The 55,651-nt window shown below is 49.7% G+C and carries 55 protein-coding genes, 7 tRNA genes and 1 pseudogene (2 of these 63 cut by a window edge); 29 read left to right on the top strand and 34 right to left on the bottom strand.

What is annotated here, in order from left to right:
- Both HMPREF2871_RS01210 and tsaE read right to left on the bottom strand, forming a co-directional pair.
- Positions 1-720 carry the 5' portion of an N-acetylmuramoyl-L-alanine amidase gene (locus tag HMPREF2871_RS01210; RefSeq protein WP_049344128.1) on the bottom strand. 528 nt of this gene lie to the left of the window's left edge, so 720 of the gene's 1,248 nt are visible here — the first part of the coding sequence; it begins with the start codon at positions 718-720; its stop codon lies off the left edge, out of view.
- Positions 708-1,178, bottom strand: coding sequence for a tRNA (adenosine(37)-N6)-threonylcarbamoyltransferase complex ATPase subunit type 1 TsaE (tsaE, locus tag HMPREF2871_RS01205; RefSeq protein ID WP_049344129.1), 471 nt, complete (start codon positions 1,176-1,178; stop codon positions 708-710). The genes HMPREF2871_RS01210 and tsaE overlap by 13 nt, the downstream gene beginning before the upstream one ends.
- Before the next feature lie 171 nt (positions 1,179-1,349).
- Here tsaE and pheA point away from each other — a divergent pair, with 171 nt between their 5' ends.
- The 3 genes from pheA to prfH all read left to right on the top strand — a co-directional run bounded on the left by pheA (position 1,350) and on the right by prfH (position 4,610).
- Positions 1,350-2,438, top strand: a complete 1,089-nt coding sequence (gene pheA / locus HMPREF2871_RS01200; RefSeq protein WP_049323519.1) for a prephenate dehydratase — start codon at positions 1,350-1,352, stop codon at positions 2,436-2,438.
- Between the two features lie 397 nt (positions 2,439-2,835).
- Positions 2,836-3,969 (top strand): RNA ligase RtcB family protein, encoded by a 1,134-nt coding sequence (locus HMPREF2871_RS01195; protein WP_049335554.1) that lies wholly within the window; start codon positions 2,836-2,838, stop codon positions 3,967-3,969.
- A 2-nt stretch (positions 3,970-3,971) separates the two neighbouring features.
- Positions 3,972-4,610: a peptide chain release factor H gene (prfH, locus tag HMPREF2871_RS01190; RefSeq protein ID WP_053088467.1), complete on the top strand. Its 639-nt coding sequence runs from the start codon at positions 3,972-3,974 to the stop codon at positions 4,608-4,610.
- A gap of 81 nt (positions 4,611-4,691) precedes the next feature.
- On the opposite strand, the gene HMPREF2871_RS01185 is transcribed toward prfH, so the two are convergent.
- The 6 genes from HMPREF2871_RS01185 to HMPREF2871_RS01160 all read right to left on the bottom strand — a co-directional run bounded on the left by HMPREF2871_RS01185 (position 4,692) and on the right by HMPREF2871_RS01160 (position 12,825).
- Complete coding sequence (locus HMPREF2871_RS01185; protein WP_049335556.1) at positions 4,692-5,921, bottom strand: HlyD family type I secretion periplasmic adaptor subunit; 1,230 nt, start codon at positions 5,919-5,921, stop codon at positions 4,692-4,694.
- Positions 5,922-6,010: 89 nt separating this feature from the next.
- On the bottom strand, positions 6,011-8,227 hold the full coding sequence (locus HMPREF2871_RS01180) for a type I secretion system permease/ATPase (protein ID WP_049335557.1): 2,217 nt from the start codon (positions 8,225-8,227) through the stop codon (positions 6,011-6,013).
- 43 nt (positions 8,228-8,270) lie between these two features.
- A complete protein-coding gene (locus HMPREF2871_RS01175; protein ID WP_004519517.1) occupies positions 8,271-9,467 on the bottom strand; it encodes a TolC family protein in 1,197 nt (398 codons plus the stop codon).
- Between the two features lie 336 nt (positions 9,468-9,803).
- Positions 9,804-11,063 carry an RsmB/NOP family class I SAM-dependent RNA methyltransferase gene (locus HMPREF2871_RS01170; RefSeq protein ID WP_049335559.1) on the bottom strand — a complete coding sequence of 420 codons (1,260 nt, stop codon included), beginning with the start codon at positions 11,061-11,063 and terminating at the stop codon, positions 9,804-9,806.
- 35 nt (positions 11,064-11,098) lie between these two features.
- The gene (locus HMPREF2871_RS01165) at positions 11,099-11,968 is read right to left on the bottom strand and encodes a DUF1853 family protein (protein WP_049335560.1); all 870 of its coding nucleotides are present in this window, start codon (positions 11,966-11,968) and stop codon (positions 11,099-11,101) included.
- Positions 11,969-12,009: 41 nt separating this feature from the next.
- A complete protein-coding gene (locus HMPREF2871_RS01160; RefSeq protein ID WP_049335615.1) occupies positions 12,010-12,825 on the bottom strand; it encodes an RNA methyltransferase in 816 nt (271 codons plus the stop codon).
- Positions 12,826-12,999: 174 nt separating this feature from the next.
- Between HMPREF2871_RS01160 and HMPREF2871_RS01155 the strand changes: the two genes are divergently transcribed.
- From HMPREF2871_RS01155 to HMPREF2871_RS01130, 6 genes are all read left to right on the top strand, one after another.
- Positions 13,000-13,785, top strand: a complete 786-nt coding sequence (locus HMPREF2871_RS01155) for an inositol monophosphatase family protein (RefSeq protein WP_049344131.1) — start codon at positions 13,000-13,002, stop codon at positions 13,783-13,785.
- A gap of 264 nt (positions 13,786-14,049) precedes the next feature.
- Entirely contained in the window at positions 14,050-14,853 is an 804-nt protein-coding gene (gene proB / locus HMPREF2871_RS01150; RefSeq protein ID WP_049344133.1) for a glutamate 5-kinase, read from the top strand.
- A 9-nt stretch (positions 14,854-14,862) separates the two neighbouring features.
- Positions 14,863-16,113 carry a glutamate-5-semialdehyde dehydrogenase gene (locus tag HMPREF2871_RS01145; RefSeq protein ID WP_049344134.1) on the top strand — a complete coding sequence of 417 codons (1,251 nt, stop codon included), beginning with the start codon at positions 14,863-14,865 and terminating at the stop codon, positions 16,111-16,113.
- 88 nt (positions 16,114-16,201) lie between these two features.
- Positions 16,202-16,513: a Grx4 family monothiol glutaredoxin gene (gene grxD / locus HMPREF2871_RS01140; protein WP_003681608.1), complete on the top strand. Its 312-nt coding sequence runs from the start codon at positions 16,202-16,204 to the stop codon at positions 16,511-16,513.
- A 147-nt stretch (positions 16,514-16,660) separates the two neighbouring features.
- Complete coding sequence (gene upp, locus HMPREF2871_RS01135; protein WP_004519527.1) at positions 16,661-17,287, top strand: uracil phosphoribosyltransferase; 627 nt, start codon at positions 16,661-16,663, stop codon at positions 17,285-17,287.
- A gap of 97 nt (positions 17,288-17,384) precedes the next feature.
- A complete protein-coding gene (locus HMPREF2871_RS01130) occupies positions 17,385-17,702 on the top strand; it encodes a DUF2322 family protein (RefSeq protein ID WP_049335566.1) in 318 nt (105 codons plus the stop codon).
- 61 nt (positions 17,703-17,763) lie between these two features.
- On the opposite strand, the gene trxA is transcribed toward HMPREF2871_RS01130, so the two are convergent.
- From trxA to HMPREF2871_RS01085, 9 genes are all read right to left on the bottom strand, one after another.
- The gene (gene trxA, locus HMPREF2871_RS01125) at positions 17,764-18,096 is read right to left on the bottom strand and encodes a thioredoxin TrxA (RefSeq protein ID WP_003681479.1); all 333 of its coding nucleotides are present in this window, start codon (positions 18,094-18,096) and stop codon (positions 17,764-17,766) included.
- Positions 18,097-18,222: 126 nt separating this feature from the next.
- Entirely contained in the window at positions 18,223-19,788 is a 1,566-nt protein-coding gene (locus tag HMPREF2871_RS01120) for an ABC transporter ATP-binding protein (protein WP_049335567.1), read from the bottom strand.
- A gap of 85 nt (positions 19,789-19,873) precedes the next feature.
- A complete protein-coding gene (locus HMPREF2871_RS01115; RefSeq protein WP_049344135.1) occupies positions 19,874-21,427 on the bottom strand; it encodes a fatty acid--CoA ligase in 1,554 nt (517 codons plus the stop codon).
- Positions 21,428-21,731: 304 nt separating this feature from the next.
- Positions 21,732-22,517 (bottom strand): TatD family hydrolase, encoded by a 786-nt coding sequence (locus tag HMPREF2871_RS01110; protein ID WP_049344139.1) that lies wholly within the window; start codon positions 22,515-22,517, stop codon positions 21,732-21,734.
- Positions 22,518-22,521: 4 nt separating this feature from the next.
- Positions 22,522-22,875, bottom strand: a complete 354-nt coding sequence (locus HMPREF2871_RS01105; protein WP_003682949.1) for a PilZ domain-containing protein — start codon at positions 22,873-22,875, stop codon at positions 22,522-22,524.
- A gap of 10 nt (positions 22,876-22,885) precedes the next feature.
- Complete coding sequence (locus HMPREF2871_RS01100) at positions 22,886-23,866, bottom strand: DNA polymerase III subunit delta' (RefSeq protein ID WP_049344142.1); 981 nt, start codon at positions 23,864-23,866, stop codon at positions 22,886-22,888.
- Positions 23,867-24,188: 322 nt separating this feature from the next.
- Entirely contained in the window at positions 24,189-25,505 is a 1,317-nt protein-coding gene (locus HMPREF2871_RS01095) for an MFS transporter (RefSeq protein ID WP_049333237.1), read from the bottom strand.
- Positions 25,502-25,690: a cbb3-type cytochrome oxidase assembly protein CcoS gene (gene ccoS, locus HMPREF2871_RS01090; protein ID WP_003681462.1), complete on the bottom strand. Its 189-nt coding sequence runs from the start codon at positions 25,688-25,690 to the stop codon at positions 25,502-25,504. Before ccoS ends, HMPREF2871_RS01095 begins: the two co-directional genes overlap by 4 nt.
- Complete coding sequence (locus tag HMPREF2871_RS01085; protein ID WP_049344144.1) at positions 25,690-25,995, bottom strand: HLGFF motif protein; 306 nt, start codon at positions 25,993-25,995, stop codon at positions 25,690-25,692. The genes ccoS and HMPREF2871_RS01085 overlap by 1 nt, the downstream gene beginning before the upstream one ends.
- A gap of 235 nt (positions 25,996-26,230) precedes the next feature.
- Between HMPREF2871_RS01085 and HMPREF2871_RS01080 the strand changes: the two genes are divergently transcribed.
- Positions 26,231-27,427, top strand: coding sequence for an acetate kinase (locus HMPREF2871_RS01080; protein WP_049344146.1), 1,197 nt, complete (start codon positions 26,231-26,233; stop codon positions 27,425-27,427).
- A 152-nt stretch (positions 27,428-27,579) separates the two neighbouring features.
- Here the strand turns inward: HMPREF2871_RS01080 and HMPREF2871_RS01075 are convergent, their stop codons facing one another.
- Positions 27,580-30,342 (bottom strand): TonB-dependent receptor domain-containing protein, encoded by a 2,763-nt coding sequence (locus HMPREF2871_RS01075; RefSeq protein WP_004520833.1) that lies wholly within the window; start codon positions 30,340-30,342, stop codon positions 27,580-27,582.
- A 385-nt stretch (positions 30,343-30,727) separates the two neighbouring features.
- On the bottom strand, positions 30,728-31,189 hold the full coding sequence (locus tag HMPREF2871_RS01070; protein WP_004520832.1) for a c-type cytochrome: 462 nt from the start codon (positions 31,187-31,189) through the stop codon (positions 30,728-30,730).
- Positions 31,190-31,321: 132 nt separating this feature from the next.
- On the opposite strand from HMPREF2871_RS01070, the gene HMPREF2871_RS01065 reads away from it, so the two are divergent.
- From HMPREF2871_RS01065 to HMPREF2871_RS01040, 6 genes are all read left to right on the top strand, one after another.
- Positions 31,322-32,146, top strand: a complete 825-nt coding sequence (locus HMPREF2871_RS01065) for an SDR family oxidoreductase (RefSeq protein ID WP_049335582.1) — start codon at positions 31,322-31,324, stop codon at positions 32,144-32,146.
- A 113-nt stretch (positions 32,147-32,259) separates the two neighbouring features.
- A complete protein-coding gene (locus HMPREF2871_RS01060) occupies positions 32,260-32,733 on the top strand; it encodes a Fur family transcriptional regulator (protein ID WP_004520830.1) in 474 nt (157 codons plus the stop codon).
- Positions 32,721-33,650: a CobW family GTP-binding protein gene (locus tag HMPREF2871_RS01055; RefSeq protein ID WP_003682934.1), complete on the top strand. Its 930-nt coding sequence runs from the start codon at positions 32,721-32,723 to the stop codon at positions 33,648-33,650. Before HMPREF2871_RS01060 ends, HMPREF2871_RS01055 begins: the two co-directional genes overlap by 13 nt.
- A 97-nt stretch (positions 33,651-33,747) precedes the next feature.
- A complete protein-coding gene (locus tag HMPREF2871_RS01050) occupies positions 33,748-34,803 on the top strand; it encodes an ABC transporter permease subunit (protein WP_039862485.1) in 1,056 nt (351 codons plus the stop codon).
- Positions 34,804-34,839: 36 nt separating this feature from the next.
- Positions 34,840-35,880, top strand: a complete 1,041-nt coding sequence (locus HMPREF2871_RS01045) for an ABC transporter permease (RefSeq protein WP_004520828.1) — start codon at positions 34,840-34,842, stop codon at positions 35,878-35,880.
- A gap of 110 nt (positions 35,881-35,990) precedes the next feature.
- Positions 35,991-36,671 carry a sulfite exporter TauE/SafE family protein gene (locus tag HMPREF2871_RS01040; protein ID WP_003680951.1) on the top strand — a complete coding sequence of 227 codons (681 nt, stop codon included), beginning with the start codon at positions 35,991-35,993 and terminating at the stop codon, positions 36,669-36,671.
- Between the two features lie 86 nt (positions 36,672-36,757).
- On the opposite strand, the gene HMPREF2871_RS01035 is transcribed toward HMPREF2871_RS01040, so the two are convergent.
- From HMPREF2871_RS01035 to xseA, 3 genes are all read right to left on the bottom strand, one after another.
- Positions 36,758-37,567 carry a sulfite exporter TauE/SafE family protein gene (locus tag HMPREF2871_RS01035; RefSeq protein ID WP_004520827.1) on the bottom strand — a complete coding sequence of 270 codons (810 nt, stop codon included), beginning with the start codon at positions 37,565-37,567 and terminating at the stop codon, positions 36,758-36,760.
- A 1-nt stretch (position 37,568) separates the two neighbouring features.
- Positions 37,569-38,348 (bottom strand): CDP-diacylglycerol--serine O-phosphatidyltransferase, encoded by a 780-nt coding sequence (gene pssA, locus HMPREF2871_RS01030; protein ID WP_004520826.1) that lies wholly within the window; start codon positions 38,346-38,348, stop codon positions 37,569-37,571.
- A gap of 123 nt (positions 38,349-38,471) precedes the next feature.
- Positions 38,472-39,821: an exodeoxyribonuclease VII large subunit gene (gene xseA / locus HMPREF2871_RS01025; protein ID WP_049344148.1), complete on the bottom strand. Its 1,350-nt coding sequence runs from the start codon at positions 39,819-39,821 to the stop codon at positions 38,472-38,474.
- A gap of 181 nt (positions 39,822-40,002) precedes the next feature.
- On the opposite strand from xseA, the gene lpxK reads away from it, so the two are divergent.
- The 12 genes from lpxK (at position 40,003) to rfaD (ending at position 48,322) form a co-directional block, all read left to right on the top strand.
- Positions 40,003-41,013, top strand: a complete 1,011-nt coding sequence (lpxK, locus tag HMPREF2871_RS01020) for a tetraacyldisaccharide 4'-kinase (RefSeq protein WP_049335618.1) — start codon at positions 40,003-40,005, stop codon at positions 41,011-41,013.
- A 64-nt stretch (positions 41,014-41,077) separates the two neighbouring features.
- Positions 41,078-41,743 carry a DUF2059 domain-containing protein gene (locus HMPREF2871_RS01015; protein WP_049344150.1) on the top strand — a complete coding sequence of 222 codons (666 nt, stop codon included), beginning with the start codon at positions 41,078-41,080 and terminating at the stop codon, positions 41,741-41,743.
- A gap of 49 nt (positions 41,744-41,792) precedes the next feature.
- Positions 41,793-42,368, top strand: a complete 576-nt coding sequence (locus tag HMPREF2871_RS01010) for a DUF2059 domain-containing protein (RefSeq protein WP_049335588.1) — start codon at positions 41,793-41,795, stop codon at positions 42,366-42,368.
- A gap of 94 nt (positions 42,369-42,462) precedes the next feature.
- Positions 42,463-42,645: a Trm112 family protein gene (locus HMPREF2871_RS01005; protein ID WP_003679524.1), complete on the top strand. Its 183-nt coding sequence runs from the start codon at positions 42,463-42,465 to the stop codon at positions 42,643-42,645.
- Positions 42,642-43,403 (top strand): 3-deoxy-manno-octulosonate cytidylyltransferase, encoded by a 762-nt coding sequence (gene kdsB, locus HMPREF2871_RS01000; RefSeq protein ID WP_004520817.1) that lies wholly within the window; start codon positions 42,642-42,644, stop codon positions 43,401-43,403. The genes HMPREF2871_RS01005 and kdsB overlap by 4 nt, the downstream gene beginning before the upstream one ends.
- A gap of 11 nt (positions 43,404-43,414) precedes the next feature.
- Positions 43,415-43,933, top strand: a complete 519-nt coding sequence (locus tag HMPREF2871_RS00995; RefSeq protein ID WP_004520816.1) for a hypothetical protein — start codon at positions 43,415-43,417, stop codon at positions 43,931-43,933.
- A 72-nt stretch (positions 43,934-44,005) separates the two neighbouring features.
- Positions 44,006-44,653 (top strand): adenylate kinase, encoded by a 648-nt coding sequence (gene adk, locus HMPREF2871_RS00990; RefSeq protein WP_003746105.1) that lies wholly within the window; start codon positions 44,006-44,008, stop codon positions 44,651-44,653.
- A 108-nt stretch (positions 44,654-44,761) separates the two neighbouring features.
- Entirely contained in the window at positions 44,762-45,493 is a 732-nt protein-coding gene (gene pyrF / locus HMPREF2871_RS00985; RefSeq protein ID WP_049335590.1) for an orotidine-5'-phosphate decarboxylase, read from the top strand.
- A 13-nt stretch (positions 45,494-45,506) separates the two neighbouring features.
- Positions 45,507-45,725 carry a Rossmann-fold NAD(P)-binding domain-containing protein gene (locus tag HMPREF2871_RS12035; protein WP_004520812.1) on the top strand — a complete coding sequence of 73 codons (219 nt, stop codon included), beginning with the start codon at positions 45,507-45,509 and terminating at the stop codon, positions 45,723-45,725.
- Positions 45,710-46,174, top strand: coding sequence for a Rossmann-fold NAD(P)-binding domain-containing protein (locus tag HMPREF2871_RS00980; RefSeq protein ID WP_004520811.1), 465 nt, complete (start codon positions 45,710-45,712; stop codon positions 46,172-46,174). The genes HMPREF2871_RS12035 and HMPREF2871_RS00980 overlap by 16 nt, the downstream gene beginning before the upstream one ends.
- 41 nt (positions 46,175-46,215) lie before the next feature.
- Positions 46,216-47,178, top strand: a complete 963-nt coding sequence (rfaE1, locus tag HMPREF2871_RS00975) for a D-glycero-beta-D-manno-heptose-7-phosphate kinase (protein ID WP_004520810.1) — start codon at positions 46,216-46,218, stop codon at positions 47,176-47,178.
- 139 nt (positions 47,179-47,317) lie between these two features.
- Entirely contained in the window at positions 47,318-48,322 is a 1,005-nt protein-coding gene (rfaD, locus tag HMPREF2871_RS00970; RefSeq protein WP_039862484.1) for an ADP-glyceromanno-heptose 6-epimerase, read from the top strand.
- Positions 48,323-48,548: 226 nt separating this feature from the next.
- Here the strand turns inward: rfaD and HMPREF2871_RS11280 are convergent.
- The 11 genes and pseudogenes from HMPREF2871_RS11280 to ccoG all read right to left on the bottom strand — a co-directional run.
- A pseudogene (locus HMPREF2871_RS11280) lies at positions 48,549-48,844 on the bottom strand (transposase); the annotation flags it as partial.
- 146 nt (positions 48,845-48,990) lie between these two features.
- Positions 48,991-49,080: transfer RNA gene (locus HMPREF2871_RS00965), tRNA-Leu, on the bottom strand.
- Between the two features lie 21 nt (positions 49,081-49,101).
- A tRNA-Cys gene (locus HMPREF2871_RS11835) sits at positions 49,102-49,179 on the bottom strand.
- 10 nt (positions 49,180-49,189) lie between these two features.
- Positions 49,190-49,263: transfer RNA gene (locus tag HMPREF2871_RS00960), tRNA-Cys, on the bottom strand.
- Positions 49,264-49,294: 31 nt separating this feature from the next.
- Positions 49,295-49,370, bottom strand: a tRNA-Gly gene (locus HMPREF2871_RS00955).
- Positions 49,371-49,391: 21 nt separating this feature from the next.
- Positions 49,392-49,467, bottom strand: a tRNA-Gly gene (locus HMPREF2871_RS00950).
- 34 nt (positions 49,468-49,501) lie between these two features.
- Positions 49,502-49,577 (bottom strand) — tRNA-Gly (locus tag HMPREF2871_RS00945).
- Positions 49,578-49,601: 24 nt separating this feature from the next.
- Positions 49,602-49,677 (bottom strand) — tRNA-Gly (locus tag HMPREF2871_RS00940).
- A gap of 95 nt (positions 49,678-49,772) precedes the next feature.
- Complete coding sequence (gene pgsA, locus HMPREF2871_RS00935) at positions 49,773-50,333, bottom strand: CDP-diacylglycerol--glycerol-3-phosphate 3-phosphatidyltransferase (RefSeq protein WP_003679552.1); 561 nt, start codon at positions 50,331-50,333, stop codon at positions 49,773-49,775.
- A 676-nt stretch (positions 50,334-51,009) separates the two neighbouring features.
- Complete coding sequence (locus HMPREF2871_RS00925) at positions 51,010-51,576, bottom strand: FixH family protein (protein ID WP_039862483.1); 567 nt, start codon at positions 51,574-51,576, stop codon at positions 51,010-51,012.
- A gap of 3 nt (positions 51,577-51,579) precedes the next feature.
- The gene (gene ccoG, locus HMPREF2871_RS00920) at positions 51,580-53,064 is read right to left on the bottom strand and encodes a cytochrome c oxidase accessory protein CcoG (RefSeq protein WP_004520803.1); all 1,485 of its coding nucleotides are present in this window, start codon (positions 53,062-53,064) and stop codon (positions 51,580-51,582) included.
- 444 nt (positions 53,065-53,508) lie between these two features.
- Between ccoG and tkt the strand changes: the two genes are divergently transcribed.
- Positions 53,509-55,488: a transketolase gene (gene tkt, locus HMPREF2871_RS00915; protein ID WP_039862482.1), complete on the top strand. Its 1,980-nt coding sequence runs from the start codon at positions 53,509-53,511 to the stop codon at positions 55,486-55,488.
- A 66-nt stretch (positions 55,489-55,554) separates the two neighbouring features.
- Here tkt and clpA read toward each other — a convergent pair whose 3' ends face one another.
- Positions 55,555-55,651: the end of an ATP-dependent Clp protease ATP-binding subunit ClpA gene (clpA, locus tag HMPREF2871_RS00910; protein ID WP_004520800.1), read on the bottom strand. Its footprint extends 2,183 nt past the window's final position; only the last 97 of its 2,280 coding nucleotides appear in the window; its start codon lies beyond the right edge, outside the window; its stop codon occupies positions 55,555-55,557.

The following is a 55,651-nucleotide window of genomic DNA, read 5'->3' as shown; positions in this document are numbered from 1 at the left end:
TTCGTTGCGCGTCATGAATACGTTGTAACCCAAGGCTTCAAGGCGTTTTTTGGTTTCGCGGGCGATGGAGAGTACGACGTTTTTTTCTTTAAGTCCGCTTGGGCCTATTGCACCGGGGTCTTCGCCACCGTGACCGGGATCGATCATAATCACGGGACGGCGGTTGCCACCGCTGCCGCGATTGTTTTTAGGGGTAGGGGTGTCGTATGCGATATTGGTATTTTGACGTTGTTTGGGAACATTGCCGTTGAGCAAGGCCATCATCGGGTCGTTGGCATCTGCGCCGTGCGGATAGAGGTCGATAACCAAGCGGTTTCTGAAGTTGCCGACGGGGGCGAGCGCAAAGACTTGCGGATGGGTGCTTTGTTTGAGGTCGATGACGATACGCACGGTATTAGGCGTATTTTGACCGGCGCGAATGCTGCGGATAAAAGGGTCATTAGACAGTACTTTGCTGGAAATGCCTTGTAGGACGCTGTTGATTTCCGCTCCTTGAATATCTACAACCAACCGGCTGGGGTTGTCCAACATAAAATGTTGGTATTTCATCGAGTGGTTGCTCTCAAGGGTAACGCGTGTGTAGGCGTTCGCCGGCCAAATGCGGACGGCAAGGAATTGCGCAGGAGAGGCCGGTTTGGCTAATGCGGCACCAACGGGCGTGAGGGTGAGAAATAGTCCTGTGCCTTGACGGAGAATGTGTCTTCTAGTTAATTTGACCATGATTCTAAACTTTTTCGGCCTTGGTTTGTGTGGGCGGAAAAGGTGCAGGTTCTGCCCTTATCGGTGTACGTCAATGTAATGGTAATGTCTGCCTGAGGCGTGAATTCCCCGCCTTGCTGCGGCCATTCGATGAGGCAGACGCTGTCGGGCGCAAACAATTCGTCCAAACCGGCATCTTCCCATTCCTCGGGCATGGTAAAGCGGTAGAGGTCGAAATGGTGGAGGGTGAATGTATCCAGCGGATAAGATTCGACAATGGTGTAAGTCGGGCTTTTGACTGCGCCCGTATGCCCCAGTCCGCGCAAAATCCCGCGTGTCAGCGTGGTTTTGCCTGCACCCAGTCCGCCTTCAAGATAGATGGTCAGCGGAGCGGAGAGTTGCTTGCTCCATTCTTCACCCAGTTTCAGGGTTGCTTCTTCATCGGGCAGAAAACGGGTGTAAAGTCCGTTTGAGTGCATGGAATAGGCCTTGTCGTTCAAAAGGCTTAATTATGATGGAATTGGCGGCGTTTGCAAACCTGATAGACGATAAAGTTAGATAAAGATAGTGTTGAGACCGTCTGAAAACGGAATTCAGACGGCCTTTAATGTTAAAATGAAAATATCCCTCACAAAATTGCGAGACAGCTTATGCCTTTATCCATAGACGAACAATTATTGCCGCACCGCAATGCCATCGACAGCATTGATGCGGAAATTCTCCGTTTGCTCAACGAGCGCGCCGGTCATGCGCATGCTATCGGCGAATTGAAAGGGACAGGCGCGGTGTACCGTCCTGAACGGGAAGTAGCCGTTTTGCGCCGGATTCAGGATTTGAACCGCGGCCCTTTGCCGGATGAATCGGTCACCCGGCTGTTTCGCGAGATTATGAGTGAATGTTTGGCGGTAGAGCGTCCGCTGACGATTGCCTATTTGGGCCCGAAGGGGACATTTACCCAGCAAGCCGCCATCAAACATTTCGGCCACGCCGCACACACCATGGCGTGTACCACCATCGACAACTGCTTCAAACAAGTCGAAACGCGCCAAGCCGATTATTTGGTGGCGCCGGTGGAAAACTCGACCGAAGGCTCGGTGGGCCGCACTTTGGATTTGTTGGCTGTAACCGCTTTAAAAGCCTGCGGCGAAGTGGTTGTCCGCATCCATCACAACCTGTTGCGTAAAGACAGCCACGAAATCGGCGGCATTACCAAAGTTTTCGCTCATGCCCAAGCCTTGGCGCAATGCAATGACTGGCTCGGCCGCAACCTGCCCAATGCCGAACGTATCGCCGTGGCCAGCAATGCCGAAGCAGCGCGTTTGGTTGCCGAATCTGACAGCCCGAATGTGGCCGCCATTGCCGGACGTATCGCGGCGGAAATTTATCAGTTGAGCTTTGCCGCCGAGTGTATCGAAGACGAACCGAACAACACCACGCGCTTCTTGGTGATGGGCCATCAAGAAACCGGCCGCAGCGGCAACGACAAAACTTCTTTGGTCGTCTCCGCACCCAACCGTGCCGGTGCCGTTACTTCTTTGCTGCAACCTTTCACCGAGTTGGGCATTTCCATGACCAAATTTGAAAGCCGCCCAAGCAAATCGGTTTTGTGGGAATACCTGTTCTTCATCGACATCGAAGGCCACCAAAGCGATGAAAATGTCCAAAAAGCCTTGCAGCTTTTGGGCGAACGCGCTTCCTTCGTGAAAGTTGTCGGCTCTTATCCGACCGTTGTTTTGTAAGGATTATTGGGTATAAAAGGCCGTCTGAAAAGTTTTCAGACGGCCTAAATTATGTTCTCAATAGTTGCCATTTATGCAACATCATTGGCAGATTGATGCCAGTAAGTTTGCATGATTGGAAATGAACACTCTATAATCCGAAAGTTTTTAATATTTTTATGCAAAGAAAGGAGCAAGCCATGACACGTAATACTTCAATCCGCTCAATCACATTCTTTGCAGCCCAAGCGTCGGTCTGATTTTCGGATAACGCTTTTCGCATTCCATGTCGCCCGCTTCGGGCTGCTTTCCCTACGATTATCGGCTAGAAACCAGGCCGTCTGAACATTTCGCAGACGGTGGATGCTTATTGTCATCTGTTGACGGTTTCTATCCGTTTTAAAGAAAGCATAAACACATGGGCAATTATCCCCATCATATTCAAATTATTGCCGATTCAAATACATGGATTGAAGGCAACGCTGTCGCACAGCTCGAAACCACCGCCCGATTACCGCATATGTTACGCGTTGCCGGAATGCCGGATTTACACGTAGGGCGCGGTTATCCGGTTGGCGCGGCATTTTTCAGCGACCGTCATTTTTATCCTGCCCTGATTGGGAATGATATCGGTTGCGGTATGGCGTTTTGGCAGACCGATTTACGTGCAGCCAAACTCAAACCGGCCAAACTCGCCAAACAGCTGGGTAATATCGATACGCCGCTAGACAAAGACGAACAGGTCGAATTATTAGGCGACGCTGTCGATATGTTCCCATTTTCAGACGGTCTTGCCGTAGGTACGATTGGCGGCGGTAACCATTTTGCCGAGTTGCAAACCGTTGATACTGTTTATCGCGCCGATCTGCTCCCAATAGATTTTGATGAAAACCATCTGCAACTGTTAGTACATAGCGGTTCGCGCGGATTAGGCCAGCAGATTTTGCAACGCCATATTGCCGCCTTTGGGCATCAAGGTTTGGCAGAAGGGGGCGAAGCGGCAGCAGCCTACCTTGCCGAACACCAAACAGCCCTTGAATTTGCCAGCCTTAACCGCCGTTTGATTGCCGCCAGAATGCTCGACCGTTGGCGCGCAGAAGGAACATGCCTGCTCGATGTCCATCATAATTTTTTGGAACAAACCGAGATTGACGGCACAACCGGTTGGCTGCACCGAAAAGGCGCAACGCCCACCGATAAAGGCTTGGTCATGATACCCGGCTCGCGCGGCGATTACAGCTATCTGGTCCGACCTGCCGAAGATTGCCAAATTTCGTTGAATACCTTGGCTCACGGCGCAGGTCGGAAATGGCAGCGCGGCGAATGCAAAGGCAGGCTGTCGCACAAATATACTGCCGAGAGTCTGCGCCAGACCGAATTCGGCAGCGTAGTCGTTTGTCAGGATAAGGCCCTGATTTTTGAAGAAGCGCCGCAGGCTTATAAAAGTATCGACAGCGTTATTGCCGCCATGAAAAACGCAGGTTTGATTGAATTGGTTGCGCGGTTCAAGCCTGTTTTGACTTATAAAACCGGCGGCGAGTGTGGAGTGTAAAGATGAAACAGAATACACCAGCGGTTTATCTGCAAATTTCTACCGCGCAAGGGCCGGCAGAGTGCCGTATATTTGCCCGTTTTGTCTTGGGCAAGCTGCTTGCTCAAGCCCAAGCAAAAGGCATTGATGCCGAACTTGTTACCGAAACCGCCGATAAGCACGGCATTTTGTCGGCGACGCTCAAGTTGGAAGGGCAGAAAGCCGAAAGCCTAGCGCAAACTTGGCAGGGGACGCTCCAATGGATATGCCCCAGCCCTGTCCGTCCAAAACATCCGCGTAAAAATTGGTATATAGGAGTTTTCCGCTTGCCCGATATGCCGCAGATGTATGAAATGCCGTCTGAAAACGGAATCGAGTTTCAAACCTGTCGTTCGGGTGGCAAGGGTGGGCAACACGTCAATAAAACCGAAAGCGCCGTCCGCGCTACCCATAAAGAAAGCGGCATTTCTGTACGGGTCGAGAGCGAACGCAGCCAGCATGCCAATAAAAAATTGGCGGTAATGCTCTTGGCGCAAAAGCTGGCGGAGCATCATGCCGGACAAGCTGGAAATTTTGCGCAGGAGCAGCACGCGCAACTCTATCAAGTTGAGCGCGGCAATCCGAAAAGGACGTTTGTCGGAGCTACGTTTAAGGAGAAATAATTTATCTGCCGGATAAGTAAATATAGTGATCAATAAAAGGCCGTCTGAAAACTTTCAGACGGCCTTTTATCGTTTTATCGATTAGCGTTCGCTTAACGCTTGTTTCATACGCGTTATCGGTTTGATCAGGTATTGGAAGATGGTTTTTTCGCCGGTTTTAATGTCCACCGTTGCGACCATACCCGGAATAATCGGCATAGGTTTGCCATTTTTGTCTTTCAGGGAGTTGTTTTCGGTTTGGACGAGAACGCGGTAATAGACTTGGTTCGGGTCAAGTTTCAGGTCGTTGGCACGGTTTTGCATGGAATTGCTGACGGTGTCGGCACCAACGAGAGTAACTTTGCCTTCCAAACCGCCGTAGATGGAGTAGTCGTATGCGCTGACTTTAACCAATGCAGGTTGGCCTGCACGGATAAAGGCGATGTCTTGCGGACGGATATAGGCTTCGACCAGCAGTTTGTCGTCAACCGGGACGATTTGCATGATGTCTTCGCCTGCGTTAACAACGCCGCCGATGGTGGTGACTTTTATGCCTTTGACGATGCCGCGCATAGGTGCGCGGATTTGCGAGCGTTCAACCGGGTCGGCACGCATGGCAACGTTTTCTTTGGATTGCGCCAGCTCGGATTCGGCTTGCAAAAGTTCGTTGTTGGCATCGGCTTTGTAGCGGTTGCGGCGTTCGGCGATTTGGGTGGCCAAGTCTGCGGAATCGCGGCGCATTCTTAAGAGTTCGACTTCGGAAACCACGCCTTCGGCAACCATGGGGGCGGTAATGGCGATTTCGCGGTCAAGCGCGGCCTTGCTTTGGGAGAGACCGCTGACGGCGTCGGTCATGGCTTGACGGCGTGCTTTGTAGGCGGCGATTTCGCGACGGCGAAGCTCGGGACCCACGCTGTCAGGGAAGGAGAGCTTGGTACCGTAGGCTTCGGCTTTAAGGCGGGCAACGGTGGCTTCGAGGTTTTCGACTTTGGCTTCGCTTTCACGCAATACGGCGGAGCTGCGCGTGTCGTCAAGTTTCATTAGAATCTGATCTTTCTCGACCATATCGCCTTCTTTAACCATGATTTCGGTTACGATGCCGGGGTCCAGGCTTTGAATTACTTGCTCACGGCTGCTGGGAATGATATTGCCGTTGCCGCGGGTCACTTCTTCGACAGGGCTGTTGTATGCCCAGACGACGAAGACAACCAGGAAAAGGAAGAATAGGATGATGACCCAAAATTGACCGCTGTGTTTTTCTTTTTGAAGGGCGGCATTGAGGTCGTTGATGAGGTGTAGGTCTTTGGATTTGACGTTGTTTTCGCGGCTCATAATCGTGTATCTTTATTGTGTTTGGTGGATTTTAACCATTAGGGCAGGCCGTCTGAAAGGGTAAGTAGATTTTCAGACGGCCTTTTGCTTTATTGTGCTGCCGATTGAGGGGCTGCGGCAGCTTGTTGTTGCTGCTGTTTGACTGCAGCAGCTTGTTGCTGTTGTTGTTTGACGTTGGCTGCTTTGGCCTGTTCGTTTTGCATGAGTTTTTGCAATACCAGGTCGCGCGGGCCGTCCATCACGACTTTACCATTGTCCATCACAATGATGCGGTTGACGATTTGCAACACTTGCGGACGGTGGGTCACCAAAAGCATGGTGCGGTTGCGACCCCATTGGGCGATGGCATTGAGCGCCATACGTTCGGTAGCCTGGTCCAGGCTGGTGGTCGGCTCGTCCAGCAAGACAACTTTCGGGTTGCGCAAGGTCATGCGTGCCAGGGCGATGATTTGTTTTTGACCGCCGGACAAGCCTAAGCCGTCTTCACCCAGAGGCATATCCAAACCACGTGGATGGTTGCGGATGATTTTGTCGAGGCCGAAGCGGTTGAGCGCAGTCAGTAAGTCTTGGTCGGTAGAGTAGCTGCCGGTACGCGCCAAGTCCATATTTTCACGCAATGTGCCGAGGAACAGGCGTGGCGATTGGCTCAACAGCAGGACTTGATCGCGCAGGAAGTTGGGGTCAAGCTGGCGCATATCGACGCCGTCAAGGGTAACGTTGCCTTTTTCAGTGTCGTACAGACCGCTGGCCAGTTTGAGCATGGTGCTTTTACCGCTGCCGATACGGCCCAAAATACCGACTTTTTCGCCCGGTTTGATGGTCAGGCGCAAATCTTCGACCGCGCTGTTGTTGTCGGCTTGATATTTGAACGATACGTTTTCAAAGGTAATATTGCCTTGAACATTGTCCAAAGTAATATATTTGCGTTCCGGATTGCGCTCGATAGGGCGGGTAACGATGTCGTTTACGCCTTTGAGGGCAAGTTTGGCCTGTTGGAAGCGGGTGGCCAAACCGGCAATTTGTGCCAATGGCGCCAAAGCACGGCCGGACAGAATCACGGAGGCAATCAATGCACCCATGGTGATGCGTTCCGCATGGTTGTCGGCATGAATCAGATAGGTACCGACGACGACCAAAAAGACGGTATTGAGCTGCTGCATGGCAACGGCAAAGTTGACCATGAAGTTGCTGGTGTCTTTGACTTTGATGGAAGAGGCGGAAGTTTTGGCGGTGTATTCGTCCCAACGTTGTTGCGCCCAAGATGTGGCGTTGTTGGTTTTCAGGGTTTCGATGCCTTCGATGGCTTCAACGGCAAGGCCGGAGCGTTGCGAACCTTCTTTCATCGATTCGTTAATGTGGCGCGAGAGCGGTCGTTGTACGACAAAACCGACAATCACGACAATCGGAATGATGGTCAGGGGAACGAGTGCCAGTTTGCCACCGACCATGGAAATCACGAAGATAAACAGCAACAGGAAAGGCAAGTCGACGATGGTCAACAAGCTGGCACTGGTCATGAACTCGCGCACGGCTTCAAATTCGCGCAGGTTGCTGGCGTATGAACCGGAAGAAGCAGGACGGTCTGCCAGACGCAATGCCATCACGCGGCGGAACAGGGCGGAGCTGATGATCAGGTCGGCTTTTTTGCCGGCAATATCGGTCAAGTGGCCGCGAATCATCTTGGCGGCAAACTCAAACAAAATCGCCAAGACCACGCCGATGCTCAATACCCACAAGGTCTCATAGGCTTGGTTGGGAATCACGCGGTCGTACACGTTCATCACATACAGGGAGCTGACGAGCGCAAGGAAGTTGATGATGATGGTGGCCAAGATGACTTGGTAGTAGTAGCTGCGGAAACGCCAAATGACTTTCCAAAACCATGCTTTGGGCAAATGGTATTCAGGCAGCTCCGAGCGCATATCGGTAGCCATTTTGGGTTTGATAAACCAGCAGTAGCCCAAATACAGGCCGGAGAGCTGCTCGTGGCTGAGTTCCTGTTCCAAACCGTCAACCTGGCGGATATGGTATTTGCGTTCTTGGCCGGAGCCTTCGATTTGGGTGATGACCGCTGCTTCTTCGTTGTGCAGGATAATCATAACCGGCACAGCGAGCGAGGGGATGTCTTCCAGATTGCGTTTGGATAAGGTGTTTTCAAAGCCGTGACTGCGCAGGACTTCGACCAGTGAGTGATAGTTGACCTTGAGCTTTTTGTCGCGCACGACTTCGGCGGACAAAGCGGCTTCGGATACGGGCGCACCCAAAAGGCGGGTCACTAAAACGATGTGTTCAATGATGGCTTTCATATTTTTTCGCGTAATGTTTTTGGTTTAACCGGCGGATATGGCTTTATTTTTGTGCCAAACCGACCCAAGCGGAGATTTTGGCTTGGGTATTTAAATAGTCAAGCGCCGCATCGCGGAAATCGTTGCGGGCGGCAACATAATCCTGCTCGATGGAGGATAACTCGCTGTATGCGCTCAAAACGTCGGTCAGCGTACGTCGGGCGATTTTAAATTGCAATTCATACACTTTGATGACTTCTTTTTGGGCGGCGATGTGTTGCGCCGTCAGCGCGGTACGCTGTTCGCTTTCCTGCATATCGATGGCCGACGTTTGAACGCGTTCGTTCATGTCGCGCAGGATTTGTTCGGACTTGGCTTCTGCGGCAATCAATGATTTGGCATTGCGTTCCACATTGTGTCGTGCGGCAATATCCAACACATTCCATGCAACGTTTAAATAAAGCTGTCTGGTGTTGCGCGTTGCACTGCCTTCCAAATTGAGGGCAGGCAGGCGTTCGGCTTTGGAGGCGTCCAAATCGGCACGGACGCTGTCGCGCTCGGCCAATTGCGCCTGATAGGACGGATTGTTGTTGCGGTTGGGATTGTTGAAGCGTTCAGTGATGGATTTCGCCGTGTCGTTTTTAAACGGATCTTCCAAGTCGTTGGCAGTCAGCTGGCGCGAGGTATAGCGGGACAGGCGGCTCAGGGCCAAATCCATGGTGCGGCGTTGTTGGGCAATGATGTTTGCCACTTGTAGTTGGCGCGCGCGCGCTTCAATCAGCTCGGAACGACGGCCGGCATCATATTTGACGATGGTGTCCAAGTCTTTTAAGAGGTTGTTGTGGCGCGCTAAAGTCTGCTCGTTGAGGATCAGGGTTTCTTTTGCACGCAATGCGCTCAGGTAGAGGCGGCCGATATCGCTGCCGAGCTGCTCTTGGCTTTCGGTGTATTTGTGTTGATAGTATTCTTCGCGGCTGCGGTCGCGGCGGACGGCGGCTTCAATCGCACCCCATGAGTAGATGTTCACGCTGCCGCGCACGCCGATACCGTCATCCATGTCGTTGCTGTTATATTTATTGTGTTGCGCCAGCACTTTCGTGCCGGTCAGGGTAACGACAGGATAATGGCGCGCACGCGTAGCTTTGGTCGTGCTTTGCGCTGCTTCTTGAGTGGCTTTTGCTTCACGCACAATCGGGTCGCTGATTAAAGCATCCCTGAGGATGTCTTGCAGGCTGTATGCAGAGGCCGTCTGAAACGGCATCAGACAGCAGGCGACGGCAACGGCCGATGACAATAAACGGAGCTTTGTGGGGGAAGAATAAATATGCGGCATGATTTCTAACCAAATGATTTATATATTATCGTTGTCCGTATCGGGTATCGCCTGAGGCATGACCGGGCGAATTTTGAACGAGAACACATACATTTACAAAGCATAAAGCATTTTTTCCAGCTTTTCACAATATTCTGATGAAAGGTCAAGATACATGCCTTAAAGTATATTATTGCAGAGCGCGACTATCGTTTCTAATGATTTTAATGTAAAAAATCTATTAAAAAGGCCGTCTGAAAGGATTTCAGACGGCCTTTTTCAACCTTAATCCTTACGTTGCAATACAGCGGCAAAGAAACCGTCGGTTTGGTGTTCTCCAGAGTTGAGGCGCAGGTATTTTCCGGTATCCAAATCAACCTTCAGGCTTTGCAGCAGTTCGGCGCAGTTGACGAGTTCAAACTCGGGATGTTCGGACAGGAAACGTTCGACTTGCAACTCGTTTTCTTCCGGCAACACGCTGCAGGTGGCGTAAACCAAACGGCCTTGCGGTTTCACCAGTTTGGAGGCGGCATCGAGGATACTGTGTTGCTGTTCCAAAAGGTTGGCCACGGTCTCGGCGGATTGGCGGTATTTGAGGTCGGGATTGCGGCGTAAAGTACCCAAACCGGAGCAGGGCGCGTCCACCAACACGCGGTCGGCTTTGCCTGCCAGTCGGGCGATACGGGTATCGTGTTCGCTGCTGATGCGTTCGGGGTGGATATTGGTCAGTCCGGCACGGGTCATGCGCGGTTTGAGGTTGGCAAGGCGTTTTTCGGCGATGTCGAATGCGTAGATTCTGCCTTTGTTGGCCATTTGCGCGCCGACAGCCAAAGTTTTACCGCCGGCACCGGCACAGAAATCGACAATGATTTCGCCGCGTTTTGCGCCCACCAATAAGGCAAGCAGCTGGCTGCCTTCGTCTTGGACTTCCAGTGTACCGTCTAAAAATAGCTCGTGTTTGTTAAGCGCGATTTTGTTTTTCAGGCGGATGCCCCAAGGCGAATAAGGCGTGGCTTCTGCATCGGCACTTTCGGCTTGCAACAATGGCAGCACTTTATCGCGTTTGCCTTTCAAGGTATTGACGCGGATGTCGAGCGGGGCAGGTTGGTTGATGCTGCGGCCGAAGGCGAGGATTTCTTCTTCGCTCCAATGCCGTTGCAGTTGTTCTACCAGCCATTGCGGCAATTCTGCGGCGGTATTCAGGCCGTCTGAAAACTCGGTTTTGCGGGCTTTCAAATTGCCGAGGAACTCTGTTTCTTCTTCATCAAGCAGGTCTTTGATTTGGCTGATGTTGGTGCTTCTGCCGAGAACCAGTGCGGCGAGTGCTGCTTTGCGCGGCTGCGCGTGCGGACGGCGCAGGGCGGTACTGATTTTTTGATAGTGGCGCAATGCGGCAAAGGCTGTTTCGGCGATTTCGTGGCGGTCTTGGCGGCCGAGCTTTTTGTGTTCGCGGAAATAGGCGGAGAGGACGGCATCGGAAGGCTGTTTGAAAGTCAGCATTTCAGCCAAAACTTTGGCGGTATGGTCGAGTTGTGCGGCGTTCATAATGTAATGGGTTCTCTTAAAGTTGGTAAAGGGTTTCAGACGGCCTTCATGATGCGTTCGATTTCGTGCCAAAAGCCGTCCGGCCGTAATTCCAAAACGGCAATCAAGCCTTGGTCGATACGGCGGATTTCGGTTTCGTTCAATGTTTCGGTTTCGGCGACACGAGCAGGCGCGAGATAGGCCATACGGTCGAGCAGGTGGTAGCGGACTTCTTGGTGTTCAAACCAGTATTCCGCCCAATCTTGAATATAGATGCCGCGCCAGCCGTATGAGTTAAGTGGCGGCTCAAAAGCATGGAAACCTTGTGGAAAAAATCCGATGCCGCGCACGATGGAAGCAGGAAGCGGATTTTCCGGCAGGCCTTGTGCGGTTAAGGCTGCTTTGCCTTGCAGTGTATGTAGCAGCTGGGATTGCTGCACCAATTTGGCGGCCTTGTCCGTCAGCGTGTCTTTAGGGTTGAGACCGTGCAGGTTTTGCACTTGGTCTCCGCCGTAGTATTTACACGCCAGCTCGATATGGTAGGGCTGTTGGTTGAGGGAAACGACAAAATCCGCGGCACCTAAAGTTTGGCCGTCTGAAAAAACGGGCAGGTTGTATGCGTGCAGTTTGGCGTGCGGCGCGTTGGCAAACCAAAACGTCAACAACTCTTCGGCATAAATGCCGAGACGGTGGCCGAATGGGGAACGTTGGGCAAGGTGATCCATCAGCGGCGCGGGATCGGCGTCCAATGCCAAAAGGTAGCGGAAACCGTGCTCCCCCAATAGTTCGCGCACGCTCAATTCGCAACCGCTTTGCCACAAAGGGGGCGCAGTCAGCAGCGAGGCGAGGTCGCGGACGGGTTGGCTGGTGAGTTTCCACCATAATGCGTCTAGGGCGTAATTCATGCTTATCCGAATATCAGTCATGCTGTCTGAAAAAGCTTGTAATGTTTTCAGACGGCCTTAAATCAGTCTTTTTTATGGATACGGTGGCTGACGGTATTGAAAAAACCGCGCAGGATGTCGATGTCTTCGGTTTGCGTGTTGGCGCGTCCGAACAGGCTCTGCATACGGCGCATCAGGCGCTCGCCGTTGCGGCGGTTGAAAAAGCCGATGTCGTTCATCACGCTTTCCATGTGGGCGACCATGCCTTTGATTTGCTCATGGGTCGCAGCGTGGTCTTCCTGTTGAAGATGGGTCATGGGCGAATCGGTTTGGCTGAAGATTTCGTAGCACACGACCTGCACGGCTTGGGCGAGGTTGAGCGAGAAATAGTCGGGATTGCCGTTGATGGTCATCAGTCGGTTGCAGGCTTGGACTTCTTCGATGCTCAAGCCGAAAGTCTCGTTGCCGAAAACCAGTGCCACTTTTTCGCCTCGGTTGGCGGCCTGCAGTAATTCGGGCACCAAATCGCGCGGGGTTTGCAGCGGCGCGGTGATTTCGCGGCGGCGACTGGTCAGGGCGCAGGCGATGGTGGTGTCGGCAAGGGCTTCGTCCAAAGAGGCAGCAATGGTGGCATTTTCCAAAACGTCTGCCGCACCGGAAGCGAGGATGAAACTTTCTTCCGGTAATTTAAACGATTGCGGATGCTCCGGATCGAATACGGGCGGATTTTCCGTCATCGGCGTTGCCATCAGATTGGGGGCAACGATGGTCAGTTTGTGCAGGCCCATTGTTTTCATGGCGCGGGCGGCGGAGCCGATATTGGCGGGATGGCTGGTACGCGTGAGGATGATGCGGATATTGTCCAGATAGGCGGGCAGGGCGGGTTTTTCGGAAGTCATGTTTTGTTTTCTGTTTGTACGGGAATCAGGTATAATGCGCCATCTTTTTGTTTTCAGACGGCCTTTTTCCATGCCGTCTGAAATGTTCTTTAACAGCATCGGAAACGATTAACAGCCTCTTGTGTGCCTGTTCGGCGCATTAGGGCGTATTTTACCTGAATTAGGAAGAAAACCATGAATCCGTTTTTAAATACCGCTTTCAAAGCCGCCCGTAAAGCAGGGCAAATGATGATTCGCGCCGCCGGCAATCTGGATGCCGTCAAAGTAGACAGCAAAGCATTCAACGACTTCGTTTCCGATGTTGACCGCAGCTCCGAAATGATTTTGGTGGAAGCGCTCAAAGAAGCCTATCCGCATCATAAAATCACTTGCGAAGAAGGCGGCTCCCACGGTAAAGCCACCGCTGAGTACGAATGGATTATCGACCCGCTCGACGGCACAACCAACTTCCTCCACGGCCATCCCCAATACGCCATTTCTATGGCACTCCTGCACAAAGGCGTGTTGCAAGAAGCTTTGGTGTACGCACCTGAGCGCAACGACGTATATATGGCTTCTCGTGGCAAAGGCGCGTTGCTCAACGACCGCCGCATCCGCGTTTCCAACCGCATCGAATTGAACCGCTGCCTGATCGGTACCGGCTTCCCTGTTGTCGATCAAAGCATGATGGACAAGTATCTGGCGATTTTGAAAGATTTCTTGGCCAAAACCGCCGGCGGCCGTCGTGAAGGCGCGGCTTCTTTGGATTTGTGTGCCGTTGCGGCCGGCCGTTTGGACGGTTTCTTTGAGTTCAACCTCAAACCTTGGGATATTGCCGCCGGTGCATTGATTGTCCAAGAAGCAGGCGGTATTGTTACCGATATGTCTGGCAATGAAGGCTGGCTGGAAAGCGGCGACATCGTTGCGGCCAATCCTAAGGTATTGGCGCAAATGCTGAAAATTATTTCCGACCATCAATAAGCGTTTGTAGGGAACGGTCTGTATTTATCTTTGCAGACTAGAGTTTCAATAATCGGTAAAAGGCCGTCTGAAACCTGAAATAGGGTTTCAGACGGCCTTTTGTTTTATTGTTAACAGATTCGTGTAAAAGCTGGAAATATGGCTTTTGAAGGAGGCACTTTTTAATTTTGTCTGTATTTTCTATTGCTTCGCAGTTATGATGTAGATACGTTTGGCTGAAATAATGCCGCGTGCAATCATAAAAATAGAAAGCAGAGGAGAATAATGGAACGAGATTTTGAAGCAGTAAAACGCATTGTCATTAAGATTGGAACCAGCTCTTTGGTGTTGCCAAACGGCAAAATCAATTTGGCAAAAATCGATCAACTGGCCTTTGTCATTTCCAGCCTGGTCGGTAAGGGCAAAGAAATTGTGCTGGTGTCTTCCGGCGCGATGGGCTTTGGGCTGAATGTCCTCAACATGGAAAAACGTCCGGCGGAAATGGCGCAGCAGCAGGCTGTTTCCAGCGTCGGCCAAGTGGCCATGATGAGCCTTTATTCGCAGATTTTTTCCCATTATCGGATGACGGTATCGCAAATCCTGCTGACGCGTGATGTGGTTGAATATCCGGAAAGTTTGGCAAACGTTACCAATGCTTTTGAATCCCTGCTTTCCATCGGAGTCATCCCTATTGTCAATGAGAACGACGCGGTCAGCGTGGACGAGATGGATCATGCCACCAAGTTTGGCGACAACGACCGTTTGTCGGCAGTCGTGGCGAAAATCGTTAAAGCCGATTTGCTGATTATGTTGTCCGATATCGACGGTTTGTTTGATAAAAATCCGGCTGTTCACGCCGATGCCAAGCTGCGCAGCCATGTTGCCGATATTACCGAAGAAATTATTGCTTCTGCCGGCGGCTCGGGCAGTAAGTTTGGTACGGGCGGTATGCTCAGTAAGATTAAGAGCGCACAGATGATGTTTGAACATCACGGCCAGATGGTGTTGATGAACAGCGCCAATCCGCGCGATATTCTTCAGGTTTTAGATGGCGCGCCTATCGGAACTTGGTTTGCACAAGAGAAATAGGGAGGTTTGATGAGCTATATCGAACAGTTGGGCAAGAATGCCCAAAAAGCCAGTAAAACGTTAATCAGCTTGGGAAGCTTGGAAAAAAACAATCTGCTGCGTCAGGTCGCGGCGGCTTTGGTTGAACAGGCTGAGGTGATTTTGGCAGAAAATGCCCGCGATTTGGCCGCTGCAAAAGAAAACGGCATTTCGGACATTATGCTCGACAGGCTGCGCTTGAATCACGAACGCATCAAAGGTATTGCGGAAGGTGTTGGGCAGGTTGCCGATTTGCAGGACCCGATTGGGCAGGTTGTCCGCGGCTATACTAATTTGGACGGTTTGAAGATTGTTCAAAAACGCGTGCCTTTGGGCGTGGTTGCCATGATTTTTGAAAGTCGCCCCAATGTTTCGGTCGATGCGTTTTCTCTGGCCTTTAAAACCGGCAATGCCATTATTTTGCGCGGCGGCCGAGATGCGATTCATTCAAATACTGCATTGATTGCCGTCATCAGGCAGACTTTGGTACAAGTGGGAATGGATGCCGATGTGGTGCAGCTGGTCGAAGATACCAGTCATGCCGCTGCCGAGGAATTGATGCAGGCGGTTGATTATATTGATGTGCTGATTCCGCGCGGCGGTGCACGCTTAATTCAGACGGTGAAAGAGAAATCGAAAGTTCCCGTCATTGAAACCGGAGTCGGCAATTGCCATATTTATGTGGATAACAGTGCCGATTTGGAGATGGCGGTCGATATCGTCGTGAACGCCAAAACGCAGCGTCCGAGCGTGTGTAATGCCGCGGAGTCTTTGGTTGTCCACGAAAAGATAGCGGAAGCGTTTTTGCCTAAACTGGAAGAAGCTGTTGCCAAAGTACATCCGGTCGAATTTAGAGCCGATCAGGAAGCATTGCGTATGTTTAAAAATGCTGTTTTGGCGACCGAGGAAGATTATAAGACTGAGTTTCTTGACTATATTATGTCGGTCAAAATAGTGAAATCAGTGGAAGAAGCCGTCGATTGGATTAACGGCCATACAACGCACCACTCGGAAGCGATTGTGACCCAAAGCATTGCCCATGCCGAGTTTTTCCAAGAAAGCATTGATGCGGCGGCGGTTTATGTCAATGCATCCACTCGGTTTACCGACGGCTTTGTGTTCGGATTGGGCGCGGAAATCGGGATTTCCACCCAAAAAATGCACGCCCGCGGCCCGATGGGTTTGGAAGCGCTGACTTCGACCAAGTTCTACATCAACGGCAACGGTCAGATCCGACGTTGATAAACGCCCCTCAACTTCATCAATTTGCGTATAATGGCGGGAAATTTGATTTTTCCCGAACAACCGATTTAGTAAAAAGGAACACACCATGTCCTCTATCCACGATCAAATCAAAGAAGTCGTTACCACCCACCGCGTCGTATTGTTCATGAAAGGCACGAAGCAATTCCCGCAATGCGGCTTCTCTTCCCGTGCTGTACAAATCCTGAATGCGGCAGGTTGCACCGACTATGTAACCGTCAACGTATTGGAAAACGATGCCGTACGCCAAGGCATTAAAGAATACAGCGACTGGCCGACCATTCCTCAACTGTACGTCAACGGCGAATTTGTCGGCGGCTCCGACATTTTGATGGAAATGTATGAAGCCGGCGAACTGCAAGAATTGTTGAAAGCTTAAGCATTTTAAATATTTCCGCAATGTAAAATTGTTGACAAAGGCCGTCTGAAACCCTGATTCAGACGGCCTTTCGCATGAATACGCACTTTGCGCGCCATGCGAAAAAAAGTATAATCCCCCTCCATCAACGCAATTCGGAAAATCAACATGAACGTTACCGTTATCAACCACCCTTTAGTCCGCCACAAACTCACGCTGATGCGTGAAGCGGATTGCAGCACTTACAAATTCCGCACGCTTACCACCGAGTTGGCACGTCTGATGGCATATGAGGCCAGCCGTGATTTTGAAATTGAAAAATATATTATTGACGGCTGGTGCGGCTCTATTGAAGGCGACCGCATCAAAGGCAAAACGCTGACCGTTGTCCCGATTTTGCGTGCCGGTTTGGGTATGCTTGACGGCGTACTCGACCTGATTCCGACTGCCAAAATCAGCGTTGTCGGCTTGCAGCGCGATGAAGAAACTTTGAAACCGGTTTCTTATTTTGAAAAATTTGTCGACAGCATGGACGAACGTCCCGCACTGATTATTGACCCAATGTTGGCGACCGGCGGCTCTATGGTTGCCACCATCGACCTTTTAAAAGCCAAAGGTTGCCGTAACATCAAAGCATTGGTATTGGTTGCCGCTCCGGAAGGCGTAAAAGCCGTCAATGACGCGCATCCTGATGTAACCATCTACACTGCCGCGCTCGACAGCCACTTGAACGAACACGGCTACATCATCCCCGGTTTGGGCGATGCCGGCGATAAGATTTTCGGTACACGTTAATTGAAATGTTTAAGGCCGTCTGAAAAGTGTCAAACCTAAACTTTCAGACGGCCTTGTTATATGGTTTGCTTTAAAACCCACATCAGAAAGGACAATCATGAGCTTCCAAGATAATCTTGCCGCCATGCCTGCCATCGATCATTTGAGCGGCTTAGATATTCTCGACAAAGAGGGCAATGTGGTTCATCACATTCCCAATGCACCCGGCAAACAAGGCTCGCTCAAGCTTTACCATGCTTTGGCGCAAGAGTTTGGCGGTAAACTTGACGCAGCGGCGGCAGAACGCGGCCTGGCATGGTTTGCCGAACATGTTGCCGATGCCGAAGCCAATCCGGGCAAACATCCGAATATTGATTTGCTGTTTAAAGTGAAAGCTGAAAATGCCAGCCTGACTTTGAAACCATTGGCTGCTTAATGAATACAAAAAAGGCCGTCTGAAAACAATTTTCAGACGGCCTTTTTATATGCTTAAAGCCTCAAGCGATAGAGGCTTCAACGAATGCAGTCAGTTGACCTTTAGCCAATGCGCCAACTTTAGTGGCAACGTTTTCGCCGTTTTTGAACACCATCAGGGTAGGGATGCCGCGAACGCCGAATTTGGCAGGAGTGGCTTCATTGTCGTCGATGTTGATTTTAACGACTTTCAGACGGCCTTGGAATTCGGAGGCAATGTCGTCCAAGATTGGGGCGATCATTTTGCAAGGGCCGCACCATGGTGCCCAGAAGTCCAGCAATACAGGTACGTCGGATTTCAAAACGTCTTGTTCGAAGCTGGCATCGCTGGCGTGGATAATCAATTCGCTGCTCATGTTTGTTTCCTTTTGAATGGGGATCGATAAATATGTTGTTCAGGATAGTGGCAGACTGGGAAAATTTCAAGTGCCGCCACTCGGTAATAGTTTTTTTGAAATGCGTCTATCGTAATCCTTAAAGATTCAGACGGCCTCTTGGACCATGTGGCCGGAGTGGGCAATCAAATGACGTGTGTAGTCGCTGGCCGGATTGGCAAATACGCTTTCGCATTCGCCTTCTTCAACGACTTGACCGTCTTTCAACACCATCACGCGGTGGGAAATGGCGCGGATGACGGCGAGGTCGTGGCTGATGATGATGAAGGCGAGGCCGTATTCTTTTTGCAGGCCGCTGAGTAATTCAAGGATTTGTTGTTGCCATTGGACATCGAGCGCACTGGTTGGTTCGTCCAATACGAGGATTTTCGGGCGGACAATGATGGCGCGGGCGATGGCGAGGCGTTGGCGTTGGCCGCCGGAAAATGCGTGCGGATAGCGTTCGAGTGCGTCTTCGGGCAGGCCGACTTGTTTGAGGACTTCTTCGACGCGGCGGCGCATTTCTTCGCGCGGCATTTCAGGTTCGTGCACGCGTAAGGCTTCGGAAACGGTATCGAAGACGTTCATGCGCGGATTGAATGCGCCGAACGGGTCTTGGAACACCATTTGGATTTCGCGTCTCAATTCGTGTTTCCATGGTTCGCCGTTGACAATCAGGCTGCCTTCGGAATCGATAAGGTGCATAACGGCTTTGGCCAGTGTGGTTTTGCCGCTGCCGCTTTCGCCGATGATGCCTAAGGTTTCGCCGGATTTGAGGTCGAAAGAAATGGGGTTGAGAATGGTTTTGTCGCGTTTTTTAAACCAACCGTCCGATTCTTTGACGGAAAAGGCGACGTGCTCGGCCTTAAGTACGGTGGCCGGGTTTTCAGGCAAGGGGGCCACTCGGCGCGTTGTGCCGGCGTTGAGCAGCATTTTGGTGTATTCGTGCTGCGGATTGGCGAAGACTTCGGCTGCTTTGCCGGTTTCAAGGATGCGGCCGTTACGCATAACGGCGACATCGTCGGCAAAACGGCGCACGAGGTTTAAGTCGTGCGTAATGTAGAGCATGGTCATGCCGTGTTCTTCCTGCAGGCGTGAGAGCAGGTCGAGGATTTGGGCTTGAACGGCAACGTCCAAAGCAGTGGTCGGTTCGTCGGCAATCAGGAGCTTGGGTTGGGCGGATACGGCCATGGCAATCATGGCGCGCTGGCGTTGGCCGCCGGAAAGTTGGAACGGATAAGCCTGGGCTTTTTGCTCGGGCTGGTGGATGCCGGTTTCGTCTAGGAGTTCGATGGCGCGCGCCCATGCCTGTTTTTTATCCAAACCCAAATGCAGGGTCAGGACTTCGGCGATTTGTTCGCCGACGCGCATCACGGGGTTGAGGGCGGTCATGGGTTCTTGAAACACCATGCCGATTTCGCAGCCGCGCAGCTTTTGCAGGGCGCGTTCGGACTGGGTCAGCAGGTCGGTTCCGCAATATTTCAGACGGCCTTCAAAGCTAACCATCGGGTTGAGGCGCATAATGCCTTGCGACAATACGGTTTTGCCGCTGCCGCTCTCACCAACCAATGCCAGCTTGCGGCCGGGTTGCAAGGTCAGGTTGATATTGTGCAGGACTTGCTTGCTCGGAAAGGAGCCGTTTAGGTTTTCGATTTCGAGTATAGGTGTCGTCATGGTTGTGGCCGTCTGAAAAGGTTTGTGGAATACAGGTTGTTTTCAGACGGCCTGCATGAATCAAGAGGCCGTCTGAAACAGCGGTTTAGTCTTGAAACTGTTCTTTGAGTTTGCGTTTTAACACTTTGCCGGTGGCATTGCGCGGCAGCTCGTCTTGGAAGATGATTTGTTTGGGGATTTTAAAGTTTGCCAACAGGCCGCGCAGGTGGCTGCGGACTTCGGCTTCTTCCAGCTTCATGCCTTCTTTGAGTTGGATAAAGGCAATGATTTCTTCATCGGCGTATTGGTCTTTCACGCCAATGACGGCGGCGGCTTCCACGGCTTCGAGTTTGTAGATGGCTTCTTCGATTTCGCGCGGATAGACGTTTTGGCCTTTGGAGATAATTAGGTCTTTTTTGCGGTCGACGATGAAGATGAAGCCGTCTTCGTCTATGGTGACAAAGTCGCCGGTTTTCAGCCAACCGTTGACGATGGTTTCATCTGTGGCATCAGGCATATTGAGGTAGCCTTGCATGACCGAGCCGCCTTTGATGATCAGTTCGCCCACTTCGCCGCGCGGCACTTCGATCAATTCGTCATCGACGGCTTTCACGGTCAGGCCGGGCAGAGCGACGCCGACGCTGGCGGTTTTTTGGCGTTCGGGCGTATTGACGGCCACGACGGGCGAGCATTCACTCAAGCCGTAGCCTTCCAGTAATTTGGCGCGCGGGAATTTGGCTTTGAAGTCGTCAATGGTTTGTCCGGCCAGAGGCGCGCCGCCGCTGATAAACAGACGGACGCGATTGAACCATCTGAAATACCAAGGGATTTTGGCTTTGCTCATGGCAGTGTAAATAGCCGGTACGCCGAGGAAAATGGTAGCGCGTTTGAGCAAAACCTGTTTCAACACGTTGGAGAATGGGAAGACGGATTTGACCAAAATAATCGAGCAGGCTTGAGATATCGGCAGCAAAACCATGGCGGTCAGCGTAAAGCTGTGGAACATGGGCAAGAAGACGACGAAGCGGTCTTTTTGCGAAATTTGGAAAATTTGTTCGATGCCCGAAAGATTGGAAAACAGGTTGCTGTAACTGATTAATGCGCCTTTGGGGTGGCCGGTTGTGCCGGAGGTGTAGATAATGTGCGCCAAATCGTTGACGGACGGCTGACGGCTCAGATTCGGCTTGCCGGGGAATGTACGCGCGGCATCGAAATAGCTGTCATCGCCACTGGCGGCGTTGGTTTCGCCAATCCAGATGATTTTATTGACTTTGGTTTTGGCTTTGATGTTTTTGAGTTCTTTGGCCAACGGCGCGGAGGCGAACATAAAGCGTGCGTCGCAGTCATTGAGGATGTAAGAGAACTCTTCGCTTTTCAAAAAGACGTTGAGTGGGACGGCTACTGCGCCGATGGAAGTAATGGCGAAATAGGCGGCAATAAATTCGGGAGAATTGGAAACGACAAGGGCGACCTTGTCGCCATATTTTACGCCTTCGTGTTGCAGATAGGCGGCGACGGTTTCTACTTCGTGTTTGAGGGAGGAATAGCTGATTTTTTCTTTGTCGTTGAAAATGACTGTGCCTTTACCGTTTTTTTGGCAGGCTGCAGTCAGCATAGCGTAAAAATTAGGGTGGGTGTGCATTTCGGAGTTCGTGTCCATATTGTGTCGATGGGTGTACGGTTTCGATGAGCCGTTTATTTCGAAGGATAGGTTTTACATCCTATCGGTAAAATAAGCAAGAGGCCGTCTGAAAATACTTTCAGACGGCCTCTTGCTTTGTCGGGCTTAGGAAAGCAATATTTTGAATTTAAATTCATTTATTGTGTTGATGGAAATATTTCCATTCTTTAAAGGTCCGGCCGTCCGGAAGATGGCACAAGCCGATTTTGTTGTCGTTTCTGTCTTGAGCCATTTTGAGTTTGCCGCTGCGTTTGAGGCAGAACTAGTGGTAGAAGCCTTAGAACTAGTCGTTGTTCAGACGGCCATCGGGTACTTTCTTAAACAGGCGATAGAAATTGTCGCTGGTGTTTTGTGCTAATGTTTCCAAGCTCTCGCCGCGCAGATTGGCTAAGAACTCGGCTGTATAGCGGACGTAGGAAGGCTCGTTTTGTTTGCCGCGTTTGGGAACCGGCGCGAGGAAGGGCGCATCGGTTTCTACCAAGATTCTATCGGCTGGGACGTATTTGGCGGCTTCCTGAATCAGCGGCGCGTTTTTAAACGTTACAATGCCGGAGAAGGAGATGTATAACCCTAAATCCAAAGCGGCTTTGGCAAAGGCGACGTCTTCAGAGAAGCAGTGAATCACGCCGGAGTTGGTGTGGCACTCTTTCAAAATCCGCAATGTGTCTTCGGCCGCATCGCGCGTGTGGACGATAACGGGTAGGCCGCTTTCGTTGGCGGCTTGGATATGGTCGGCAAAGCGTTGATGCTGCCATGACAAATCGCCTTTGCACCAGTAATAGTCCAAACCGGTTTCGCCGATACCGACGATTTTGGGATGTTTGGCCGCCTCTACCATTTCGGCAATGGTAAATTCTTCTGCTTCTTGGCTGTCGGGATGTATTCCGATAGTGCAGTAGATGTGGTCGTTTGCCTGAGCAATGTCGAAGACTTCGACAAAACTTTGTTTGCTGACGCTGATGGCAAGCGCCTGTTTGACGCTTTGCGCTTCCATATTGGCAAAGACTTCGGGCAGGCGGTCTTTTAAGCCGTCAAAGTTGAGATGGCAATGTGAATCGATTAAATACATGGTATTACAGGGTAAAAGTAGTGCGGTCGCTGCGCAGGCGCGGGCCAAGCTCGGCTTCGATCAGGTTTTTTGCCTGCAGGCAGCTTTCGTGTTCGGAGAATGCAAGGCCTACGCCTTTGGGGCGGTGGGCCGAAGTGCGTGCCGGATTGATCCAAACGACTTTGGTTGGCAGGAAGCGTTTGGGGTAGTCGGCGATTTCTACGGCCAAGAGGATGTCTTCGCCTAGTGAGAATACGTCATCGGTCGGTACGAACAGACCGCCGTGTTCTAAAAACGGCATATAGCAGTTGTACAACAGATTGGGGTCTTTGAGTTGCAAAGCCAACATCTTCGCCGGAATGTCTTTTTTATTCATCATTGGTTACCTGTTAGGGTTTGTTTTGCCAAAAATCTAAATATTCGATAAGCAGATACTCAAGCTGCATTTTAACACTCAAGGTATGGTATCCGTAAGGGTTGAGCGCGTTCAGACGGCCCAATAGGGCAAACAGCTTGCGTGAATCGGTTTTAGAGGCTGTCTGAAGCAGGGCTTGGGCATGGTGCGGATAATAAAGCGGCGCCATGTTTTGTTGTGCCAAGCCGACATCCATCAGCCACTTTTGCATCCAGTCGATGAAAACGGCCAGCGGTTGTTTTTGTTTGTCGAACGCGGCGGCGTAGTCGAGTATGGCCAACAGGCGCGGGGCGGCCAGCAGCGTCAGCAACTCTTCGCGCAATGCGTCCAATTCGGGAGTCGGTGTGAATAAAGGCGCGCCGCTGTGGAATGCCAACAAGGCTTCGGCATTTTCCACGCCCTGTTGGCGCAGGTATGCCGCAGCCTGCTCATGGGTAGGCGAGGGCAGCACCATCTGGCGGCAACGGCTTTTGATGGTGGGCAGGAGTTTGTCGCGCGCGTGGGTAACAAGCAGGAAAACGACATGTTGCGGCGGCTCTTCCAAAGCTTTCAACAAACCGTTTGCCGCTTGTGTGTTCATGCTTTCGGCCGGGTGTACCAATACCACGCGCAGGCCGCCGCGGACAGCGGTCAGGTAAATGTTTTCCACAATATCGCGTACGGCATCGATTTTGATTTGCAGGAGTTTGCGTCCCGTTGCCTCGCCTTCGGGCATTTCCGGCGTGAGTTCGTAAAAGTCGGGATGCGTGTTTTGGCTGAACAAATGGCACGAAGCGCACTCGCCGCAGGGTTCATGGCCGGACTTGGGCGATTCGCACAGCAATGCCTGCGCGACAAAGCGGGCAAACTCGGTTTTGCCGGTATTTTCTTTGCCGGTAAACAGCCAAGCGTTAGGTCGGTTTTGCCAATGGGCGGCGAGCTGTTGCCATTGGGTTTCATGCCATGGATAAATCATATCGTTTGGGAACTATTAGGTAGGTAGTTATTATACTCTCAGGCCGTCTGAAAAAGGTTTCAGACGGCCTTTAATAAACTGCCTAAAAATTAATCAAATATATTTTTGCTTTGAAATATCAATTGTTAAGTTTACTTATTCACAGCCTTTGCACATGCTTATTTAGGGAAAATGTGCATTTTGTTTGGCGGTAAAGTTGTGCTTAAAATTTAGGCAGATGTGTTTTTTAATGTTAAATCAGACAGTAATCTGATTTATGCACAAACTGTCCACGCGATTGAACAGTGAAAATGTGCATGGTGGGGAGACATTTCAGACGGCCTTATTTGCTGATTTTCAACAAAGCGGTCAAATCCCCGATAAATTTCGGTTCCCGTTTGATGAGGAAAACAATCAACGGAAGATTACCCACGGCAACAATCAAATATAGCAGCGTAATACTGTCGAACAACATCAGCAAAACCGCGCTCAAAATGGCAGCCGACACCATAAACACGCCGTTGATGATGTTGTTGGCAGCAACAGCGTGGGCGCGGAAGGTTTCGCTGCTGGCAGTTTGCAGCCAAGTGTAGAGCGGTACGGAGAAGAAGCCGCCGAAAAAGCCGATGGCTGACATCACGAGCATAATCGGATACGCTTTAGCATGCGATAAAAACCAAATAATGCCGTTTAATTCGGTAAAGCGTTGGCCTTGGGTCAGCCACACCAGCAATAATCCACAGACCGTCAGCCCCAGAGTGCCGATGGTAACCAAGCCCAAAATCAGGCGTTCGTGGCTGAGTTTGGCGCATAACACCGAGCCGATAGCGATGCCGATGGAGAACAGCGCCAACATCAGGTTGAACACATTATCGTTGCCGCCCAAATGGATTTGCGTGAACGTCGGCAGTTGGGTGGTATAAACCGAGCCGACAAACCAAAACCATGAAATACCGATGATGGACGTGAATACGGGACGATTGGCCGCCGCTTCACGAATCAGCGAATTCGTGCCTTTGATGATATTCCATTCGATTTTTGTGCCCGGCATTTTAGCGGGTACAGACGGCATAAACAGGCTGGTCATCGTGCCGCCGATAGCGACCAATAACACCAAACCGCCAACAATATACGGAGGAACGCCTGCGACTGCGGTGCCCAAAATTTGGCCGAGCAAAATGGCGATAAACGTACCCGATTCAATCAGGCTGTTGCCCATAATCAGCTCTTTGTCGTTGAGGTAATCGGGCAAAATGGCATATTTCAGAGGGCCGAACAAGGTCGATTGCGTGCCCATGCAAAACAGGCAGATTAAAAGCAAAGGCGCGGATTGGATGTAGAAGCCATACGCCGCCACTGCCATGATGATGATTTCCAACAGCTTGATCCAGCGCGCTAAAACGGCTTTATCGAATTTGTTGCTCAGCTGTCCTGACAGCGCGGAAAACAGGAAGTAGGGCAGAATAAACAGCATTGCGCCCAAATTCAGCATTTGGCTGGGCGGCAGAAAGTCGTTTTTACCCAAACCGTAAAAACTGATCATCACGAATAATGCGGTTTTGAACATATTATCGTTCAACGCGCCCAAAAACTGCGTCCCAAAGAGCGGCGCAAAACGGCGGGTCGTGTGGAAATTCAGATTGTCTTTTTTAAGGCTCATTGTTTGGATTCTTTGTCTTCGTCTTTTTCGATCAGTTTTTCAGTGGAGTCGTCATCCATCAAAATGCGGTGCGCAGGTCCTTCAAGGTCGTCAAACTGTCCGTTTTTACCCGACCACCAGAAAAACCAGCCGATGATGAAGGCCAAAATAATGCTGATGGGGACAAGGATAAACATACTTTCCATTACATCGCTCCGGTCAAATCGGTCAGGATAAAGGTTTTACCGCTAATGGTCAGGTATTCGTTGCGCAACGAACCGATATTTTTATCGTCAAAAAACAGTTCGATACGGTCTTTAACCACGCGCCAGTATTGCGGGATATCGGTTTGCTCAAAAGGCGACAATACCGCCGCTTCGGCTGCGTCTTCACTTTGCAGCTTGATTACAAAGCGTCCGCTTTGCGGCGGATTTTGCGATTCATCGTCTGCCAGCATAATGAAAAATCCGGCGTGTTCGCCGTCTTGAGTGTGGATACTGAAATAATGCATATCGGTAAATTTTCAAAACCGTCGTCATTTTTTCAGACGGCCTAAAATAAAATTCCGTCCATTTTACATCAAATATTAAGTCAAGCAGCCGATTACATTTTTTGTTAGAATACGACGTTTACTTTGTTAATCTGTTCAGACCGCTACCCACTACGTCCCACAAGGGGTGCAACATAGCCGGAGCCGCAGTAAGGTCCCGACAAAAATGCCGTCTGAAACCTCAAGGAGCATAAAAATGTCACAAAAATTAATCTTGGTTTTGAACTGCGGTAGCTCTTCCCTCAAAGGTGCCGTATTGGATAACGACAGCGGCGAAGTATTGCTGAGCTGCCTGGCAGAAAAGCTCAATCTGCCTGATGCCTACATTACCTTTAAATTCAACGGTGAAAAACACAAAGTTGACCTGTCTGCCAAGCCCGACCACACCGGCGCAGTTGAAGCCCTGATGGAAGAACTCAAAGCCCACGGCCTCGACAGCCGCATCGGCGCCATCGGTCACCGCGTCGTCAGCGGCGGCGAACTGTACAGCGAATCCATCCTCGTTGACGACGAAGTTATCGCTGGCATCGAAAAATGTATCCCGCTCGCTCCCCTGCACAACCCGGCCCACCTTTTGGGTCTGCGTGCCGCACAAAGCATTTTCAAAGGTTTGCCTAACGTTGTCGTATTCGACACCGCCTTCCACCAAACCATGCCGGAACATGCCTACACCTACGCTGTTCCACATGAATTGTATGAAAAATACGGCTTGCGTCGCTACGGCGCGCACGGTACCAGCTACCGCTACGTTTCTGATGAAACCGCCCGTTTCCTCGGTAAAGACAAAAAAGACCTGCGCATGGTGATTGCCCACTTGGGTAACGGCGCATCTATTACCGCCGTCGCCAACGGCGAATCACGCGATACCAGCATGGGTCTGACTCCGCTAGAAGGTTTGGTCATGGGTACCCGCAGCGGCGATATCGACCCTTCAGTTTTCAGCTTCTTGGCTGAAAATGCCAACATGACCATCGCCCAAATCACCGACATGCTGAACAAAAAATCAGGTCTGCTCGGTATTTCAGGTTTGTCCAATGACTGCCGTACCATCGAAGAAGAAGCTGCAAAAGGTCATCCAGGCGCCAAACTGGCTTTGGAAATGTTCATCTACCGCTTGGCTAAATACATCGGCAGCATGACAGTCGCGGCAGGCGGTTTGGACGCATTGGTCTTCACCGGCGGTATCGGTGAAAACTCCGACATCATCCGCGAACGCGTATTGGGCTACTTGGGCTTCCTCGGTCTGTACATCGACCAAGAAGCCAACCTAAAAGCCCGTTTCGGTAATGCTGGTGTGATTACCACTGCCGACAGCAAAGCTGTTGCCGTTGTGATTCCTACCAACGAAGAATTGATGATTGCACACGATACTGCCCGTCTGAGCGGCCTGTAATCTCCGTCATTATTGAAAACCTGCCCGCAAGGGCAGGTTTTTTTGTTGTGTATAGATGAAGAAAATTTTGAGGATATATCGAAAAAAGCCGGAAAACATTGCGTTTACCGGCTTTTTAATCAGTGCAATATGAAGAATGCTGATGGATAGGTTTAGAACTTATAACTGATGGTAAACAGCAAAGTCCTGCCGCGCGCATAGTTATTCAAGACGGAGCGTGTCGTGCCGCCATATTTGCCATTGCATAAACCGTTGGCATCGCATTCGACTTCCTCATCATCTAAACCACCTTTTCTTTCAAATACGCTGAAATAGCGCTGGGTTGCGGCATCGTTTGCGGAATCCAGAGGATCGATATAGCGCTTATTGAACGCATTTTGAATGTCGAAACGAAGGATAAGGTTTTTCTTCGGTTCATAATTGGCATAGAAATCAAAAATCAGCGGCTGTCTGTTGATGCTTTCTGTTTTTTTGATCACCCTTCTGCCCATTTGGTGTGAAGAGTAGGTATTGGCACCGGTTGTCCCGTCAACAAATTCCTCCTCAGTCGTCGCCCGTGTACTTTTGCCGTAATAGCGCATAATGCCGCCGATAGTCAATTTATTGCCCAACCATCGGGACCCTAATTCAAACCGACCGTAATCTCGGGGTAAGCGGGAAATTTTGCTTAAGCCGTAGCCTTGTTTGATTTGGTCTTCTTTAGAAGAGTTGCGGGGCGATTCGCTGGCATCGCTATAATTGGTCGGCTGGTTGGTTTTTTGATATGCGTAAGACAGGGTTGTAAAAAAGCGGCCGAAATCATAGTTCATTTCCACTTCCAAACCATTTTTATGGACAGGTTTGGCGTAGTTTCGATGCTGGATAGAGTATTGCAGGCCGGTACTGGTTACCCAGCTGGGTGCTTTATCCAAATCCCACCATTTGCCATAAACATTGTGGATATAGTTGTTTATCCTGCTGCGATAGGCGACCAGTTTGAAACCCAATACATCGTCCGGCTTGAAAATCCCTTTTTTGAAGGTATTGAAGCCTATTTGGTAAGTATTGGCCTGTTCCGGCTTGAGGGCGGTATTGACGCCTGAGTCGCCGATTTGTGAAAAATACATTTCTTGAATATTCGGCATTCTATGCGTACGCGAATAGCTGATAAACGGCATAAAGTAGTCGTTGACATTGATGTTTAATGCCACCGAATGGTTTACCGCATGCTTTTTACCGGATTTGGTATAAACCGGTTCGTAAAGGTCGCAGCTTGGCGTGCAATGCTGTTTATAAATTTCAGAATCTTCTCCAAATGCTTTTTTAAAGTCTTCTTGGGTATTGAAGTAGTCGGTATATTCGCCCTTGTAGCGGTAGTTGACCATATTGGCGCTGTAATTCAATTGATAAATGCCTTTTTTCAAGGAAGTATCAAAATAGAACGTATTGAATTTTTGCTGGCCTGAAGGTTGCAATATGGTTGATTTTTGAGGAAATATTCCTTTGTCTCCTTTGAAACGGCCTAAAAAGCTGTACAGGCCGGCATCTTGATCCGGGCCGTCGTAAAACAGGCTCAGCTCTTCCGGAAAGCGGTTTTTACTGTATTGGTTTTTAAAGAAATTGAAACCGACGGTAGCTTTTAAATCTGTTTTTTGGGGAAGTTTGAAAGAAAAGCTGTTGTTGATATCCAAAAGATTGGCTGTGTTTTTGGTTTCCAAATAATCAAGCAGCCCCCATCCTGAAAAACGTGAGTTTTTCGGATATTTTTGTTTTCCCAAATTATGGGCGGCCAACACGTTTAAATCGACATAATCGCCAATGTTTAAGTTGTAATTGGCTTGGTAGTTGCGGTTTTCTACTTTGCGGCTGCCGATACGGTTGTTCATGGTACGAAGCTGAAGGTCCAGCTTGTTGTTGTCGTTTTCGTATTCCACTTTGACCAAATGGCTGTTTGAGCGTTGTTGCAGGCTGGTAGGATCGATTGGGGTCAGATCCCATTGCGGTGCCAAATTCTCTTTCCAGCTTCTTTCCAAGTCATCGACATAATCTCTTTGCAAAACCTCAGGATCGTTATATTTTTTGGAGAAAGGGTAGTCCCAATAGCTTTTACCGACCGCATTGCGCTTGGAAAAGTCACGGACCCAGAGATTTTGTTCGTGGTCGAATTTCAATAAATTGCTCTCAAAATATTCTTGTTTTTTACGATCCAGATATTCCTCGCCAAAATTGCCGATACGCTGACCGCCACCGCCTACTTTATAGTTTTGCTCGACATTACGGTGGCTGTAACCATATAACGCACCAAGGCGCGCTCCGCTGTCAAACCATTTTTGTACCGCTCCGGTTGCCATAAAGTTGCTTTTGGTGCTGTTTGTGCCGGTCAATCCTTTGGTCAAGAGGCCGAAGGTATTGTTTCCGTGTACTACATCGTCTACCCGTAAAGTACGGAAATTGGCTGTACCGGATAAGGTATTGATGCCGTTGGCACCCGAGAAACTGCCTTTGGTTACATCCACGCCGGCAATAAAATTGGGATCCAGTGCCGTACCGAATTGTGAGGAGCTGCCGCTGCGTCCGGCATCGGCAGAAGTGGAATAGAAGGTTTGGGTTACGCCGTCAACCATCGTATTGACACGTCCCAAACCGCTATCGCCACGGATATTGACCGCCAATACGCCTGATCCTTTGTCTTGTTGGGTGAAAACGCCGGGCATGCTCCGCACGATGGTATCGATGTTTTCGCTGGATTGATAAACGCGTTCACGCGAACTTTTGGCTTGGCCTTCGGTAAAAACTTTTTTCTCTTTGGCAATGTGTTTACCTTTGACTTGAATTTCATCAAGCTCTTGAGTTGAAACCTCGTCTTCTGCGTGTGCGATACTGGTTATAGCCAGTAAAGATAATGTTAGTAGATTTAATTTGAAATTCGGATTCATGATAGTTACCTCAGAAACGAAGTAGATACTTTATAACATATTATTAAACTTTACAAATATTTAGATAATGGTTTTTATTTATTAAAAAATAAAGCAGATTCTTGTTTCAGGAGATAATCCAAGCGCATATGATTAATCTGGCTGAAAAGATAAAGCAGGTCTGAATTTGAATTTGATTGGTTGAGAAGAAGGGAGATTTAATTGAATTTAAACAGCCGGAAGAAGAAAATTTGATTGCGATATGTGAACTGGGCCGTTAGTTTCAAATGAAACCGGTAAAAAACATGAAATGCAAAATATAAAGTTAATATAGAAAGATTTGAAGTCAGTTGAAGAAAAGGCCGTCTGAAAATGATATTTCAGACGGCCTTTATTGTTTTAAGCCTTATTCCGGACCGCGGAATGTGTCGTGGCAGGATTTGCAGGTTGCACCGGTTTCGCCGTAAGCGGCTTTGATTTCTTCCAATTTGCCGGTTTGTGCGGCGGCGTTGAGTTTCTCAACTGCAGCGGCAAATTTTTCTTCTTCGGCTTTGAAGGTTGCCGTGTCTGTCCAGATGGCAGGCAGGGCGCGGCCGTTGCCTTGAGGGTCGGATTCAAACAGGGTGAACGGTTTTTTGCTGTTTTCGGCGAAGGTTGCGGCGGCTTGTTTGAATTTTTCTACGTCGTAAGGCTCTTCGTCTTTGACCATTTTGCCCATGCGGGTAAACTCAGGCATCATGGATTTGAACGCGGCCGTACGGTCTTCGGAAATAGGGCCTTTAGGCTGGGAAGGCGCGCTGCTGCCGCCGCAGGCGGAAAGGGTAAGCGCCACTGCTGCCAAAGCAACAGGGAGAAAACGGGTTTTCATATGGAGTGTGTCCTATTGTAATGATATGATTATCGTTAAATTTAAAATCAGCCGGCCAAACTCTCAGGCCGTCTGATAAGGCGTTATCATACCTTAAACCCAAGTCTGAAACGAGTACAGAAAGGAAACGATATGGCAATTTTGATTACCGGGGCATCGGCAGGATTCGGCGCGGCAATGTGCCGTACTTTTGTTGCGGCAGGCTATCATGTCATTGGCGCGGCACGGCGCGAAGACAAATTGCAGCAGTTGGCAGAGGAATTGGGCGAGCAGTTTTACCCTTTGGAAATGGATGTTTCTCGTACGGAGTCAATTCAAAACGCTTTAAACAGCCTGCCTGAGCATTTAGCTGAAATCGATTGCCTGATCAACAACGCCGGTTTGGCTTTAGGTCTGGATTCCGCTGATAAAGCCGATTTTGGCGATTGGGAAACCATGATTCAAACCAATATCATCGGCCTGATTTTTCTAACCCGCCAGATTTTGCCGCAAATGGTAGCGCGCAAACAGGGCTACATCATCAATTTAGGTTCGATTGCCGGCAGTTATGCTTATTCCGGCAGTAATGTCTATGGTGCAACTAAGGCTTTTGTGCGCCAATTCAGTATGAATCTGCGCGCCGAATTGGCAGATAAAAATATCCGCATTACCAATATCGAACCGGGTTTGTGCGGCGATACCGAGTTTTCCAATGTCCGTTTCAAAGGCGACGATCAGCGTGCGGCCGAGGTTTATGAGAATGTCGAGTTTATCCAGCCGCAAGATATTGCTGATACCGCTTTATGGCTCTATCAGCGTCCGGCGCGGATGAACGTCAATTCCATCGAAATCATGCCGGTTGCCCAGACCTTTGCAGGCATGAAAGTTTACCGCGATGAGCCTGCTCCGGTGAAGGAAGAAACGTTTGAAAAACAAAGTATGTCTTTGTTTGGAAAAATTAAATCTTGGTTTAAGTAATCGGCATCAGGCCGTCTGAACGTTTCAGACGGCCTCTTTGTTATCTGAAATTGAACAAACACGTTATAATGTAATTTTTTATTAACAAGGCCGTCTGAAAGGCTGTTTCAGTTATGAACGTAATCAAACAAAAAATCTTAGAACAAGCGCAGCGCGATGGTGTGCAGGTAACCGCTTTGCGCGAGCAAGTGCTTGATATTGTTTTGAAACAAAGCGGCGTGATTAAAGCCTACAACGTTCTGTCGCAGATGCAGCAGCAAAGCGAGGGCGTGGTTGCGCCGCCGACGGCCTACCGCGCCCTTGATTTTTGGGCGGAGCAGGGCGTTTTGCACAAAGTGGCGGCGGTCAACGGCTATATTCTGTGCAGCCACGCGCAGCACGAGTGCAATGACCATTGCCATGACCACGAAGAAGCCGAAGCGCACCACAGCGCGTTTATTTTGGTTTGTACCGAATGCGGTACGGCAGATGAGCAGACCTTGAGCCAAGAATGGGCGGCATTGCGTGCAGGCGTGGCGGAAACTGGTTTCTCATTAAAAGAAGAACATGTTGTTTTAACAGGAATTTGTAAAAAATGTCAGAAGTAAAAAAGACTAAAGTCCACCTGATTTCAGGCTTCCTCGGAACAGGCAAAACCACCGCCCTTAAAAGTCTGATGGCACAAAAAGACCCGAATGAAAAATGGGTCATCATTGTCAACGAATTTGGCGAAATCGGCATTGACGGCGCCGTCTTGAGCGACAACGGCATTCCCGTGGCAGAAATCGCCGGCGGCTGTTTGTGCTGTACTGCCGGCGCGCAAATGGGTACGACCGTACAAAAAATGCTGCGCGATGCCCAACCTGACCGCTTGATGATTGAAGCCAGCGGTTTGGCACACGCTGCCAGCGTTATCGACGAATTGAAAGCCAAACCGCTCGACAGTATGCTAGAAATCGGCGCCGTCTTTACTGTTGTCGATCCGCGCCAATTCATTAATCCCGATTACGCGCAACAAGCCTTGTATAAAGACCAAATCGGCATTTGCGACGTATTGGTCGCCAGCAAAACCGACTTGTGTACGCCGGAGCAACTGGCCGAATTTCATGATAAAGCGGCCAAGCTGTTCCCGCCTAAAGCCAAAGTGGTTGAAGTACAAAATGCGCAACTTGACATCCAATGGCTTGATATTCCCGTTGTCGAAAAATCGCGCTACCGCCTCAAAGCCCTGCCGGACAACACCATGGGCTTCCAGTCGCAAGGCTTTACTTTCCCTGCCGGACGTGATTTCGATGGCGAAAAACTGACTGATTTCTTCAACGACCTGCCTAAATTTACAGACGGTCTCGTGCGTGCCAAAGGCGTGTTCCAAGTGCTCGGTACATGGGTATGGCTGAACTGGGTGGACGGTCAATGGGGCGCAAACCAAGTTTCATGGCGCCGTGATTCCCGCTTTGAGCTGATTGCCAAATCGTTTGACGCGGATTTGATTGAGAAGAAATTGCAGGAGGCGTTGGAGAAGTAAATCATCGGCCAAACGCTTATTAATCCGTTACTATATGCCGTCTGAAGTCAGCGGTTTCAGACGGCCTTCAAATCAAAAAATAGAGGAACACTTAACCATGTGGCGTTATATCTTTCATCGTTTGCTCCTTTTGATTCCCACGTTGTTGGGGATTTTGGCGATTACCTTCGCTGTGATTCAGTTTGTTCCCGGCGGTCCGGTGGAGCAGATGGTTCAGCAGCTGACGCAGGGCGCGGTTGGCGGCGAGACGGCGGGACACAGTATGCCTGGAACTTTGGCCAAAAACGGCAACCGCATCAGTGCGGAAGATTTGGCCGCGCTGAATGCTTTGTACGGTTTCGACAAGCCACCTGTGACGCGTTTTGTGGATATGGTATGGAAATTTGCCCGTTTCGATTTGGGCGAGAGCTTTTTCCACCACCAAACCGTATTTGAGTTGGTAAAAGAGAAAATGCCGGTATCGATGAGTTTGGGTTTGTGGACGTTCTTCCTGACTTATTTGATATGTATTCCGTTGGGTATTGCCAAGGCGGTCAGGGATGGCAGCCGATTCGATACGATTACGGGGATGATCATTTTGGTCGGCTATACCGTACCGCCGTTTGTCTTGGGCTTGGTGTTGCTGGTGTTATTTGGCGGCGGCAGCTTTTTTGCCTGGTTCCCGCAGGGTGGCTTGGTTGGTGATGATTTTGATACGCTCTCTTGGGCAGGTAAAGTCAAAGATTATTTATGGCATATGGCCTTGCCGATTACCGCTTCGGTGGCAGGCAACTTGGCGGTGATGACCGTATTGACGAAAAACGTGTTCCTTGAAGAAATCCGCCGTCAATATGTTTATACCGCGCGAGCCAAGGGCTTGCCTGAGAAACAGATTTTGTGGAAGCATATTTTCCGCAACGCCATGATTCCTCTGATTACCGGTTTCCCGGCTGCATTTATCGGCGCATTCTTTACCGGAAGCCTGTTGATTGAAACGCTGTTCTCGCTGGATGGTTTGGGTTTGCTGTCTTACGAGGCAGTGATGAAACGTGATTATCCTGTCGTAATGGGTACGCTGTATGTATTCACGCTGATGGGGTTGTTGGCTAAACTGGTGTCGGATATTTCTTATTCATGGGTCGATCCGCGTATTCACTTTGGCGGACAGAAATAAGGCCGTCTGAAAATATCTTCAATCCATTATTAAAGAATGTTTCGAACCATGAAAAAGAAAAAATCTACTTCAAACCCTACTTGGCAAGCCTTTAAGCAGCATAAGCGCGGTTGGTTGGCTTTGCGGATTTTGGCCGTTTTGTTTGTCGTCACTTTGCTTGCTCCTTTGTGGAGCAACGATAAACCTTTGTGGATACGCTATCAGGGCGAGTATTTCTTCCCCTTGGTAAACGAATACAACGAAACCACATTTGGCGGCGATTTCGATACGCCGGCGGATTATTTGGATCCGCTTATCCGTCACAACATCACTTCAGACGGCAATTTTGCCCTTTACCTGCCCAATCCTTACGATGCCGATACCTTAAACGATTTTGATACGGCACCCGATCCGGCCAAACCGTCCGAACGGCATATCTTGGGAACGGATGACCGCGGCCGCGACCTGTTGGCACGCTTGGTTTACGGTTTCCGCGATTCGCTGTTGTTTGCCTTGGTGTTGACTGTGGTGACTACCGTGATTGGCGTGGTTGCAGGCGCGGTACAGGGTTATTTTGGCGGTAAAACCGACCTTCTGATGCAGCGTTTTATCGAGGTTTGGGGCGGTATGCCGGAGTTGTACCTCTTGATTATCCTGTCTTCGTTCTTTAATCCGGGACTGTTGATTTTGTTGGTGTTGCTGTCGCTTTTCGGCTGGATGGGCTTGTCCGACTATGTCCGCGCCGAGTTTTTGAAAAACCGTCAGACCGATTACGTTTTAGCAGCGCGCGCGATGGGCGTAGGCAACCGTGAAATCATGTGGCGCCATATCCTGCCCAACAGCTTGACGCCGGTATTGGCCTTCCTGCCTTTCCGTATTTCCGGTGCCGTACTTGCCCTGACCAGTTTGGACTTCTTGGGCTTGGGCGTACCTGCCTCACAGGCAAGTTTGGGCGAGTTGCTGGCGCAAGGTAAAGACAACTTGGACGCGTGGTGGATTGGCCTGTCTGCCGTTGCTACGCTGACGGTAATGCTGCTTTTGCTGGTTATGATCGGCGAAGGTTTGCGTCAGGCATTTGATGTACGCGCACGCAGTTAATTGCTTTTCTAAAACGTGAAGAGGGTGGGCGGAAAAGCCTGTCCTTCATTCTCAAGGCCGTCTGAAAAGTTTCAGACGGCCTCATCCATTCGTTTGAATCATTAAAAATCATGAATCAAGAAATCACATTTCTTACTCTTTTTTTGCTCGGCTTTTTTGGTGGAACGCATTGCGTCGGCATGTGCGGTGGATTGAGCAGCGCATTCGCTTTGCAGCTGCCGCCACATTTAAACCGAATCGGGCTGATTGTATTGTTGAACTTGGGGCGCATCAGCAGCTATGTCGTCATCGGCCTTCTGGTCGGCTTGGTCGGGCAGGTCGGCATTTCCTTGGACGATACGCGCGCGGTTCAAAACGGTTTGTATATTGCCGCCAATGTTTTGCTGCTTTTGCTCGGTCTGTATCTTGCCGGTATTTCGACTGCCGCAACCAAAATCGAAGGCATCGGTAAACCGATATGGAAACGCCTGAATCCTTTGCTGAACAAATTGCTGCCGATTAAATCAGTGCCTGCCTGTTTCGGCGTCGGCGTGCTTTGGGGCTGGCTGCCTTGCGGTTTGGTGTACAGCGCGTCTTTGTATGCTTTGGGCAGCGGCAATGCCTTGCACGGCGGGCTGTATATGCTGGCGTTTGCATTGGGGACCTTGCCGAACCTGCTCGCGATGGGCATATTTGCAGCGCAGTTGAAAACCTTTCTGCAAAAACGCATGGTTCGTTTGTGCGCCGGATTGTTGGTGGCAGGATGGGCGATATGGCGCTTGGCTGTATTTGCGATGGGGCAAATCGGGTAAGGTAAAAAGGTTTTATTTAGTTTGTTGTTTTGCAATTAAAAAGGCCGTCTGAAAGAATTTCAGACGGCCTTTTTCACAAGAAAGATTTAATGTATCAAATTCCAAGCCATCTTGGCGGCAATCAGCAGCAACATGATGCCGAAGGCGATTTTGAGTTTTCGGGCGGGCAGCTTGTGCGCCGTTTTTACGCCGAGTGGAGCGAAGAGGATGGTGGCAACGCTCAATATGGCTACAGCCGGAAGATAGATAAAGCCTGCCGCGCCTTCAGGCAGGTGGGCAACATGTAAACCGTTGGCAAAATAGCCGATGGTGCCGGCAATCGCAATCGGCCATGCCAGACCTGAAGATGTGCCGATGGCGCGGTGTGCCGGAAAGTTGCAATATAGTAGAAATGGAACGGATAGCGAACCGCCGCCGATACCGACCCAACTTGAAGCCGCCCCAAAAAGCGTACCCACGGCTGTCAGGCCGTGGAGGGCAGGCAGGGTGCGTGAAGGTTTGGGTTTGGAATCGCGTAGGGTTTTGACTGCGATAAAGGCAAGAAATGCAATAAAGAAAACTTGCAAAGCCAGCGTCGGCATATATTTTGCCGTTACCGCGCCGAGGAGTACGCCAAGTATCATGCCCGGCGTCATTCGGCGGACGGTCGCCCAATCAATGGCGTGCTTTTTATGTTGGGCGTACATACTGGAGAAGGTAGTAAACACCATGACGGCAAAGGAAGTGCCGATGGCAAGATGCTGGGCATAGGGGTGGCTGCCTATGCCTTGCAGCTGCAACGCCCATAAGACAACGGGAACAATCAACGTGCCACCGCCTACGCCGAATAGTCCGGCAATAAAGCCCGCTGCGCTGCCGACGGCGAGCAGGGCAAGGATGATGTCCCAAGACCACATTTCAGACGGCCTTGTCGTGTTTGTGTGCTTTATGGCGTTTTTTAAACCAACGGATGACTGCCATCACATAACCGGACAGGCTGTAACCGAGGAAAAATAGGAAGAGGACGAGAGAAGGCTCCCAGTTGATGAGCAGCAATACCAACACGGCCAACACCATGCCCATAAACGGTACTTGGCGGCGGATGTTGATTTCTTTGAAGCTCCAAAACGGAATCTGCACAATCATGGAAATGCCGGCAAACAGGGTAATGCCCAATGCCCACCAATGCACGCCGGGGAAGCGTTCGATGCTGTGGTTGACCCAAATCAGGCCGACAATCAACGCAGCGGCGGTCGGGCTTGGAACGCCGATAAACCAGCGTTTGTCGACTTTGCCGATAAGCGTGTTGAACAGTGCCAAACGCAGAGCGGCGCAGGCGCAGTAGATAAAGGCGACGGAATAGCCGATTTTGCCAAACTGCCAAAGTTGCCATTTGTAGGCAATCAGGGCAGGCGCGACGCCGAAACTGACCATATCGGCGAGGCTGTCGAGCTGTTCACCGAATGCGCTCTGGCTGTTGGTCAAACGTGCAACGCGTCCGTCCATGCCGTCGAGCAGCATGGAAAGGAAAACTGCAATCGCCGCCGTTTCATAACGTCCGTGCATGGACTGTGTAATGGCGAAGAAGGCGCAAAACAGTGCGGCGATGGTAAAGGAATTGGGCAGCAGGTAAATGCTGTTTTTGCGGATGGAATTGCGTGGTGGAATCGGATTTTCTGTATTTTGTGAGTTGTCCATAATGTTTCCGTATATGCTGCGGGTGCAGATGAGGCATTATACCGCATTGGCAGGTTAAGGATTTTTAAAAGGCAGACATAGTTTCACTTCAATCGCATAAAGTTTCAGACGGCCTTTATTTTGTCAGTCAAACAACTCGCCCTGAGCCTGCTCTTTGGTCACGCGTACGTCGGTTTCGCCGTCGGCAAAAGTGATGTGCAGTTTCTGCCCTTGTTTCAATGTATCGGCATTGCGGATGACTTGTCCGCGTGTGTTTTTGACGACGGAGAAACCTCGCTCCAGAATATGCTGCGGCGATACGGCTTCGAGCAATGCGGCTTGGGCGATCAGGCTTTGACAGCGTTGGACAAGCAGCTGGCGGAAGGAATGCGACAAGGCCGTCTGAAAGCGGTCGATGTTGTGTTTGTAAATGGAAACATCAGGACGGCAATGTTTCAGGGTTTGGGTTTGGCGTTCAAAACGGGCGGTATGGGCACGGAGGTTTTGCGTCATCGAGTAAGACAGCGTTTGCGCCAGCTTGCTGATTGAAGCGCGCTGATCGTCAAGTTTTTGGCGCGGGTGACGGATTTGCCGCGCCAACCAGTCGAGTTTTTGGCTGGCATCGAAATAACGTTGCTCCAAAACGGTTTTCAGACGGCCTTGCGCTTGGGCTAGACGATGTAACGATTCTTGGCGGTTGGGGCTGACCAGTTCTGCCGCGCCGGTCGGCGTGGGTGCGCGTACGTCGGCGACGAAATCGGCGAGTGTGAAATCGGTTTCGTGGCCTACGCCGCTGACAACGGGAATTGCGCAGGCTTCGATGGCGCGCACAACCGGTTCTTCATTAAACGCCCACAAGTCTTCAATGCTGCCGCCGCCGCGACAGACAATCAGCACGTCACATTCGGCGCGTTGCGAAGCGGTTTTAATCGCTTGAGCAATTTGCAACTCGCTGCCTGTGCCTTGTACGGGCGTCGGATAAACGATAACGGGGATTTCGGGTGCGCGGCGGTTTAAGGTGGTCACGACATCGCGCAAAGCTGCCGCCGCCAGGCTGGTGACGATGCCGATACATTGCGGACGGGCGGGCAGAGGTTTCTTGCGTTCCGCTGAAAACGCGCCTTCCGCCTGCAACTGCGCCTTCAATCGCTCATAGGCTTCGTAAAGCTGCCCCAAGCCTTTGAGCCGCACCTCGTTCACCGTAATCTGAAATTCACCCCGCGCTTCATAAATACTGATTCTTCCTGATACCTCGATATGGTCGCCTTCTTTCAAAGGCTTCGCCAAGCGCATGGCCGCACCCTTAAACATCGCGCAACGCACCTGAGCGCGGCTGTCTTTGAGCGAGAAATAATAATGTCCGCTGGCAGCACGGGTCAGGTTGGATACTTCGCCGGCAATCCACAAGCCTGCGAGATGGTCTTCCAACAAGGCTTTGGCGAGGGCGTTGAGTTCGGATACGGAAATGGAGGAGGGCGCGAAGAGTTCGGACATTGCGAAACAGGAAAAATTTGGGAAAGTTGAATTATAAGGGTTTTAGAGCGATTCGTTGTATTCGTTTTTATGAAACTTGCGCCCTTTGTTTTAATATTATCAAAGGCGCATGTTCAGACGGCCTTGCCTGGGCGGGCTTGTGTTATATTATCGTTTGATTTTCGCTTCAAAAGCCGTGCGTATGCCCAAACTCCACCAAATTATCGAACGCCATTGGCAATCCCCCAATCCGTTTTTGTCTTTGCTGTTAAAACCATTGTCCAAGCTGTTTGCCAAAATTGCGGCGAAACGGCGCGATGATTTTGTTTCAGGCCGTCTGAAAAGCGAAAAATTGCCTGTGCCTGTGGTGGTAGTCGGCAATATCCATGCAGGCGGAACAGGGAAAACGCCGATAGTCGCTGCGCTGGTGTCGGGTTTGCAGGAAAAGGGCGTTAAGGTCGGTATCATCAGCCGAGGTTATGGGCGCAAGAGTAAGGCGGTTCATGTATTGAATACAGCCAGCAGTGCGGCAGATGCAGGCGACGAGCCTTTATTGCTGTTTCGCCAAACCGGTGCGCCGACGGCGGTAGGCAGCAGCCGTGCAGAAGCAGGCAGGGCATTGCTTGCAGCGCATCCGGAGCTTGAATTGATTGTGACCGACGACGGCTTGCAACATTATGCCTTGCAGCGCGATATGGAAATTGCCGTATTCCCGGCGGCGGATACGGGGCGGACGGATTTGGATTTACTGCCCAACGGCAGCTTGCGCGAACCTTTGTCGCGATTGGCTTCCGTTGATGCGGTCGTCGTCAGTGGCGGAAAGGCAGATGCGGCATTTAAGCCGTCTGAAAATATGTTTGTCAGCCATATTGAAACAGGGCGGATTTACCGGTTGAACAGGCCGTTTGAGAAATTGGATTTGGAAGGCTTGGGAAATCAAACCGTCGCTGCCGTCGCCGGTATCGCCAAGCCGGAACGTTTTTTCAATACGTTGCAAAGCATGAATATCGCTTTGAAACAAACCGTTGCCTTGCCTGATCATGCAGATATTACGGCCGCGGATTTACCGGACGCAGATGTGGTGATTATCACGGAAAAGGATGCAGTCAAATTTTCAGACGGCCACGGTTTGAATCATGTGTGGGTCTTGCCTGTTTATGCGATAATTGAGCCGGACTTGGCGGCGTTTGTATCCGCGAATGTTTCAATCTAAATGCTTATAGATGTTTCACAGATGTTTTAAAGATGATCTTCAAACTACGCAATAGGAGTAAATCATGAAGTTAAAATATTTGTTGGTCGCTTGCGCAGCTTTATTTGTATCCACTCAAAGCTTAGCTGCTAAACCAAGTGATGAATCTGCAATGAAATGGTTGGAAATTCAAGGGATAAGCAGTAATTATAGCGAGAAAGTACAACGTTCTTTAGAGATGGTGAATAAAGAGGACAATGAACGCTTGTTAACGATGACGCCCAAAGCTCAAAAAGCGCAGATGAAGGCGGTCATCAGCCGTTATATGAAAAACATGCAAGACGATTTGAGCCGCCCTGAGTTGAAAAAACAATGGTTGGATGAAGAAAAGCGTGCCGTACAGAAAGTATTCACACAAGAAGAAGTGGATGTAACCAACCGTTTTTTCTCTTCGGCTCAGGGAAAAAATATTTTGAAAAAGATAAGAAGTTTCCAACAGCATGGTGGAAATCTTGAGGATATGTTGAGCCAATCGGATATAGAAAAGATGACTGAAGCATTTGGGCATGGTGCCGGTAAGTCTGCGCTCGAGAAAATTAAGCATTTCGATAAGCTGAGTGATGAGATTATCCACAAAACCATGAGTCAAAACTACCTCAATGCAAGCGATAAATATACGCCTGCTTTTGAGGAGCAAACACATGGTATTTTATGCGAAGGCAACAAACATTTGCCGAAGTGTGCCAAATAATTTTCCGACTATCTGAAAATATTTATTTTTTGTTGAAAGGTAGAAAAAGATGAAGCTGAAAACCTTATTATTACCCTTCGCTGCGCTGGCATTGTGTGCCAATGCGTTTGCCGCGCCGCCCAGTGATGCGTCGCTGGAGCGTTTGTTTGAGGTGCAGAAGATGGATGCTCTGTTAGACCAGTCTCTCCAAAGCGTTGGAGGTATTGTGCTTTCTGATCCGAATGTACAGAATCTTTGGAAAGATGCGCCGGAAGACAAACGTCCTCAGTTGGAAGCAGTCTTGAAAAAATATACAACTCAATTGATTGCTGAAATCAATACACCGCAAGTGCGTGCCCAGTTGCATAAAGCGGCTTTGGAAGGCATAAAGACGGTTTATACTCAGGAAGAAGTCAACGCATTGATTGACTTTTACGGCACTGCAGTGGGTCAATCAATACTCGCTAAAACTCCACGCTATCTTGAAGCAACAATGACCCCAATATTGAGTATCATCACCGAAAAATACGAAAAATCCAGTCAAAACGCAAACTTAGCCCGTGAAATCCGTCAGATCATGTGCAATGGCAAAAATCCTGACCAAGCTTGTACACAGCAAACGAAGAAAACGGCACGGAAAAAATAATGCCGCTTGAGGCCGTCTGAAAACGAGTGCAGCAAGTTTCGCCAAAACGAGCAAAGTGATTTTCGCTAAAACCACCAAACCAGAAAGTAACCCCATGGAAAAAAAATTCTTAGACATCCTTGTTTGTCCTGTTACCAAAGGCAAACTCGAATACCATCAAGACAAACAGGAATTGTGGAGCCGTCAGGCAAAGCTGGCTTATCCGATTCGTGACGGCATCCCTTATATGCTGGAAAACGAAGCACGAGCGTTGAGCGAAGAGGAACTGAAAGCATGACCGAATTTGTCGTATTGATTCCGGCGCGGTTGGATTCTTCACGTCTGCCGGGCAAGGCTTTGGCCGATATTCACGGTAAACCGATGGTTGTACGTGTTGCCGAACAAGCAGCGAAAAGCAAGGCCGCGCATGTTGTCGTTGCCACCGACCATCCTGATATTCAGACGGCCTGTCAGGCGCACGGTGTCGAAGTGGTCATGACTTCTAATCAACACGAAAGCGGTACAACGCGTCTTGCCGAAGCGGCCAATACGCTGAAACTGCCGCAGCATCTGATTGTTGTGAACGTACAAGGCGACGAGCCTTTAATCGATCCCGAACTCATCAACCGTACGGCTGAAGTTTTGGTTGAAAACAATGTGCAAATGGCGACCGCCGCCCACGAATTGCACGATTTTGACGAGTTTATGAATCCTAACGTTGTCAAAGCCGTCCTCGACAAAAACCGCAACGCCATCTATTTCAGCCGCGCCCCGATTCCTTATCCACGCGATGTGATGCGCTCTGAAAAACGTGAATTGCCTTCAGAAACAGCTGTCTTGCGCCACATCGGCATTTATGCCTATCGTGCAGGTTTCCTGCAACGCTATTCCGAAATGGAAGTTTCTCCTTTGGAAACCATTGAATCTCTGGAACAATTGCGCGTCCTGTGGCACGGTTATCCGATTGCTGTTGAAATTGCCCAAGAAGCGCCAGCCGCCGGCGTGGATACACAGGAAGATTTGGACAGGGTAAGGGCTGTGTTCGAGGCCGTCTGAAAGGAAAAAACATGAATGATTTACGCCATTTGAGCCGTGACGAACAAAAACTGCTTGCCGATGTCGCTTTGCTGGTCAAAGACGACGATCAAGAGTTCAACTACGAAATGTTGAAAGTGGCCGCGCCCGACGAGGCCAGCGGCGAATTTTGGTTTCGCATGGCAGAAATGCTCAGCACCCTGCCGCCCAACCAATCCTTAGATTTGCGCATGACCGGCGGACGGTTGGCGGTCGCCGTATCGATTTTATCGGTGTTGTTGCAGGAAAGCCCCGATATTCCCCAGCTTTGGGCACAAAAAGTGATTGCGCTCAACTATCTGGCACACGGCCATCGGACACGCGCCCTCGGTTTAGCGCAACAGCCGGATAAAGCGGCAGAAGCCAACGAGGAAGAATATTTGGCAAAAGCCTTGTCCCAAAACCTACTTTCCACGTTGAAAGACGCATTGGAACGCTTCCCCGAAGACAGCTGGTTTATCGAAATGCGCGATGATGCGTGGCAGCACTTTGGCTCAGAGCAGGCCGTCTGAAGTTTTGAACGATAAACGCAAGGCGTGTAGAATTAAACAAACATCAAATCCATAAACCAAGAAGGACTCATCATGAAAGTATTATTGTTGGGCGCACCAGGCGCCGGCAAAGGCACACAGGCTCAATTCATCACTGCTGCATTCGGCATTCCTCAAATCTCTACCGGCGATATGCTCCGTGCTGCCATCAAAGCAGGCACTCCGCTGGGTTTGGAAGCAAAAAAAATCATTGATGAAGGCGGTTTGGTACGCGACGACATCATCATCGGCATGGTCAAAGAGCGTATTGCCCAAGACGACTGCAAAAACGGTTTCCTGTTTGACGGTTTCCCACGCACATTGGCACAAGCCGAAGCGATGGTTGAAGCTGGTGTGGATTTGGACGCGGTTGTTGAAATCGACGTACCCGACAGCGTGATTGTCGACCGCATGAGCGGCCGCCGCGTGCATTTGGCTTCCGGCCGTACTTACCACGTTACCTACAATCCGCCTAAAGTTGAAGGCAAAGACGACGTAACCGGCGAAGATTTGATTCAACGCGACGACGACAAAGAAGAAACCGTGAAAAAACGCCTTGCCGTTTACCACGAGCAAACCGAAGTTCTGGTTGATTTCTACAGCAAACTGGAAGGCGAACACGCGCCTAAATACATCAAAGTCGACGGCACCCAAGCAGTAGAAGCCGTGAAAGCCGAAGTATTGAAAGGTTTGGGCAAATAAGTTTTGCTGAAGTAAAATCATGAGGCCGTCTGAAAAAATATTTTCAGACGGCCTTTTGTGTACAAAAGCTGTTAAAATCGAAGCTATAACCGTTTCCGCAGGCATCTTATGAATCCCTTGATCTCCGACTTCCAAACTCAGCAACAACGTACTCCCGTTATCGTCGCCCTTGATTTTGCCAACGAAAAAGATACGCTCGGATTTGTCCGCAATCTTGACCCGGCATTGTGTCAAATCAAAATCGGCAAAGAGCTGTTTACCGCAACCGGCCGTAATTTGGCAGAAAGCTTAATCAATCAAGGTTTCAAACTTTTCCTCGATTTGAAATACCACGATATTCCCCACACAGTTGCTCAGGCCTGTAAAGTTGCTGCCGATATGGGCGTTTGGATGGTCGATATGCACGCCTCCGGTGGCCGCCGCATGATGGAAGCTGCAGCAGAAGCCGTTGCCGGATATCAAACCAAGCCGCTCCTAATCGGCGTAACCGTGTTGACTAGCATGGAACAAAGCGACTTGTCCGAAATTGGTTTGAACATCGCCCCTGAAGAACAAGTCATCCGCTTGGCGAAACTGGCGCAAAGTTCAGGCTTGGACGGCGTGGTATGTTCCGCTCAAGAAGCCGCACCATTGCGTCGTGAATTGGGACAGGATTTTGTCTTGGTCACACCAGGTATCCGCTTGGACGTTGCAGGCAATAATGACGACCAACGCCGTATTATGACACCGGCCGAAGCATTGGCTGCCGGTTCAACCTATTTGGTAATGGGCCGTCCGGTAACCAAAGCTGCCGATCCGGTAGCCGTATTGCGTGAAGTCAATCGAGTAGCCAACGCTTAAGGCCGTCTGAAGTATGAAGACGATTGTGATTGGTGCGACAGGCGCAACAGGAAAATCCTTGTTGCCTTTACTTGCAACCAGTTCAGAGGTTGAGTCTATCGACTGCTTCGGTCGCAGACATCCTGATTTTACCCACCAAAAGCTAAATAGCCATCAGATTGATTTTTCTCAGCCTGATGATTGGCGCGATGAAGTACAGGATGATTGTTTGCCTGCTTGGGAACAACCCTGAAAGCAGCAGGAAGTAAAGAAGCGCAATGGGCAATTGATTATGAGGCAAATCTTGAATTTGCCAAAGCCGCACGAGAAAACGGCGTCAATACTTTGGTTTTGATTTCCGCTTCCGGTGCAAATTCTGCTTCGCGCCTGTTTTATCAACGGATGAAGGGCGAATTGGAGCAAGCAATTATCGCTTTGAATTTTCCTCACCTTATTATTTTCCGCCCGCCATTGCTGATTCGTCCGAACAGCGACCGCTTGGGCGAAAAAATAGCAGAACGGATTTTTCGCGTACTCAACCGCATCGGCATGCTGAAAAACCAACGTCCACTTGCTGTCGAAAAATTGGCGCAAGCCATGCTGAAAGCAGCGTTGTTGTCATCTCATGAACAGGCGTCGTACTCGAAAAACCATATGCAGGTATATGAGCCTCAAGATATTTTTAGGCTGTTAGATCAATAAACCGATAACAAGCCTTACACAGAGATTTTAATGGAGCCAGTATGGTAACCAAGTTCCAACAAGAAACCCTCAAATCCCGTTTTGCACAAGCCAAAGTCCTTGTTGTCGGCGATGTGATGCTCGACCGTTATTGGTTTGGCGATGTGTCCCGCATTTCTCCTGAAGCCCCTGTGCCGGTGGCGAAAATCGCCCGTATCGACCAGCGGGCGGGCGGGGCGGCAAACGTTGCGCGCAATATCGCTTCATTGGGCGGCAAAGTAGGGCTGTTGTCCGTGACTGGCGATGATGAAGCTGCAGATGCGTTGGACGCATTGATGATGCAAGACGGCGTTGCTTCCTATCTGATGCGCGACAAGCAAATTGCGACTACTGTCAAATTGCGCGTTGTTGCCCGTAATCAGCAGCTTATCCGACTTGATTTTGAAGAATCGCCTCATCGTGAAGTGTTGGAACAAATCAAGCATCAATATTGCGAAGTGTTGCCTGAATACGATGCCATTATTTTTTCAGATTACGGCAAGGGCGGCCTGTCGCATATTTCCGATATGATCGATTGGGCGAAACAGGCCGGTAAACCTGTTTTAATCGACCCCAAAGGCGATGATTACGAAAAATATGCCGGCGCTACGCTGATTACGCCTAACCGTGCAGAGTTGAAAGAAGTGGTGGGTAGCTGGAAAAACGAAAATGATTTGACTGAAAAAGCCCAAAACCTGCGCCGTCATCTTGATTTGACCGCGATTTTGCTGACCCGAAGTGAAGAGGGTATGACCCTGTTCAATGAGGGCGAGCCGATTTATCAGCCTACACGGGCCCAAGAAGTCTATGATGTATCGGGTGCAGGCGATACCGTTATTGCCGGAGTGGGCTTGGGTTTGGCCGCTGGTTATACCATGCCCGAAGCGATGCACCTTGCCAATACTGCGGCAGGTGTTGTCGTGGCAAAACTTGGTACAGCGGTTTGCTCGTTTGCCGAATTGACTAAGGCATTGGAAGAGCAATAATTGCGGTTTCAGACGGCCTTAAAATCTAAAGGCCGTCTGAAAATAGAGTTGGAAAATAATCCAGACAGACAAGTTTTTATTTTTAGACAGCATGATTTCTTCAAGGCCGTCTGAAAAATCAAAATAAAGGAAATTCATTATGACCATTATCGTAACAGGCGCGGCCGGCTTTATTGGCAGCAACATCGTCAAAGCACTTAACCAGCGCGGTATTACCGACATTGTTGCCGTCGACAATTTGAGCAAAGGCGAAAAATTTAAAAACCTTGCCGAGTGTGAAATTGCCCATTATCTCGATAAACACGAATTTATCCGTCAAGTGCGCGGCCATCTTCTGCCTTACGACGATATCGAAGCCGTTTTCCACCAAGGCGCATGTTCTGATACCATGAATCATGACGGCCTTTACATGATGGACAACAACTACCAGTACACACTTGATCTCTTGGACTGGTGTCAGGATGAACGCATTCCGTTCCTTTATGCTTCCAGCGCCGCAGTGTACGGCAAGGGCGAAATCTTCCGCGAAGAGCGCGAACTGGAAAAACCGCTCAATGTATATGGCTACTCTAAATTCTTGTTTGACCAAGTATTGCGCCGCCGCATGAAAGAAGGCCTGACCGCCCAAGTCGTTGGCTTCCGCTACTTCAACGTATATGGACAGCAGGAGCAACACAAAGGCCGTATGGCATCCGTCGCCTTCCATCATTTCCACCAATACCGCGAGCATGGTTATGTTAATCTGTTTGGCGCCAATGACGGCTACGGTAATGGTGAGCAAACACGCGATTTTGTCAGCGTAGAAGATGTTGCCAAAGTTAACCTTTACTTCTTCGATCATCCTGAGCTTTCAGGTATCTTTAACCTCGGTACAGGTCGTAGCCAACAGTTTAACGAACTTGCCGCCGCAACCGTCAACGCTTGTCGTGCGGCCGAAGGCAAGCCTGAAATGAGTTTGAAAGAGTTGGTTGAAGAAGAACTTATCCGTTATATTCCATTCCCAGATGCACTCAAAGGCAAATATCAGAGCTTTACTCAAGCGGATATTACCAAGCTGCGCGAAGCTGGGTATAAAGAAGAATTCTTGGATGTAAAACAAGGCGTCAGCCGTTACGTTAAATGGATGCTGGAGAAATTGGTTTAAGTCCTTCTGATTTGAATGATAAGGTCGTCTGAAAAAGGATTTTCAGATGGCCTTATCATTTTGGGAAATTTTAAAATGAGACCTTTGCAAAATTCCTTTTCCTTCCAGCAGCCGAAATCCAAACATAGATTTTCGACTGTTTTCGTTCCAAGTACCCACTGATTCTACTCAAACCCCCCTCTTTACTCTCCCCAGATACCTGATAATCAGGCATCCGGGCCGCCTTTTAGGTAACAACAGGCGCACTTAGCCTGTTAGCTGCTTTCAACAGGTTTAAACACATTGCCTTCAGATGGCTTTATGCACTCACTTTAATCAGACCGAAATAGGCTACCCGAGTGTAGCGGGACTTACGGTGCAGCGTACCGAAGCTTTGTTCGACCACATAACGGGTCTTCGATAGATGTCGGTTACGTTTGGTTTACGCTTCCATCAGCGGACGGTTGCGGTGGGCTTTGCGCATAATGCCGTCCAGCAAACGATGATTACCAGATGCTACCGGTCTTCCTCGTTGTCATAGCCTGAGACCTTTGCACGAGCTTGTCACATTTGACGCAAATGGCGCAAGTTAGATACAAATCAGGCACAAACAAAAAAGACAGCCTTACAAATAAGCTGTCAATTAGAAATTTAGAATATTAGGTTTTTCAATAAATTCAGATATTTATTGGTGCCCGGAGCCGGAATCGAACCGGCACGGCCGGTTTAGGGCCGACGGATTTTAAGTCCGTTGTGTCTACCTATTTCACCACCCGGGCGTAGACAGTAAATTGAGAAATTGGAGGCGGGGGCGCGGATTTGAACCGGCCTGTATAAGGGTTGCACCCCTTATAGCATAAACACTCTGCCACCCCGCCATGAAAGGGATGGAGGCGAGAGTCGGAATCGAACCGGCGTAGACGGATTTGCAATCCGCTGCATAACCACTTTGCTATCTCGCCAAAACTACGTTTGAGTGTTGTAGTATGAAACTGGAGCGGGAAACGAGTCTCGAACTCGCGACCTCAACCTTGGCAAGGTTGCGCTCTACCAACTGAGCTATTCCCGCGTATTCGGATGCATGATTTAATGGAGCGGGAAACGAGTCTCGAACTCGCGACCTCAACCTTGGCAAGGTTGCGCTCTACCAACTGAGCTATTCCCGCATATTGAAAAAGAACAATCAACAAGTAATCAGAATGGAGCGGGAAACGAGTCTCGAACTCGCGACCTCAACCTTGGCAAGGTTGCGCTCTACCAACTGAGCTATTCCCGCATTTGAGTGCATCTGAAATTAAACTGGAGCGGGAAACGAGTCTCGAACTCGCGACCTCAACCTTGGCAAGGTTGCGCTCTACCAACTGAGCTATTCCCGCTCTGATAGTTTGTTGCTTCGTATATCGAAGAAGACGCAATTATTATGGATTTAATCGCGTGCGTCAAGTATTTTGTTTTTATTTTTTTTAAAAATTTATTTGAATTCTTTCCATGCCATTTTCAGGTAGTAGCACATGGACCAGATGGTCAATACAGATGCTATAAACATCAATATGTTACCAATGAGATAGAAAGGATCGTTATATTTGTCTGTGCCGATAAGCAAAAGGAAGATGGCGATCATTTGGGCGGTGGTTTTGAATTTGCCGATAGTGGCCACTGCAACGCTGCCGCGTTTGCCCATTTGTGCCATCCATTCGCGCAAGGCGGAAATGGTGATTTCCCGGCCGATAATAATCATGGCGAAGATGGCGTATGTTCTGCCAAGGCTGACGAGCAGGAGCAGGGCAACGGCAACCATGAGCTTGTCGGCAACGGGGTCGAGGAATGCACCGAAGTCGGAGGTTTGTTTCCAGCGGCGTGCTAAAAAGCCGTCGAACCAGTCTGTAATAGCTGCAAGTGCAAAGATGATAGCGGCTGTCCAGTTGACGGTTTGTGGTTGAATCCATGTGTTCGGTAAATAGAATAGGATGGTGAACACGGGGATTAATAGGACGCGCATCCAGGTAAGTAAAATAGGTATGTTCCAAGGCATGGTTTGGGATCTTTTGGATGATGTGTCGGGTTGTTCATTATAGCTTATTTGTTCACTCTGCTTTTTGAAGTGTTGTTTTTTTGCCGACAAGTATCTTGGGCATAGATTTTTGTCGTGTGGGTTGTGAAGAAAATCTGCTAAGGCCGTCTGAAAAATAGGCTGTTGCGGGGTGTAAATGTTTTTGGGTAGAAAAGTAGCTGCGAAATAGTGAGCAATAAGGTCTGCCTGCTGTTCGATATTTAATTGGTTGATGTGGGGTAAGGGGATAGGGTAGGCGTAAGCTTTGCGTTTTCTGTATCCGCCTTTGAGCATGATGAATAGGCCGGAAAGCCAAACTTTGTGACCGCGCTGGTGTTGCCAGACATGTGTCAGCTCATGAATCAGCCAGATTTTGTAGGCGATGCCGGCTTGAGTGAAATCATCAGGGCAGTGTTTACGAGGAAAGTATATGTTTCCATTGGGCGCAATGGCGGTATTGGCGTTGGGTATAAGTGGAATGCCGCGATATATTTTGATGTGGTGGAAGTCTATGCTGTCCGCAAAAACTTGTTTTGCCATACGGACTTCATTTTCGGTCAGTCTGCGCCAATCGGAAAAAATCATATTTGGAAGGGAATATAAGAGGGTATGAAGATTTCAGGCCGTCTGAAAGGTTTCAGACGGCCTGGGTCGGGATTTATTGTTCTGTTGAAGCGGCTTGTTTGCCGTTGTCGAACAATTTGTCCATAGGCGTCAGATTGACTGCATTGCCTTGGCTGACTATCCATTTGTTTTCAACACGCCATACGCCTGAGGCATCTTCAACGCGTAAGTACCAATGATTGGTTGGGCGTAAAGGTTTAAAGACGGCTTCGTATTCCATGCGGCCGTTTTGTGGTTCGGCTGTTACGGCGCGCAGCTTGACGGTTTGGTCATCGGCTTTGCGCGTCGGGTGCATCAACAATAGGTTTAATGGCTGTTTGGTATCGAATTGTCCGCTGACGAATACTTTGGCGGCATTCATATCCGGACTGATTAAGACCTGCACTTGAATTTGCCGTTTAACGGCTTCTTCATCACGGTGAAGTTGGATTTCGATGTGTTTGCCGTCTTTGTAGTAATCGTCAGACACCAAGTCTGTCGTGTGTTCTTTTGCGACGAAGAACATGGAAACGCTGGCGATAACGACGAAGATGGGGCCTGCCATCAGCACCCAGGGCCAAATATGTTTGTACCAAGGTTTGATTTTGGGTTGTGGGGACACCGTTTATTCTCCGATAAAGGTTGCTTTTTCTTCTAAAGTAGTCGGTTTGGAGTCGGCAGAGCCGGTCTCGCGATAGATAAAGGTAAATTCAATCGGATGGCTGCCTTTGTCGGCGTATTCGGGAATGGTAGATACCTGTACTGGGATGGTAACGGTTTCCCGCGGCGCAATTTTAATACCGTTTTCAGGCAGGCCGGTCAGCGCGATTTCGTCAAAGCCTTTGACGGTTGCGGTCATCAGTTGTTCGTTTTCACTATTGTTGATAATACGCAGGTTATAGGCATTTTCCAACCAGCCTTGGCTGTTTTCGCGAACCATGACACCACGGTCTTTCAGGATATCGACTTCGACCATTTTTCGGGTGGAAATGCCGACCAGGAAGGCGATGATGACCACCAGGAGTACTGCGCCATAACCAGCTACGCGCGGACGTTTCAAGCGTTTTTTGATGTCGCTTTCAGGGTATTCGTGTTCCAACGCGCCTTCGGTTGTATAACGGATCAAGCCGCGCTCGTAGCCCATTTTGTCCATGATTTCGTCGCAGGCATCGATACACGCCGCGCAGCCGATACATTGGTATTGCAAACCGTCGCGGATGTCGATACCGACGGGGCAGACTTGCACGCACATGGTGCAGTTGATGCAGTCGCCCAAGCCGCTGTCTTCTTTGTTGGCGGTTTTCTTGCGTGCGCCGCGCGGTTCGCCGCGTTCGGTATCGTAAGAAATAATCAGCGTGTCTTTGTCAAACATTGCACTTTGGAAACGTGCATACGGACACATATGCAGACACACTTTTTCGCGCATGATGTGGGCGAAGAAGAAAGTCATGAATCCGTAAAATGCTGCGGCAAACATTGCGCCGCCGCCTGCTGCTCCGGTGAATAAATCGGGAACAAATTGGCGGATCGGGATAAACCAGCCTGCAAAAGTGATACCTGTCCATGCGCAGACAAGGAAAATCAGCAGGTATTTGGTGGCCTTAATGCGAATTTTAGTAAAGTTCCAAGGCGATTTTTCCAGTTTTAGGCGTTTGTTTCTATCGCCTTCGACCAAGTTGTCAATCCACAGCATAATTTCGGTGTAAACCGTTTGCGGGCATGAATAGCCGCACCACAAACGACCGGCAATGGTTGTCCACCAAAACAATCCGAATGCGCAAATCATCAGCAGTAAGGCAAGGTAAATCAAATCGCCCATACCCAGCGACAGTCCGAAAATGAAGAAATGACGGTCAGGGATATTGAATAAAACCGCCTGACGGCCGCTCCAGTTGAACCATGGAATAACGTAAAATACAAACTGGGTCGCCAATACTGCGGCGATACGCAGTTTGGCAAAGCGTCCTTCCGCCTTTTTAGGATGGATGCGTTCGCCTTCAGGATGGATTTGAATCACGCTGGATTTAGGTTTGGAAGGTTTGGGCGGAGTGGCTTTTGCTGTTTTTTCTGTTGAGGGTGTGGTATTTTCAGCTTGGTTTTCTGGTGACATTTCAGTGTTCCTTGATGAAGTGCACACAAGCCTGTTGTCATGGTAGTAGTTTGATGTGGATATTTTCAGACGGCCTTTCGCGTGCATACAAATCATAACATTTGACTCTATTCAAAGCAAAAGAGGGACTTCGTATTAACGATGGATTCCTTGCGGCCGTTTGATGTAGGGCCGTCTGAAAAGGGCAGTATTCAAAGGTTTATGGTTCGGCATGTGTGCAAACTTATAGTGATTTGCTATTTACACGATAAAAATATATAAAGCACTGTTTCAAAACGAAATAACAGTTAATATCATCTGTCCCGTCCGTTTCGGGTAACCGAGTGGAAACAGGCCGTCTGACAAAGCGAATATCAAAAGCTATCCTTGAAAGCACGGCTGATTCAGGCGATAATCGGTACACCTTTTTTCATATTTCCAATCTTGTCCAAGGAAGGTCAAACCATGTCTCAACTGGCAAACGCAATCCGTTTCCTCTCAGTCGATGCCGTACAAAAAGCCAACTCAGGCCACCCGGGTGCGCCTATGGGTATGGCGGAAATGGCAGAAGTGTTGTGGACGAAGTTCCTCAATCATAATCCGGCCAACCCGAAATTCTACAACCGCGACCGTTTTGTCCTCTCCAATGGTCATGCTTCCATGATTCTTTACAGCCTGTTGCACCTGACCGGCTACAACGTTTCTATTGATGATCTGAAAAATTTCCGCCAACTGCACAGTAAAACCCCCGGCCATCCTGAATATGGCTACACCGACGGCGTGGAAACCACGACCGGTCCATTGGGACAAGGTATTGCCAACGCAGTGGGCATGGCTTTAGCCGAAAAAATCTTGGCTGCCGAATTTAATAAAGACGGTTTGAACATCGTTGACCACCACACCTACGTCTTCATGGGCGACGGTTGTATGATGGAAGGCGTATCGCACGAAGCCTGCTCGCTTGCCGGCACTTTAGGTTTGGGCAAACTGATTGTTTTATATGATGACAACAATATTTCCATTGACGGTAAAGTGGACGGTTGGTTTACCGAAAACATCCCGCAACGTTTTGAAAGCTACGGCTGGCAGGTGATTCCAAATGTAAACGGTCATGATACCGATGCCATTCAGACGGCCATTGAAGCCGCCCGCGCCGAAACCGGCAAACCTTCCCTGATTTGCTGCAAAACCTTAATCGGTAAAGGCAGTGCTAACAAAGAAGGCAGCCACAAAACCCACGGTGCGCCTTTGGGTGCGGACGAGATCGAAGCCACGCGCAAACATTTGGGTTGGGCTTATCCTGCGTTTGAAATCCCTCAAGAGATCTATGCTGCATGGGATGCAAAAGAAAAAGGCGCGAAACTTGAGGCCGAATGGAACGAACTCTTCGCTCAATATCAAGCCAAATATCCTGCCGAAGCCGCAGAATTTGTGCGTCGCATGGATAAAAAACTGCCTGAAAACTTCGATGCTTACGTTCAAGCCGCATTGAAAGAAGTGTGCGCCAAAGCAGAAACCATCGCCACCCGTAAAGCCAGCCAAAACAGCATCGAAATCTTGGCAAAAGAGCTGCCTGAATTGGTGGGCGGTTCTGCAGACTTGACCCCGTCCAACCTGACTGACTGGTCAAACAGCGTTTCCGTTACCCGCGAACACGGCGGCAACTATATTCACTACGGCGTTCGCGAGTTCGGCATGGGCGCAATCATGAACGGCCTTACCCTGCATGGCGGTGTTAAACCATTCGGCGCGACTTTCCTGATGTTCAGCGAATACGAGCGTAATGCTTTGCGTATGGCGTCGCTGATGAAAATCAACCCTGTATTTGTGTTCACTCACGATTCCATTGGTTTGGGCGAAGATGGTCCTACCCACCAACCTATCGAGCAAACTGCCACTCTGCGCCTAATTCCAAATATGGATGTATGGCGTCCATGCGATACCGTTGAATCTTTGGTGGCGTGGGCTGAAGCCGTTAAAGCTGCCGATCATCCGTCCAGCTTGATTTTCAGCCGTCAAAACCTGAAATTCCAAGCGCGTGATGAACAACAGCTGAACGACATCAAACGCGGTGGCTACGTCATCAGTGAAGCTCAAGGCAATGCACAAGCTGTTGTAATTGCTACCGGTTCTGAAGTTGAATTGGCTCTGGAAGCGCAAAAAGTATTGGCAGAACAAGGTATTGCCGTACGCGTTGTTTCCATGCCTTCTACCAATGTATTCGACCGTCAAGATGCCGCCTATAAAGCCGCTGTTCTGCCGGAAGGTTTGCCACGCGTAGCCATAGAAGCCGGACATGCCGACGGTTGGTATAAATACGTCGGTTTGAACGGCGCCGTGGTCGGTATCAACCGCTTCGGCGAGTCTGCACCTGCTGATTTGCTGTTCAAAGAATTCGGCTTTACCGTAGACAATGTGGTTGCCACTGTTAAATCTGTTTTGTAAATCAGATTTTTGATTGGGATAAAAAGGCCGTCTGAAATTTCAGACGGCCTTTTATTTTTCAGTCGGTTAAACAGTTTCTGTTTCAGGTTTGACCTTGCTTTTCTTAAACTTCAACACGGCTTTTTCTTTTGCTGCATCCCAGTCTATCAGCACAAAGCCACCT

The organism is Neisseria sp. HMSC067G12 (assembly GCF_001812725.1).
GTDB lineage: Bacteria > Pseudomonadota > Gammaproteobacteria > Burkholderiales > Neisseriaceae > Neisseria > Neisseria perflava.
The sequence above is the reverse complement of the archived record's forward strand: the minus strand, read 5'-3'. Positions and strand labels throughout refer to the sequence as shown.

Excerpts from the sequence above, each read along its gene's own strand:
- xseA (WP_049344148.1), bottom strand. The coding sequence starts at position 39,821 with ATGTCCGAACTCTTCGCGCCCTCCTCCATTTCCGTATCCGAACTCAAC.
- pheA (WP_049323519.1), top strand. The coding sequence starts at position 1,350 with ATGCCTTTATCCATAGACGAACAATTATTGCCGCACCGCAATGCCATC.
- tsaE (WP_049344129.1), bottom strand. The coding sequence starts at position 1,178 with ATGCACTCAAACGGACTTTACACCCGTTTTCTGCCCGATGAAGAAGCA.
- HMPREF2871_RS01080 (WP_049344146.1), top strand. The coding sequence starts at position 26,231 with ATGTCACAAAAATTAATCTTGGTTTTGAACTGCGGTAGCTCTTCCCTC.
- pgsA (WP_003679552.1), bottom strand. The coding sequence starts at position 50,333 with ATGCCTTGGAACATACCTATTTTACTTACCTGGATGCGCGTCCTATTA.
- HMPREF2871_RS01145 (WP_049344134.1), top strand. The coding sequence starts at position 14,863 with ATGAGCTATATCGAACAGTTGGGCAAGAATGCCCAAAAAGCCAGTAAA.
- HMPREF2871_RS01165 (WP_049335560.1), bottom strand. The coding sequence starts at position 11,968 with ATGACTGATATTCGGATAAGCATGAATTACGCCCTAGACGCATTATGG.
- HMPREF2871_RS01075 (WP_004520833.1), bottom strand. The coding sequence starts at position 30,342 with ATGAATCCGAATTTCAAATTAAATCTACTAACATTATCTTTACTGGCT.
- kdsB (WP_004520817.1), top strand. The coding sequence starts at position 42,642 with ATGACCGAATTTGTCGTATTGATTCCGGCGCGGTTGGATTCTTCACGT.
- HMPREF2871_RS01035 (WP_004520827.1), bottom strand. The coding sequence starts at position 37,567 with ATGTGGTCTTGGGACATCATCCTTGCCCTGCTCGCCGTCGGCAGCGCA.
- HMPREF2871_RS01085 (WP_049344144.1), bottom strand. The coding sequence starts at position 25,995 with ATGCATTATTTCAGTATCCACACTCAAGACGGCGAACACGCCGGATTT.
- ccoG (WP_004520803.1), bottom strand. The coding sequence starts at position 53,064 with ATGTCACCAGAAAACCAAGCTGAAAATACCACACCCTCAACAGAAAAA.
- HMPREF2871_RS00995 (WP_004520816.1), top strand. The coding sequence starts at position 43,415 with ATGAATGATTTACGCCATTTGAGCCGTGACGAACAAAAACTGCTTGCC.
- lpxK (WP_049335618.1), top strand. The coding sequence starts at position 40,003 with ATGCCCAAACTCCACCAAATTATCGAACGCCATTGGCAATCCCCCAAT.
- HMPREF2871_RS01130 (WP_049335566.1), top strand. The coding sequence starts at position 17,385 with ATGAGCTTCCAAGATAATCTTGCCGCCATGCCTGCCATCGATCATTTG.
- HMPREF2871_RS01155 (WP_049344131.1), top strand. The coding sequence starts at position 13,000 with ATGAATCCGTTTTTAAATACCGCTTTCAAAGCCGCCCGTAAAGCAGGG.
- HMPREF2871_RS01180 (WP_049335557.1), bottom strand. The coding sequence starts at position 8,227 with ATGAAAGCCATCATTGAACACATCGTTTTAGTGACCCGCCTTTTGGGT.
- HMPREF2871_RS12035 (WP_004520812.1), top strand. The coding sequence starts at position 45,507 with ATGAAGACGATTGTGATTGGTGCGACAGGCGCAACAGGAAAATCCTTG.
- proB (WP_049344133.1), top strand. The coding sequence starts at position 14,050 with ATGGAACGAGATTTTGAAGCAGTAAAACGCATTGTCATTAAGATTGGA.
- upp (WP_004519527.1), top strand. The coding sequence starts at position 16,661 with ATGAACGTTACCGTTATCAACCACCCTTTAGTCCGCCACAAACTCACG.
- HMPREF2871_RS01095 (WP_049333237.1), bottom strand. The coding sequence starts at position 25,505 with ATGAGCCTTAAAAAAGACAATCTGAATTTCCACACGACCCGCCGTTTT.
- HMPREF2871_RS01160 (WP_049335615.1), bottom strand. The coding sequence starts at position 12,825 with ATGACTTCCGAAAAACCCGCCCTGCCCGCCTATCTGGACAATATCCGC.
- HMPREF2871_RS01060 (WP_004520830.1), top strand. The coding sequence starts at position 32,260 with ATGAACGTAATCAAACAAAAAATCTTAGAACAAGCGCAGCGCGATGGT.
- grxD (WP_003681608.1), top strand. The coding sequence starts at position 16,202 with ATGTCCTCTATCCACGATCAAATCAAAGAAGTCGTTACCACCCACCGC.
- rfaD (WP_039862484.1), top strand. The coding sequence starts at position 47,318 with ATGACCATTATCGTAACAGGCGCGGCCGGCTTTATTGGCAGCAACATC.
- HMPREF2871_RS01195 (WP_049335554.1), top strand. The coding sequence starts at position 2,836 with ATGGGCAATTATCCCCATCATATTCAAATTATTGCCGATTCAAATACA.
- HMPREF2871_RS01115 (WP_049344135.1), bottom strand. The coding sequence starts at position 21,427 with ATGGACACGAACTCCGAAATGCACACCCACCCTAATTTTTACGCTATG.
- HMPREF2871_RS01170 (WP_049335559.1), bottom strand. The coding sequence starts at position 11,063 with ATGAACGCCGCACAACTCGACCATACCGCCAAAGTTTTGGCTGAAATG.
- HMPREF2871_RS01005 (WP_003679524.1), top strand. The coding sequence starts at position 42,463 with ATGGAAAAAAAATTCTTAGACATCCTTGTTTGTCCTGTTACCAAAGGC.
- HMPREF2871_RS01175 (WP_004519517.1), bottom strand. The coding sequence starts at position 9,467 with ATGCCGTTTCAGACGGCCTCTGCATACAGCCTGCAAGACATCCTCAGG.
- pssA (WP_004520826.1), bottom strand. The coding sequence starts at position 38,348 with ATGGACAACTCACAAAATACAGAAAATCCGATTCCACCACGCAATTCC.
- tkt (WP_039862482.1), top strand. The coding sequence starts at position 53,509 with ATGTCTCAACTGGCAAACGCAATCCGTTTCCTCTCAGTCGATGCCGTA.
- HMPREF2871_RS01065 (WP_049335582.1), top strand. The coding sequence starts at position 31,322 with ATGGCAATTTTGATTACCGGGGCATCGGCAGGATTCGGCGCGGCAATG.
- adk (WP_003746105.1), top strand. The coding sequence starts at position 44,006 with ATGAAAGTATTATTGTTGGGCGCACCAGGCGCCGGCAAAGGCACACAG.
- HMPREF2871_RS01100 (WP_049344142.1), bottom strand. The coding sequence starts at position 23,866 with ATGATTTATCCATGGCATGAAACCCAATGGCAACAGCTCGCCGCCCAT.
- prfH (WP_053088467.1), top strand. The coding sequence starts at position 3,972 with ATGAAACAGAATACACCAGCGGTTTATCTGCAAATTTCTACCGCGCAA.
- HMPREF2871_RS01105 (WP_003682949.1), bottom strand. The coding sequence starts at position 22,875 with ATGATGAATAAAAAAGACATTCCGGCGAAGATGTTGGCTTTGCAACTC.
- HMPREF2871_RS01185 (WP_049335556.1), bottom strand. The coding sequence starts at position 5,921 with ATGAGCCGCGAAAACAACGTCAAATCCAAAGACCTACACCTCATCAAC.
- HMPREF2871_RS01055 (WP_003682934.1), top strand. The coding sequence starts at position 32,721 with ATGTCAGAAGTAAAAAAGACTAAAGTCCACCTGATTTCAGGCTTCCTC.
- HMPREF2871_RS01120 (WP_049335567.1), bottom strand. The coding sequence starts at position 19,788 with ATGACGACACCTATACTCGAAATCGAAAACCTAAACGGCTCCTTTCCG.
- pyrF (WP_049335590.1), top strand. The coding sequence starts at position 44,762 with ATGAATCCCTTGATCTCCGACTTCCAAACTCAGCAACAACGTACTCCC.
- HMPREF2871_RS01015 (WP_049344150.1), top strand. The coding sequence starts at position 41,078 with ATGAAGTTAAAATATTTGTTGGTCGCTTGCGCAGCTTTATTTGTATCC.
- HMPREF2871_RS01050 (WP_039862485.1), top strand. The coding sequence starts at position 33,748 with ATGTGGCGTTATATCTTTCATCGTTTGCTCCTTTTGATTCCCACGTTG.
- HMPREF2871_RS01040 (WP_003680951.1), top strand. The coding sequence starts at position 35,991 with ATGAATCAAGAAATCACATTTCTTACTCTTTTTTTGCTCGGCTTTTTT.
- HMPREF2871_RS01070 (WP_004520832.1), bottom strand. The coding sequence starts at position 31,189 with ATGAAAACCCGTTTTCTCCCTGTTGCTTTGGCAGCAGTGGCGCTTACC.
- rfaE1 (WP_004520810.1), top strand. The coding sequence starts at position 46,216 with ATGGTAACCAAGTTCCAACAAGAAACCCTCAAATCCCGTTTTGCACAA.
- HMPREF2871_RS01010 (WP_049335588.1), top strand. The coding sequence starts at position 41,793 with ATGAAGCTGAAAACCTTATTATTACCCTTCGCTGCGCTGGCATTGTGT.
- trxA (WP_003681479.1), bottom strand. The coding sequence starts at position 18,096 with ATGAGCAGCGAATTGATTATCCACGCCAGCGATGCCAGCTTCGAACAA.
- ccoS (WP_003681462.1), bottom strand. The coding sequence starts at position 25,690 with ATGGAAAGTATGTTTATCCTTGTCCCCATCAGCATTATTTTGGCCTTC.
- HMPREF2871_RS01110 (WP_049344139.1), bottom strand. The coding sequence starts at position 22,517 with ATGTATTTAATCGATTCACATTGCCATCTCAACTTTGACGGCTTAAAA.
- HMPREF2871_RS01045 (WP_004520828.1), top strand. The coding sequence starts at position 34,840 with ATGTTTCGAACCATGAAAAAGAAAAAATCTACTTCAAACCCTACTTGG.